Genomic DNA, 47579 nt, shown 5'->3' on the forward strand with positions numbered 1-47579 from the left:
GATTTACGCTTGTTTTAAATTGCAACACTAAGATAGGTGAAAAATCTGACATGGCAAAATCCTGAGCAACTTTTTGTTGCTCAGGAACTTATAAATAAAGTTAAATCAAAGTGTTGCGGAATTAAGGTAAATAAAAAAGCCTTTGTTAACCTATCATCTCTCTGGCGAGTATGCTTTCGAGCTCCTCAGCGGAGAGACGCAGGTGGAACTGTCCTTTGATGGCCACGCTGATGCGCCCGGTCTCTTCAGAGACCACCACGGCGATGGCGTCGGAGTCTTGTGAGATACCCATGGCGGCACGGTGGCGCAGGCCGAGCTCCTTGGGGATGTCCATGTTGTGGCTCACAGGCAGGATGCAGCCGGCGGCTTTGATACGTTTTTTCGACACGATCATGGCACCGTCGTGGAGCGGTGAGTTCTTGAAGAAGATGTTCTCTATCAACAGTTTGTTGACGCGCGCGTCGATCTGCTCGCCGGTTTGCACGATGTCGTCGAGCGGTGTGGCCCGCTCGATGACAATGAGGGCTCCGACCTTTTTCTTTGCCATGTCCATGCACGCCCACACGATCGGCATGATGGTCTCCTTGTCTTCGTCCTGCCCGTTGTCCTTGCGTTGAGAGAAGAAACGCATGACGCTTTTCACGCGCTGATGGGCCCCCAACTGATAGAGAAACTTTCGTATCTCTTCCTTGAACAGTACGATCAGACCGATGACACCCACGCTGGCCAACTGGCTGAGGATGCTGCCCAAGAGCTTCATCTCCAGCACTTGGGAGACAAAGAGCCAGATGAGTACAAACACGATGATGCCATAGAACACGTTCAGCGAACGGCTCTCCTTCATCAGCCGGTAGATGTAGTAAAGCATCAGGGCGACAAGGAAGATATCTATGACATCCTTGATTCCAAACTCAAAAAACATAAGTAATGTATAATGTATAGTGTAGAAATGATTAATGTATAATGTATAGCGTAGAAATAATAATGTATAAATCAGCGCTCAGGGTGGAGAACATTCAACATTCATCATTCAACATTGAAGTCATTCATCATTTAACACTCAACATTTCATCGTATATCTTCACGCACTCCACGGCTTGCTTCACATCATGTACGCGCAGGATGGAAGAACCTTTCATCAGTGCGATGGCATGAATGGCTGTGGTGCCGTTGAGGGATGTCGTCGGATTGCCGCCGACGAGCTTAAAGATCATAGACTTGCGCGACACTCCCGTGAGTACAGGCAGGTCGAGTGCCAAGAGCTTGTCGGCGTTGCGCAGGACAGCATAATTTTGTTCCAAGGTCTTGCCAAAGCCGTAGCCTGGATCAAGGATGATGTCACGTGCACCTAAATCGCGCAGTTGCTGCACCTCACGACTGAAGGCCTGCATCATGCTTGTGATGTCGGGCTTTACTGACATGAGAATGTACGGCACGCGTAGCTGTCCCACCACTTCAAACATGCTGCCGGTTTCGTGGATCGGCGTGTTGACGATGCCGGTGAGTCCGCCTTCCGATACGTCGTTGATGATGTCGGCTCCCCAGTCCTCAATGCACCGGCGGGCTACAAGCGGGCGGTAGGTGTCTACCGATACAGGAGCGTCGGGTTGCTCGCGGCGCACAATGCCAAGCGCCCACTGCAGCCTTCGAGCCTCTTCCTCTTCGCTTACCTCTTGCGCGCCCGGACGGGTAGAGAAGGCCCCTACGTCGATGATGGTTCCTCCCTGTGCGATGATCTCGTTGGCGCGGTCTGCAATCTCGCGCTCTGTCTGCTTGCGGCTTCCGCTGTAAAAGGAGTCGGGAGTGACATTGAGGATGCCCATCACCAACGGATGAGACAGCGAGAGCAGACGCCCCCGCACGTTGATAGTATGGTTCATGAATGTAATTACTTCTAATAAATCGTGTACACTTTCTGCAAATGTACCCATTTCTCCGTTATCATGCAAATAATTGCGTTGTTTTTTCGGTCTGATCCCATGAGTTTTAAAATTGTTTTCGTATATTTGCAGCAAAGAAAGGAATTGTAATGACAACGCTACAACTCAATGCAGAAATCCATAGAAATCTCAACTATCTCGCAGATAGTGAGGATTACCTCCGGAAGGCTTTGGAATACTTGAAAAAGCTTTCTTGGCAGAAGAGACATGGAGCTAAGGCCATGACGACTAAGAAAATCCATGTTGACGACGGTCCATTGCCTACAGACAAGTTTATGGATCTCTTTTCACAGACTATGCCCGGTGACGACGAGAAAATGAAGGAACATTATTTGAGTCAGAAATACGAAGAATATCTATGAGAGTCTTTCTTGACACAAATATAGTCATGGAGTTCCTTACACAGAGGACGCATTATGTTGCAGTTAGAAAGATCATGCGAGCCGCCCAATTGGGCTTGCTCGAAGCTTGTATCTCTACAATTTCTCTGTCAACAATAGCATATCTTCTTGGACTCAGATTGAAGCAGAATAACATCCACGAGCCAGAGAAGAGAAACATGATTAGACGCTTACTCATTGAATTAGAGACATATATTCAGATTGTAGACATATCACACGATCAGACGGCTATAGCATTGAAAGATGAGAATTTCAAAGATATAGAAGATAGTTTTCAGTATTATTGTGCTTTGGAGAACGATTGTGACTACATCGTTACCATTAACTTGAAAGATTTTCCCGCTTGTGACACAATTATTATCTGTTCCCCAGAAGATTTTGCAAAAGCTCAAATAGAAGAGTAACATAAAGGTGCTTATAAGAAAATAGAGACTAAGAATCAACACATTTCCCACGACTATGAACGCAAAAGAATTATATCAGCTCTACCTGCAGCATCCGCAGGTGACCACCGACAGCCGCGACTGCCCTCAGGGAAGTATCTTCATCGCGCTGAAAGGTGCGTCGTTCGACGGAAACAAATTCGCCAAGAGCGCACTCGAGAAAGGATGCAGTTATGCCGTCGTTGACGAGAAGGAATACGCCGAGGAGGGTGACGAACGCTTCATCCTTGTCGATGACTGCCTCACCACCTATAAGGAGCTGGCACGGGAGCATCGCCGGCAGTTCTCTATTCCTGTCATCGGCATCACCGGCACCAATGGCAAAACCACGACAAAAGAGCTCGTCTCGGCCGTGCTCGCTGAGAAATACCGCGTGATGCACACCGAGGCCAACTACAACAACGACGTGGGCGTGCCCAAGACGCTGTTGAGGCTCACCGCCGAAGACGAGATCGCAGTGGTGGAAATGGGAGCCTCGCATCCAGGCGATATCAAGAAACTGGTTGACTATGTAGAGCCGACATGCGGACTGATCACCAATGTGGGACGCGCTCACTTGCAGGGCTTCGGCTCGTTTGAGGGCGTGATGAAAACCAAGGGCGAGCTCTATGACTTCCTAAAAGCCCACGACGGACTTGTCTTCCTCAATACCAGTAACGAGCATCTTGTCGGCATGGCTCAGCAACGTGAGTTGGAGCGCATCGTCAGCTACGGCACCGACGGCGACGCACAGGTACAGGGCGAGGTAGGCGTGTGCGAGCCATTCCTCTCCTTCAGCTGGCATGTCGACGGGCAACCCAATGTCTATGAGGTGCACACGCATCTTGTCGGTACTTACAATATGGACAATATGCTGGCCGCCATTGCCGTAGGCTTGCACTTCGAAGTGGCTCCGCAGCAGATCTGCCACGCTCTGGAGAGCTATCAGCCCAGCAACAACCGCTCGCAATTGGAGCAGACTGCGCACAACTGGCTTATCGTCGACGCCTACAATGCCAATCCGACAAGTATGGCCGCTGCCCTTGACAACTTCCAGCGCATCACGGTCAAGCAACCCAAGATGGTGATCCTCGGCGACATGCGTGAGCTCGGAAGCGTGAGCCGGGAAGAACACCAAAAGGTCGTGGACACGCTTCGAAAAGATAATTTCGAGAAGGTTTGGCTCGTCGGCGAGGAGTTCGGTAAGACTGAATGCGACTTTCGCAAGTTCCGGGATGTCGAAGAGGTTAAGACCGCCATTGCCAAGGAACAGCCGCAGGGCTACTACATCCTTGTCAAGGGCAGCAACGGTATCAAACTCTTTCAACTGCCTGAACTGTTGTAGGCTCTAAGCACTGAGCACCACACTATTTTTTCAAGTCTGGGAAAGTACCATCTTGCTTCTCCCAGGCTTTTTTTATGGCCGCAAAGTTTAATAAATACGAAAACTCATAAGAATTGGCCTATTTGGAACATTTTTATAGACAAATACGACATTTCTACAGAATTATGTTGTAACTTTGCGGCAAACAATCTAGACATGCGATATTCCTATCCTACTCCCAACATACATAGTCTTGTTTTGAGGTGGCCATATCTGTTGATGGTCATTGTGGTAATTGCCTTTCTGTCTGGAGCTTTGCTCTATACTCTCTTTAGTGAATACCCTGTTTTGTTGGCTACGCTTCAAACGGGGGACGCACGCGTTATGATGTTGCTCAACTTTAATGGGGGAGCCGTTGCCGACCGTTTCTTCTATGGCTACAGCCATCTACAAACCTGGTTGCCGTTGTCTGCCGTGCTGGTGGGCTACACGTTAGTGTGGCATCAGGGGTCATGGCGCGAACGTCTCCTGCTGTTACTGGTTATCGCAGCTATGATAGCATTTACAGACCAACTCTCCTCAAGCATCATCAAACCGCTTGTGGCGCGTCCCCGTCCTTCACACAATCTGACCCTGGGGCCAATGCTTCATTATGTCAACGGCTACCATGGCGGACGTTATGGCTTTGTTTCCGGGCACGCGACCAACATCTGTTGTCTGGTCACCTTTTTAAGTTACATCTATTGCAACAAGCTCATGCGTGTCGTGCTTGCTCTGTTTACCATTATCATCTGCTATTCACGTATCTATCTCGGCGTGCATTACCTGGGTGACGTCCTTTGCGGTGCGGCTATCGGCATTTTGGTGGCTCGCATCGTCATCACTTCCTGTCCGTCACGTTTGCTGCAACGCTACGACCGTATGCCGTGGGGCGTTGCCGCGGTGTGGTTCATCACTACACTTCTCTTACTCGTGGTTCCCTTAAGTTAGACGATTGTTTTCAGAAGTGAAATATCAGCAACACCAATGGCGTATAAGATAATATAAAAAATCCGGCCCCGTCAAATGACAAGAACCGGATTGAATGAAAGGAGGAAGTGGTGCCTCTTGGAGTTGAACCAAGGACACATGGATTTTCAGTCCATTGCTCTACCACCTGAGCTAAGGCACCCTCTACTTACGCATTTCCTTGTTATGGAGTGATATTTCTGAAATGCGAGTGCAAAGGTAGCACTTTTTTAGCAACCTCGCAAATTTTTCTTCATAAAATTATCTCTAATTCAAAAAAAAGTGCTACCTTTGCAACCGCAAAACAGAAAGAGGTGCTTCGTTGCTTCTGTATGTGACTGCATCGGGATGTAGCGCAGTTGGTAGCGCACTACGTTCGGGACGTAGGGGTCGCCAGTTCGAGTCCGGTCATCCCGACCAACAAAAAGAGGAATGCTTTACGGAGCATTCCTCTTTTTGGTTGGTACTGCTTTGCTTGTGAAATGGGCAGTCGCCTTGCTTTGAGATAGACACACGTACCTTATATATATGTTATGCGTGTCTTGCACATTATATATATAAGGTGTATGTAGCCTTTCTGTTTAGAACTGATTTTCGATAATGTCTGTGAGTACATCCTTCATGCTCAGTCCTGCGGCTTTCACTTGCTGTGGTATGAAACTTGTCGGCGTCATGCCCGGCGTGGTGTTGATCTCCAGCATATTGACTTTGTCATTGCCCTGAGCGTCTTTGCTGATGATATAGTCGATGCGGATGATGCCGTTGCAATGAAGGATGTCGTAGATATGGCTGGTCTCTTCAGCTACTTTCTTTGCTGTCTCTGGACTGAGGCGGGCAGGCGTGATCTCCTGAACCTGACCATTGTATTTAGCGTCGTAGTCAAAGAACTCGTTTTTCGTCACCACCTCAGTAGCGGGGAAGACGACAGCCTTGTCTTTGGTTTTATAGCAGCCGATGGAGATCTCTGTGCCCTTCATGAAGCCTTCTATCATCACTTCGTTGCTCTCCATGAAGGCAACGCGCAGGGCGGGAGCCAGCTGGTCGGCATTCTTCACCTTCGAGACACCGAAGCTCGAACCGTCGGCAGCAGGCTTGACAAATACCGGCATGCCCAGACGCTTCTCAATGGCGGCAGCGTCATAGCTCTCGCCAAGGCGAAGCAGAATACTGTCGGCAACGTTGACACCAAAGCCGCGGAGGTAGTTGTTAAGCACATATTTGTTGAATGTCATTGCCTCTACGAGCACACCGCTGGTAGAGTAGGGCAGGTGGATCAGATCGAAGTAGCCCTGCATGATGCCGTTCTCGCCCGGAGTGCCGTGGATGGTGATGTAGGCATAGTCGAAGACGACGGCTTTGCCTTCCTTGTTGATGAAGGAAAAGTCGTTGCGGTCGATCTTGGCGATGTCGCCGTCTTCGTAGTTGACATGCCAGTCCTGTCCTTTCACGTCAACGATATAGACATTATAACGTTCCTTGTCAAAGAAGGAATAAAGACCTTGTGCTGAGCGCAATGATACGTCGTGCTCGGATGAATCGCCACCGCAGACGATGGCAATGTTTCTCTTTAAATCTTTCATATCATTTGTTTTTCGTTAATTCCTTATTTTGTCCTGTTATTATGTACTGAGCAATTCATCATCCAACACTGAGCAATTCATCATTCAGTACTGACCTGTTCTACATTGCTCTGTTCATCTTTCTTATTGATCATTCAGCGTTCTGTTCGTTCCTTTGATGAAGGTACGCCACTTGTCGATCAGTGCAGCGAAGTCTTCGGGCCATGGCGAGTCGAAGTCCATTTGCTGATGCGTGCGGGGATGTACGAATCCGAGCGTCTTGGCATGCAGTGCTTGACGGGGACAGATCTTGAAGCAGTTGTTGATGAAAGCCTTGTAGGAAGCACTGCGCTGTCCGCGCAGTATCTCTGTTCCGCCGTATCTCTCGTCGCCAAAGAGCGGGTGCCCGATGTGTTTCATGTGGGCGCGGATCTGATGTGTGCGTCCCGTCTCGAGAATACATTCCACAAGGGTGGTATAGCCAAAACGCTCCAATACTTTGTAATGAGTAACGGCAGGCTTGCCAATGCCCGATTCCGGGTCGAAGACCTTCATGCGCAGTCGGTCTTTAGGGTCGCGTCCGATGTTGCCTTCTATGCGTCCCTCGTCTTCCACGATGTGTCCCCAGACGAGTGCATTATAGGAGCGGTGAGTCGTCTTATGGAAGAATTGTTTGCCCAAAACCGTTTTAGCTTCCGGCGTCTTCGCCACGACGAGCAGACCGCTTGTGTCCTTGTCGATGCGGTGTACCAGTCCTACTTCCGGATTGTTAGCGTCGAAGGCTGGTACGTCACGCATGTGCCATGCCACAGCATTGATCAGCGTACCCGTGAAGTTTCCGGCTCCTGGGTGCACCACCATGCCGGCCGGCTTGTTGACCACCATCAAGTCGTCATCTTCATAGACGATGTCGAGTGGAATGTTCTCCGCCACGATACTTGTGTCGTGTTTGGGATAGTCGAGCATGAGCGTGACGACATCTCCCGGGCGTACTTTGTAGTTGCTCTTGACAGCCTTGCCTGCTACGCAGATGCATCCGGCGTCGGCAGCCGTCTGAATACGGTTGCGGCTGGAGTGCTGCATGTGCTCGGCAAGGAACTTGTCGATGCGTACGGGTGCTTGTCCGGCGTCGACGACGATGCGCCAATGCTCATAGCGGTTGCCGTTGGAAGGATTCAGGTTGTCGCGACCGTTGTCTTCGCTCTGATCCAGCTCGTCGTCCAGCAAGTCTGAGAAAATGTTTTCTTCTGCCATGTCTGTTTTTTCTTTGTTGAGGAGAACGCAGTCTTCGTGGAACTATTCGCCTGTGTTGGTATTCTCTTCCGTATTGTTGTTTTCGGGCTGGTCGGGCGGTGTAGGGATCTCTTGGAAGTTGTCTACGTCACCGCTCTCGTCGTCGGTATTGTCGTTCTCTATGTCTGGATCGATATAGTTGATGTCGTCGCTTTGGTCGAGCTGTCCGTCACCGACCTGAATGATCAGTGTGGCATCGATCGGAATCTTATCTCCGGCAACCACATGACGTCCGTTGACGGTGATGCCATAGACCCAGTCCTTCTCTCCTGGTACCGATTGCGGCTTGCCCAGTTTGAATCCCATGGCCGTGAGTTTTGCCATAGCCTCTCTCAGCGAGCTGTTGTCGATGACATCGGGCAGGGTGATTGTAGGAGAGTGTGTGGCATTGATGGTGACATAGATAATATGTCCCGACTTGACGCGCTCACCAGGTCCCGGTGTCTGCTCCAGGATAGCTCCAGGTGGCAGAGAGCGTACATAACCCGTATCGCTTACCTCTATCTCCAGCCCGAGACTGTTGACGATCTGCTCAGCATCGGCGTATCGCTTGTGCAGAATATTGGGGATGGGAATCGACTCGCCGTGGTGGGTGTACAGGTCGATGCCAAAGCGGAAGCCCAAAGCCAGCGCAACGACTACGAGAGCCATTGCCGCGAGGTTTCCCCAGAGATAGGTACTTTTGAACTTGCCTAAGAATTCAGATATTGTCATCGGTACTTTATTTAATACAAAGGTAATGCAAACCGCTCGAAATACAAAATAAAACCCGTGAATATTTTCTTTTTCGTTGTGTGCAACGGTGGTTCTTTTGTTATTAGCCACCGTTTATCAGCAACTGTCTCAGTAATGTTTGGTGGCCGCATCCTTTACGTTGTGATAGCCACCTTAGATACGGCAAAAGCAGCAAGGAAGAGTTATCCTTGCTGCTTTTTGCTGCCTTGCGCATAGACGCTAAGGAGTTACTTGCCGTGGTTCTCGTCAGAGACGGTCAGTTTCTTGCGGCCATGAGCACGACGGGAAGCCAGCACGCGACGGCCATTCTTTGTGGCCATTCTCTCGCGGAAGCCGTGCTTGTTGACGCGACGGCGGTTGTGAGGCTGAAATGTTCTTTTCATCTTTCTTTATTGTTAATTTATTATTTGTTCCTTCTCTTTTTGAGCCTTTGCCCTTCTTATGGCTTGCAAAATTACGCATAATTTTCGAGATGACAAAGAATTAAGTGATTTTTCAGTGATAAAAAGATGTTTTTATCTAAAATTATAGTAACTTTGCACCTGCAAAAGCATGATAATATACTTATAATATACACACAATGATTAATTCACAGGAAATTAAGATCGGAACATGCATCCGCATGGACGGCGGTATTTGGAAGTGCGTTGACTTCCAGCATCGTAAGCCAGGAAAAGGCAACACTGTCATGAACACCAAGCTGAAGAACGTGGCTGACGGCCGCGTGCTGGAGCGTACTTTCCAGATTGGCTTCAAACTCGATGATGTGCGCGTAGAGCATCGTCCTTACCAGTATCTCTATGAGGATCCTACTGGCTACATCTTCATGAATCAGGAGACTTTCGAGCAGATTCCTATCTCCAAGGACATGATCACGGGTTGGGAGTATATGAAGGAAGGCGACGTCGTTGACGTCCAGACCGACACTTCCGACGGTACCATTCTCTCTGCTGAGATGCCCGTGAAGACCAACCTGAAGATCACTCACAGCGAGCCGGGTGTGAAGGGAAATACTGCTACCAACGCTACCAAGCCTGCCACGCTGGAGACCGGTGCTGAGATTCGTGTGCCCTTGTTCATCAATGAGGGCGAGACCATCACGGTCGACACACGCGACGGCAGCTATGTGGGCCGCGTGAGCGAGAAATAATTGGGCACTAAGCCTTACGCCATCCTTCCTTTTGCGAAGGGTGGCTTTTTTTGTTAACGACCGCTCGCTACTGAGTCCGGTCAGCGTCTTGGAGAATTCTATTACTATGGAGAAACCTTTGAAATATTCTTTTGTCATTCCTGTCTTCAACCGTCCCGATGAGGTCGATGAGTTGTTGGACAGCTTGACACGCCAGTCGCTAAGCACTTTTGAAGTTGTCGTTGTCGAGGACGGTTCGCAAGTGCCTTGTCACGATGTCTGTGCGCGCTATGTGGGAAAACTTGATCTTCACTATTTCAGCAAGCCTAACAGCGGACCCGGACAGAGCCGCAACTATGGCGTAGAACGTGCGCGTGGCGAGTATGTCATCATTCTCGATTCCGACGTAGTGGTTCCTCCCGGCTATCTTCAAGCCGTTGACGATGAGTTGCAGCGAGAGTCCTGCGAGGCTTTCGGCGGTCCCGACCGTGCTGCCGACTCGTTCACTCCTACTCAAAAGGCCATCTCTTATTCCATGACGAGCTTCTTCACCACTGGTGGCATTCGTGGCGGAAAGAAGAAACTCGACAAGTTCTATCCCCGTTCCTTTAATATGGGCATCCGTCGCGACCTCTACCAGCAACTTGGCGGCTTCTCCAAGATGCGCTTCGGCGAGGACATCGACTTCTCCATTCGCATCTTCAAAGCCGGTCTTCACTGCCGTCTCTTCCCAGACGCGTGGGTTTATCACAAGCGGAGGACCGACTTCCGCAAGTTCTGGCGGCAAGTGTTCAACAGTGGCATCGCCCGCATCAACCTCTACAAGAAATACCCCGACAGTCTTAAACTCGTACATCTCCTGCCGATGGTCTTCACGCTTGGCGTTGTGTTTTTGGCACTGTTGTTTGTGGCCGGTCTTTTGTCAGTCCTCTTCTCTTTAGCGCGGAGTGAAAGAGACATGGGACTCTATATGATGACATTCGCGTTGGTACCCTTGATTCTCTACAGCTTGCTGATCCTCGCCGACTCAGCCCGCCAGAGCCATAGTTTGAAGATCGGAATGTTGAGCGTACGGGCTGCCTTCACCCAGCTCATGGGTTACGGCTGTGGTTTTCTTCAGGCATGGTGGCGGCGTTGCGTGCGTGGGCAAGACGAGTTTGCTGCTTATGAGAAGAACTTCTACAAGTAGACATTTTGTTTTTATCTGTTTTCAATATTTAAAAGACTGCCGATGAACCGAAATCTCTTTCGTATGGCAAAGGCCGTTGTGCTCCTTGCTGTCTTATGGATGTCCGGCATGATGAGTGCATTGGCCAAGAAGACAACTGTGGTAATCTCCTGCGACGGCTTCCGCTGGGACTATGCTGAGATGTACGATACGCCTTTTCTCGACCTGATGTCCCGTCAGGGTGTCAAGGGCGAGCTTGTTCCCTCTTTCCCATCGAAGACATTTCCCAACCACTATACCCTTGCCACCGGACTGCGTCCCGAGCATCACGGTATTATCGCCAACTCGTTTCTCGACCGTGCCACCGGAGAGCGCTTCTCGTTGTCCAATCCCAAGACCAAGTGCGACGCCCGTTTCTACCATGGCGAGCCGCTTTGGCTTACAGCCCAGCGTCAGGGGTTGCATACGGCTGTTTTTTATTGGCCGGGGTCAGATGTGGCTGTTGCCGGTCATTATCCCGACCTTTGGCACAGCTACGACGAAAAGCCACATCTTACATTCAGCCAGCGTGTCGACGGCATCATGCAGCAACTCACGGCAAAGAATTGTCCCGACCTCATCATGGCCTATTTTGAAGAACCTGATGCCAGCGGACATAACTATGGCCCACAAGCCAAGCAGACACGATTGGCCGTGGAGCGCATAGACTCGCTGTTGGGCAGTTTGTGGACACGCATCGGCAAGGCGGGGCTCCAAAACAGCGTCAATCTTGTCATTGTCTCCGACCATGGCATGACGTGGTTCACACCTTCACGCCAGATAACAGTCAGTAGTTATCTTCATAAAGAATGGTATCAGAGCATTGAAGGCAATCTCCCTGCCAACATTTATGCGCCGGCGCGTTGGCAGCAAGACAGCATTGTCGCAGCACTGAGTCATGTGGCTCACTTGCGTGTGTGGCGCAAAGACGACATTCCCCAGTGGCTTCATTACCAGTCCGACCCGAATATTGGCGACGTTCTGGTGCTGCCCGATGAGGGCTTCCTCTTCACCGACGAGACATGCCACGATGGGGGCGTGCATGGCTTCGACCCGGCCTACAGCGACATGCACGCCCTTTTCCGCGCCATGGGCCCCGATATTCGTAATGGCGGTGACATGGGAGTGTTCTCCAACACCGCCGTCTATGCTTTAGTCTGCCACCTGCTTGGCATCAGTCCGGCACCCAATGACGGCATGGAGGATTACCAGCGGATAGCCATTAAGATGTTCAAGGATGGAAAAGCTCAGCATTAATCATTGGGACGAACAAGACCGGCCGCGCGAGAAAATGATGCGGCTCGGAGCAGCAGCACTCAGCGATGCCGAGTTGCTTGCCATCCTCATTGGGTCTGGGTCTGACCGGCAGAGTGCTGTGGACTTGATGCGCACGGTGCTCAGCGACTGTAACTATAATCTCAACACGTTAGGCAAGAAGACTGTCAACGACCTGTGCCGTTACCACGGCATGGGGCCAGCTAAGGCCATCACCATTCTCGCCGCCTGCGAACTTGGCAAGCGACGCAAAGACACCGTCGCCGAGGAACGACCCGATCTCGGTTCTGCCACAGCCATCTACAACATGATGCATCCCAAGTTGCAGGATCTCGACGTGGAGGAATTCCACATTCTGATGCTCAACCAGTCGTTTAAACTCATCAAGGAAGAGTGCGTCAGTCACGGCGGACTCACAGAGACAGCCGTCGACATTCGCATCATCATCAAGGACGCCCTGCTCTGCAACACCACGGTACTTGCCGTCTGCCACAACCATCCCAGTGGCAACAAACGGCCCAGTCGCTTGGACGATCAGCTCACCGACCGTATTCGCAAGGCGTGCGAGCTGATGCGTATCTATTTCCTTGACCATGTCATCATCACCGACGGCAGCTATTACAGCTATCGTGAAGAAGGGCGGCTGTAGGCGTCCCGCATCAGCAAAGCAGCCAAAACAGGGATCTATGTATAAAAAACCGACTAATTTTTGTTAGTTTGCTTTTTTTTACTTATATTTGCGTCATCATTACATGACTACGACACATCATACCTTTGACCAATCATCAATGAGAAGACTGATATTACTGCTTATTGACATTCTTATTTTGGTGCCATTATGGGCTCAAGCCACCTATCGCGTCACGGATTACGGGGCAAAAGGCGACGGAACAACCGATGATGCACCGGCTCTCCAGCGTGCTATTGATGCATGCAGTGCCGACGGTGGCGGGCGTGTACTCCTGTCGCGTGGCAAGACCTTCCTTTCCGGTCCTTTACAGTTGAAGTCCGGTGTGGAGCTGTATCTCGATGCCGGAGCCACCTTATTGGCCAATCCTGATGAGAAAGTCTATCGCCACAGTGCCTTTGGCAGCAATCAGGGCGAGGGTATGCTATGGCTCTGGGCCAAAGATGCCCATGATATCCGCGTATGTGGGCGTGGCACCATCGACGGCAACGGCGTGCGCTTCATGGGTCGCGAGCTGTCCGACTCTTATGAGCTCAAGCCTGTGACCACCTTTGATCCCCGGCCGCATGTCCTCACGCTCATTGGCGTGAATAACGTACAAGTGCGTGACGTCACGATCCGCGAAGGTGCTTACTGGACACTCCACCTCGTCGGTTGCGACGACGCAGTGGTCGACGGCATCAATCTACTCAACAACTTAAAGATACGCAACGGCGACGGCATCGACATCGACCATAGCCGGCATGTGCGCGTCAGCAACTGTCATATCACCTCCGGCGACGACTGCATCTGCCTGAAAAACCGCCGCGAGTTTGCCGAATATGGTTCGTGTCACGATATTGTAGTGACCAACTGCACGATGAGCTCGCGATCCTGTGCCATCAAGATCGGGTCGGAGAACATGGATTCCATCTACAATGTCAGCATCGACAACTGCGTCATCACCCGTTCCAACCGTGGACTGGGCATACAAAACCGCGACGAGGGCACGGTGACCGACGTGGTCTTCTCCAATATCATCATGGATCTGCGCCTTTGGAGCGACGTGTGGTGGGGGAAGGCTGAGCCCATTTACGTCACCAGCTATCCTCGTGCCGACGGCAACAACAAGGATGCCAACTGGCGTTTCCCCAAGGGTGAGACCCACGGACGCTGTGGAGAGGTAAGTCGCATCTACTTCCGTGGCATCGTCGCCACGTCGGAAAACGGCTGTTTCATCGGTGGAGAAGTGGGTAAAGTCAAGGACATTCATCTCGACAATGTCAGTCTGCGCCTTTGCCACATGACGGATTATAAAGGTGGCATCTACGACAAGCGTCCATGCCGTGGCGAAGGCTATATATATAATAAGGTGTATGGCGTCTATGTCGACCAGGCTCAGGACGTCCACACTACCGGACTCTCTGTCACAGCCCATGGCGTGGACTACGGTGGCCCAGCCTTTGGACTTTAACCAATTGTCAACCCCTTGTAATGTACTTGACACATATTCGTGTTAACTTTGCACTTATATTATAAAACTATATCTATTATGCGAAAAAGACAAACCCATTTAAAGAAGGGCATGCAGAAAGCCGTGCTTTCCGCCTCTCTTCTGCTTTGTGGCACTGTGGCCATGGCCCAGAGCCAGAAGTCTGGTGTCATCACCGACAGCAATGGTGAGCCGCTCGTCGGCGTGACCGTCATGGAGCAAGGTACTACCAATGGCACGGTGACCGACATCAACGGCCGCTACACCATCACCACTAAGAAGCCGGGCGCCAAGCTGAAGGTTTCCTACGTAGGCTATGAGGACCGCGTGATTGCGCCGGGGCAGAGCGTGAGGCTCAAGGCCGACGACAAGACTCTTAACGAAGTGGTCGTAGTGGGCTACGGCACCATGCGCCGCAAGGATGTTACCTCCTCGATTACCACCGTGGACGCTAAAGACCTGAACACGGGCGTGTATACCGACCCCGCACAGCTGTTGCAGGGCAAGGTGTCGGGTCTGGTCGTTTCGAACACCGCCGACCCCAGCGGCACGCCCTCCATCACCCTGCGCGGGGCCTCCACCCTGCGCACCGGTGAGGCGCAGGAGCCTTACTATGTCATCGACGGCGTGCCGGGAGTTGACCTGTCTTTGGTGTCGCCCGACGACATTGAGAGCATCGACGTGCTGCGCGACGCTACCGCCACAGCCATCTATGGATCCAAGGCTGCCAACGGCGTGATCATCATCACCACCAAGAAAGGCAAGAAGGGGCGCACCAATGTGACCTATTCTACCTATATGGCCTTTGACCGGGTGAGCAAGAAACTCGACGTGATGACCGCCGACGAGTTGAGGGCTTATGCCAAGGCCAATAACTTTGAGCTGACCAACGACGAGGGAGCCAGCACCGACTGGCAAAAGGAGGTGGAGCAAACGGGATTTGCACACAACCACAACGTGAGCATCAATGGTGGCAACGACAAGACCAGCTACAATGCCAGCATTAACTACATGAACCGTGAGGGCGTGGTGAGAGGCACACGCATGAACCGTGTCAACGGGCGCGCGCTGGTGAGCAGCAACGTGCTCAACGACCACTTGAAACTGTCACTCGGTCTCAATGCCAGCGAGGGGCACTTCCGCAGCGTGCAGATGGGCAACGAGGGAGCCAGCGTGCTCGACGGCATGTACTACTATTCACCTTGTGACCCGGTATACAATGCCGACGGAACCTTCTACGAGGCCAACGGCATATCGCAATACTACAACCCTATGGCCATGATCAGCCAGGACAGGTTCCAGCACATTCGCCGGCGCTACCAGATCACGGCCAACGCCGTGGCCACCATTATGCCCGGGCTCACCTGGACGGTAAACTACTCTTACATGAACCATCAGAACATGTTCAGCGGTTACAACAGCGTTTACTCACAACTGGTAAAGACCAACGGCCAGGCCTCGCGCAACACTTATCAGGGACACAAGCAGGTGTTTGAGACCTTTGGCAACTGGACGAAAACCTTCAACAAAAAGCACACGGTGGGACTGATGGCTGGTTACTCGTGGGAAGAGAAGACCGACAACGACGGCTTCGGCGTGACGGTGTACAACTTCTACAACGATGACGTGAGCTGGTACAACCTTTCTTACGCCAACGAAATCAACGGCATCGACGGTGTGACAAGCGGTGCCGAGTACACCTTGCGCATGATCTCGTTCTACGGACGTGTGAACTATTCATACAACAGCAAGTACAACTTCCAAGCCACGCTCCGGCGCGACGGCAGCTCGGCCTTTGGACGGAACAACCGCTGGGCCACCTTCCCCTCTGTGTCGGCCGCCTGGCGCCTGTCGGAGGAAGACTTCATCAAGAACCTCCATGTCTTCGACGACCTGAAGTTGCGCGTGGGTTACGGTGTGAGCGGCAACTCCTTGGGCTTCGATGCTTATTCTGCCCTGCGCACCTACGGGGCCAGCGGATGGTTTACCTATATCGACGCCAACGGAAACGCCGCGCTGCGACGCACGCTGGCAGCTACCAGCAATGCCAACCCTGACCTGAAATGGGAGAAAACGGGCATGTTCAACATCGGACTCGACTTCTCTTTCTTCAACTCACGCTTAAGCGGTACCATTGAATACTACGACAAGCGCACCAGCGACCTTATCTACGACTATCCCGTCTCTACCAACCGGTATCCCTACGGAACCATGACGGCCAATGTGGGAAAGATAAGCAACAAGGGTGTTGAGCTTACCATTAACGCCGTGCCGGTAAAGACCAACGACTTCCAATGGCAGACCATGATCAACCTCTCGCACAATAAGAACAATGTGGAGAAGCTGTCCAATTCTCAGTTCTCGGTAAAATATATCGACGAGGCCAATCCACGTATCGCCGGATTCTCTTCTACCAACAGCATACAGCGCATCATGGAAGGCCAGCCTCTCGGTACGTTCTATACCTGGGAGTTTGCCGGCTTCGACGAGAACGGCAAGTCGCTCTTCTATGAGCACGACGAGAAGACGGGCGAGCGCACGGGAAAGACCACCAACGCGCCACAGGAGAAGGACCGTGCCATTGTGGGATGCGCCCAACCTGATCTGACTCTGGGGTGGAACAACACGCTCACCTATAAGAAATGGTCGCTCAACATGTTCTTTACCGGTGTGTTTGGCAACGACGTGTATGACTGCACGCGCGCCCAATACAACACAGTGAGCAATGTGGCGGCCGGCAAGAACGTGCTCAAGGAGGTGGCCTCCTCGCAGCACTTCGGCGACGGTTACGCACAGGCTCCCTCTGACCGTTATCTTGAGAACGGCAGCTATCTCAGACTGTCTACCCTCACGCTGGGCTATAACTTCGGCAAGATTGGCGACTGGCTGCAGGGTCTGTCTGTGTATGCCACGGCCAACAACCTCTTCACCATCACCAGCTACAAGGGCCTTGACCCGGAGGTGTCGTTGGGCGGCATAGATCCCGGTATGGACTATCGGTGGAGCTTCTATCCCCATACCCGCTCATACATGATAGGACTCAAGGTAAACTTCTAATTTTAAAGCAATGAAAACAAGACTATATTCTTATTTCACCGCCGGCCTGCTCGCCCTCACCATGGTAGGCTGTACGGATTTGGATGTTGACGTGAAATCCAAATATACAGAGTATCCTTCGTCAGAGGTGGCTCTTGAAGGCAAGATGGCCGATGTGTACTATGCTTTCCGTGGTGCCCTTGGACGCCGCTTCAACGAAGCACAGACTTTGACGACCGAAGAGGTGGGTGTGAGCTTTGACGGTGACTGGGTGGACAACCGTAACTACTCCCACATGAGTCTGCACGACTTCTCGGCTGACGACGCTTCCATTGGCTGGTACACCGATCTGGCCTCGGGCATTACCAAGTGCAACCAAATCATCGTGGACATGGGCGGAGACAATGCCGACCCCAAGATGATAGCGCCAGCAAGAGCCATGCGGGCCTACTACCACTTTATTCTGATGGACAACTATGGCGCCGTGCCTATACTCGACAAAATACCCGACGAGGATGCTGGCGTGGAAAGAAAGAGCCGCCCGGAGGTGGCCAAGTGGATAGAGAGTGAGCTGCTCGGCGTGATTCCTCTGCTGACAGACAAGAGCGATGCCAGCACTTACGGCAAGCCCAATAAGTGGATGGCCGAGGCTCTGTTGGTGAAACTTTATCTGAACTGGGCCGTCTACGCACAGAGCGACGTGACAAAGTATGAGCCCTCACAGGCCAACGAAAAGCTCAACGACTGCGTGAAATATTGCGATGACATTATCAAGAGCGGCCTCTTCTCGCTCGGTGGCGGCGTGAAGTCGTGGCGCGCAAAGTTCTATCCTGACAACGGCGCGCAGGTCAAGGACTTCATCTATGCCATGCCTTACGATGCCGTTTCGGCACAGGGCAACACCTACGGCCGCTTCCGCACATGGCGTAAGGCCGATGGTGGAACCAATCAGGCCGGCACGAAGATGAGTTACTACGGTGAGCCGAGTATCAAGTCGTTTGGCGGCAACTTTGCCATGTCGCCGGAGTTTGCCGAGCTGTTCTCGCTTCCGGGCGACAATCGTAATGATGCTGTCTTGGGTGGCGATGTCTACATCCTCAATCCCACTACACACGAGAAGACTTCAGAGAGGTGGCTCTATGCCGGCAAACCGGTGACCTTCACCAAGACCATCACCCTCAAGGCACAGGACGCCGACCTGAACGTGGGCAACGATGCCAACGGATGGAGCCAGGGATGGAAGAGCATTAAGTTCATTCCGGCCAATGCTGACTATGTGGCTTGCAACGGTCGTAACCAAAGCAACGACATTCCCATCTTCCGCTATGCCGATATCCTCCTGACCAAGGCGGAGTGCATCCTGCGTGGGGCCACGGCTACCAATGGTGACACGCCTGCTTCGCTGATGAACCAGATACGAGCTTATGCCGGTGCGCCCACCGTTACCTCGGTGACGCTTGACGAACTGCTCAAGGAGCGCGGACGCGAGTTCTTTGACGAGAACTGGACGCGAAACGACTGGATTCGCTTTGGCACATGGGAGAACGAGTTCGGCGTCCACCGCAAGAACTTCCCAACGGCCAACTTCGACAAGACACGCCGTATCTTCCCCATCCCGACAGAGGTGAGAAAGAAGAATACCAACTGGGAGCAAAATCCCGGCTATTAAAGCCTGACAGATATTGGGCGGACTACTCCTTCGCTGTGGGGGAGTGGCCCGCCTTGATTTTTTTAAGATGAACCCTTTATCATGTCGTATTGATGAATCGTATTAGCCTTATTCTCCTCTTACTGTGTTCTTTGTGTCGTGTCATGGCTCAGGACATCGTGGTGCATCGGGGGGCCAATGCGCTGGCACCCGAAAACACCATAGCCTCGGCCGACTCGGCGTTGGCCTATGGCGCAACATGGATTGAGGTAGATGTACGCCCCAGTAAAGACAGTGTGCTCTTTAATCTCCATGATGAGACGCTCGACCGGACCACTAACGGGCACGGGATGCTCGCGGATTGCACCGCGGACGAGATAAGAAAGCTCGATGCGGGCGCATGGTTCTCTTGTCGCTATGCCGGTACGCCCGTTCCTACTATAGCCGACATGCTCGACCATCTGCGGGGGCGTGCCGGTGTGTTCTTCGACGTGAAGCGTGGTACGCCCGTGGAGCAGCTCGTACAACTTGTGCGATCCAAAGGGTTTGCCGACAAGAGCTTCTTTTGGTTTGGTGATGAGGCCATGCTGAAAGCGTTCGTCCGATTGGCTCCCGACATGAAGGTGAAGGTCAACGCTGCTGATATAGACAGACTGAAATACTGGCAAACCATCTGCCGTCCTGCTTATGTAGAGATTGCGCCACGGCAAATCACGCCCACGTTCATGCGCTATTGTCATGCGCATGGCATCAAGGTGATGGCCGCGTGTCAGGAAGACGATGTGTCGGATTTCCCATTGGTCATCAAGGAAAAGGCCGACTTGGTGAATCTTGATCGCCCCGAGTTGTTCCTTCCCTTGAAACAAGGGCGCCAGGTGATTCTGTCAACGGCTCAACTGGGCATACCCGCCGACGGAAAGACACTGTGTACCGAGCGCCTTCAGCAGGCCATCGACAGGTTGGGGCGTGAAGGCCGTGGTACGTTGGTGCTGAATCCCGGCACATATCTGACGGGGCAGCTATGGCTCCGTAGTGGAGTGGAGCTGCATTTGCAGCAAGGTGCCCAGCTGTTGGGGGCGGCAGATCCTTACTTATATCATCAGGTGGGGGCTCTGACCGATGACGGACGACACGACAATGCCTGCATGGCGCTTATCGTGGCACAGAATGCACACGAGGTGCGTATCACCGGCCAAGGCACGATCGACGGTAACGGCACGGCCTTGGCTCTTGCTGCCGACAGTCTCTACCATTTGGGAAAACTGACCGATGCACATTACAATACCAGGAGACTTCGACCCTCAGAGCTCGTCAGACCCAAGCTTGTCTATTTCACTCATTGTGACGGCGTGACGTTTCTTGGCATACACTGTAAGAACAGTGCCGGCTGGGGACTGTCTTTTCAGCATTGTTCCAACGTGATGTTGCAAGGAGTCAATATGGAGAACAGAGCGTACTGGAACAACGACGGCATTGACCTGAGTGATTGCCGGCATGTGCTCGTGAGTGACTGCAAGGTCAACGCGGCCGATGATGGCATCTGCTTGAAGTCTTATGATGTCCATGGCGGCTGTGAGGACGTCACCATCCGCAATTGCGAGGTGCGTTCGTCGGCCAGTGCCGTAAAGTTTGGTACAGCCTCATGGGGAGCGTTCCGGCGCATTCATGTCTTCAATCTGACAGTCTTCGACACATTTCGTTCGGCCATCGCCATCGAGAGTGTGGACGGGGCTTTGGTCGACAGCGTGACCGTGGAGCATGTCCGGGCTTTCCATACGGGCAATCCTCTCTTCATCCGTTTGGGTCATCGCTCAGGGGCGCGGGTGGGTTCTGTCAGTCATATCACCGTTCGAGACTTGGTTTGTGAGGTGCCCTTCGACCGCCCGGATCTCAACTACGACCTGCGCGGACCTGAGGTGGACTTTTTTCACAATCCTTTCCCAAGCAGCATTTGTGGCATTCCCGGACATCCTGTTCGTGACGTAATCATCGAAGACGCCACACTCGTCTACCCGGGGCGAGCCTCCAAGGCGATGGCCTACATGCCGCTTTGGCGTGCTCATGATGTACCGGAGAGCCCCGACAGCTACCCCGAGTTCAGCATGTTTGGCGAGCTTCCTGCTTGGGGCTTCTATCTCCGTCATGTCGACGGGCTTACGCTCCAAGGCGTCAAGCTGTCACTTCGTGAGGCTGATTACCGGCCGGCCTTTGTGCTGGAGGATGTCGCGGATGTGAAATGGAAAGCAGTGGAGGTGCCGGGGAATATGAAGAATCAAGTGTATATAGTGCATTAATATCTGTTTTCTCGTTTGGGTGTTATCCTTTATGATCTTCCCATAAGAAACATTTTGCAGCGGGCTGCCCCTTATCGGTGTAGCCCGTTTCTTGTGAACGTCTATAGAGTGAGCCTCTCCGGAAACATAGCCTTCCCTTGCGTAAGTAGAATAATAGAACTCTGATAATTACAAAACAACTTGACAAAACTACGTCTTTCTGTACTTCTATTTTAGAGAGTGCTTATGCGTCTGTAGCATCTTTTTTCGATGATTTCTTGGTCGTTCCATGCTTTTTCACTGCTGAAAGCGACTTGAAACGGAGCTTTTTGGCTTTTTACTTTTCCAAAAAGCCGCTTTTTCACGATCAAACAATTGAGATGACTTTATCAAAGCTCTGTTTTCTCCGAAAATTCTCTAGAGAATTTTCGGAGAAAAAGGTACTTTGACAAGATCATCTCGGTACTTTCTTCTGCTCATTCTTCCTTTTTGAAGTACAGAATAAATGAGTATTTGTGCAATGCGCTGTAAATCAGAGGATTATATTTCCTTTTCTTAAAATACTCAAAAATGCGCTGAAAATCGCGAAAATCGAACCAATGATGGTCGTGCTTCAAAAAAATCGATTCTCAGGGGCGGAAAACTGTCAGTTTCAACAACATTTTTGGAAATTCTAATATTTCCGCCTGATACTTCTGTTTTATGGGTGACTCTCCGAGGTCGCCTGCTTTTAATAGGTTTCTTTTGCCTGTTGCTTCTGAACCTTCTCACTTAGTCGTAAGTCAAGATAAAGGCTTACGTCAAACAGCCAAGCGAATTTGCGTCAAACAGCCAAGCGAATTTGCGTCAAACAGGCAAGCAGATTTGCGTCAAACAGCCAAGTAAAATCGCGTCAAATAGCCAAATATTTTTCAAAACTCTTGGATAATCAATTAATTATGCGTATCTTTGTTGTCGTAGTTTTTTGTTAAATGGAGCAAGACAGTAACATCCTACTCTTATGAGGCCTTGTCCGTAATACCCTTCATTCTATGTCTCGCAATATTCTTCTGATCGTTTTCCTGTCTCTGACGACAGTAGTCCATGCCCAGTTGTGGCGTAGTGTCAATCCGCTCATCGGCAGCGAGGGTGAGGGCAGAGTGTTTGTGGGTCCTGCTGCTCCTTTTGGAATGGTGAAGCCAGGACCAGACTGTCTGACGATGCCCAATGCCGGATGGGCGCCACGGCCAGAGATGGTGAAAGGCTTCTCGCAGACTCATGTCAGCGGTACGGGAGGCGGACAGAAATATGGCAATGTGCTTATCCAGCCTTTCCGTCGGTATGAGTCGATGACGCCGCAACGCGTGCTGCTGCCCGATGGCAAGGTGGGCGTGGTGCCTTGTTTCCTCCATCACCGCACCTACGAGAAAGTTACGCTCGGAAAATACAGCTGTCGTTTCGAGGATGGCATCGGCGTGGACATCACCACTTCTGCCCGTTGTGCCCTCTATCGTTTCCGCCATGCCGACGGACTGCTCGTTGATGCCGCGTCGTTCTTGGGTATGGACACCATTCCCAACAAGCGTGAGACCCAGCAATATGTGGCTTCCAGCATCAGCGTCAGTGGGCAGAAGGAAGTGAGCGGCTCCACGACGGTGCGCGGCGGATGGAACAATGGCGGTCCCTATACGGTCTTTTTCTGTTTGCAGAGCAGTGCACCGTTTGTGAAATCACGGCTGTTTGGCGGTCGTGCCGCCTCGGTCTGGTGGGGCGACAGCATCGTGGAGGTGAAGGTCGGCATCTCTTATGTGTCTGTGGAACAGGCGCGCCGCAATATCGTTGCTCACGATTTCAACACGCAGTTGCGTCAGCTTCGTCAGCAGTGGGACGAGACCTTGGCGCGCGTGCCTTATGAAGGGAACAGCCGGGAGCGCCGTATCTTCTATACAGCACTCTATCATACGCTGCTCATGCCGGTGGACAAGACCGGCGAGTGTCCGCGGTGGTCGGGCACGCCCTACTATGATGACTTCTATGCCCTGTGGGATACCTACCGCACATCGATGCCCCTGCTCATGGAGTACTACCCCGAACGGGCGACAGACATTGTCCTTGCGCTCTTGGCCATCTACCGCCATGAGGGTTACATGCCCGACGCGCGCAGCGGCGATTGCAACGGGCGCACGCAGGGAGGCACGCATGCCGACGTGGTCATCGCTGAGGCCTATTCCCGCGGACTGAAAGGCATTGACTATCGCGAGGCGTTGCCGGCGATGCTCAAGGACGGCGATGTGCCGCCCGCAGACGACGAGAAGGAAGGGCGCGGCGGACTCCGTGAGTATATCCGGCTGGGCTATGTGCCCTATGGCATACCACGGGCAGGCACCCGCACCGTGGAGTACAGCTACGATGACTGGTGCATAGCGCAGGTGGCGAAAGGTCTGGGCAAGCATGCTATCTATAACAGGTATATGCGCCGGTCCCGTTCGTGGCAGAACCTCTGGCGCAAGGACTATGAATGGCGGGGTATGAAGGGATTTATCCTGCCGCGGGATGCCAGGGGTCGCTGGCTTGACTCGGTGGAGTGGGGCCGTTCCCGGATCTACCGTCCGAAGATCGCTTATCGGCCCGACACGAAGGTGGCACCGTGGTATATCCCTTGGTGGGATACGTTTTTCTACGAGGGTCTGTCGGCCGAATACTCGTTGAGTGTGCCTCACGACGTGCCGACACTCATCCAACTTTGTGGCGGTGACTCCGCCTTCCGGCGCCGTCTGGATACCTTCTTCGATGAGGGACATTACAATGTAGGCAACGAACCGTCGTTTCTTACACCTTATTTATATAGCTACATCGGCCGCTCCGATCTCAGCAGCCGGCGGGTGGCGGAGATCGTCCACCGTTGCTTCTCCGACAAGGCCGACGGCCTGCCGGGCAATGACGACAGCGGGGCTATGTCGGCGTGGTTGCTGTGGGCGATGCTCGGCCGCTACCCCGTGGCGGGACAAGGGAAATACATCACCATCGATCCGGTACGCTTCCCCGAGAAAGCTGCGACTTCGGACAATGCTACTTCCATGGTGCACTTTGTGCTCAACCGCCAGTATCGCAACTGGCCGTTGAGCACGCGTTGGCAGGGCGACACACTGGTGGTGACCTGTCACGACTGCACGTATCGCATGCCGCGTCGAGTCGTCGACCATGCCCAAGGTTTTTGTTGGGAGAGTCCGCAGAAGGCGGGTGCACGGTACGATGCCGAGGGGACCTTTCTTTTCATCTCGCGTGATGCCCTTGACAGCCTGCAGCGTACGGGCAGTTTTGTCTACGATGGCATCACGTGGCGGCGCGTAGACGGCAACGGACAGCGCATCCATGTGCGTGCCGATGTAGACGGAACTGAAATGTGGATTTCAACAATAGGGTCGCTTCCTTGGGTGACCAGAATGCAAGGCAACCGTTTAGGCATCGACTGGCAGATGGATGACTGTTGACAGATGCGGCCGGTCATCTATATCGTTTTCTCCATGATGAAGTCGTTCATGAAGAAACCATGCCCGATGGGAAAGTCACCGCGGCTGGTCACTTTCATGCCTTGGTGTGTATAGAAGTGCTTGGCGCGGTTGTGACGGTTGACATGCAGAAAGAGCGTGCAAGGCTCCGGATGCTGCTCCTTGATGAAGTCAATGGCGGTATTGAACAACTTTGTGCCCAGATGTTGGCTCTGATAGACCGGGAGAATGTACATCTTTTGCAGTTCGTATCGGTCTGCTTCTGTTGGTTGTACCGATGCATATCCTGCCGGCTTGTCGTCAACGAAGAGCAGCAGATAGGTATGATGCTCGACAGTCATCTGCCGACGGATCGATGCTTCGGAGTACATCATGTTCATCATATACTCGCATTGTTCCCGTGTGATAATGGTCTGGTAGGTATCGGGGAATACTTTCTCCGCCATAGCCCTGATGATAGGAATGTCGTTGAGGGTTGCTTTTCTGATAGTTGTAGTCATGTTGATAGGTTTATGTTGGTCAAATCTTTATTCAGTGTTGTCTTGCTGATTCTTTTACGATATCATAGTAAAGATCCACCGGACTTTCATGCCACATCTTTGTGCTCTCCTGTGAAAGCTTTTTATAGGTGGAAGAAGCATAGACTTTTTTTATAGCATCTATGAGACTGATGTTCTCTTTAGTTGTGAGAATATCTGCAATTCTACTCACTTTTGATGGAATAATTAAGTAGAGATTTTGTTGAGTAATGTCTCCAATCATAATGTTACCTCCTTTATTTCTTTAAATTTAAGATAGTCCAGTGAGCGTTCTGTATGAAAAAGATATTGATCTACGAGTTGATAAGTGCGTAGCTCTTCTATTAAGGTTTTCTTACTTATGACGTTTCCTTCAAAGAGAGCAAATGCGGCATAAACGTGATCATTGGCTACAGGACCGTACACAATGTCGTAGTTATGACTAAAATCCGGCAAAGTGCGGTTTTGCATAACGAAATCCACCCATTCCTCTGTAGGCTTTTCAAAGATAAGTGATTTCAGCTGGATAAGGGCTGTATCGTTGAAATCATAGACGTTTACATATCCTTTTGCTATCTTACTTTCCCGCATGCGTCGTTGTACCCACCTTTCTGCTTGCCAATATGCAGTGGTGGTGTAGAAACCAGTTCCATAGTCCAACCGGCGATTGGGCTCTCTTATTTCTGGTTGCGTGACAACTTCCAGACTCCCATGATAGACATTAATGATTGCCATTTGCTGCCTCCTTTCTGTTCTTGATGAACTTATTGATATCACCTAATAACCATTGGGCAGATTGGGTGTGAAGTACATCATAGAACTCTTGCAAGTATTCAAAGACGCCATATCGGTTGAACAAATTCATGACTTGTTCACCCTCCATGCCTTTTTCTGTTTTGTACTGCTCTATACAAAACGAAATAAAGTATGCAATATCTTGTCTTTCCTTTTGTTCCATCATTAAATTCTTAGTCATGCAAAGATACGCATATTTCATTAAAGTAACAACAGATAATCGTGCTTTGAGCCTTAAAATAGCGAAAATAATCGTAACTTTGTAGGGACTCTAACATTTGACTGAACATGAAAGCAAAAACCTCTGCTGTTTGCTGGCCGCAACCCTGGCGCTGGATAGCAATATCGTCTTTACTACTATGCACCATCTTCTTGCATGCTTTGCCGCTTGCCGCCCAAAAGCGTAGAGCGCTGAGTACTCATATTCAAAAGACTTATCAGCAGATGGGAGGCATCTACTATGCCTATTCCGCACCACCCACCAACTGTTTCGCTCCTGCGCCGGAGGGCTATCGCCTGGTCTGCCTCAGTCATTATGGGCGCCATGGCTCACGCTGGATGACGAGTGACAAACGCTATGAATGGTTGTGGCAACAGTTCGAAGACGAGAAGCTGCTGACACGGCGGGGGCGTAGCGTACGCAGTCGGCTGAAAAAGATCTGTGACAATGCACGGGGCAATGGCGGACAGCTGTCGCCCGTGGGAGTGCGGCAACAGCAGGGACTTGCTGCCCGCATGGTATCCCGTTTTCCGCAGATGTTCGGTTCGGATAGTCACGTAACCGCAAGGTCGAGTGTGGTGCGCCGTTGCCGTAAGAGCATGGAAGCCTTTGTGGAAGAGATGAAATACCTGCGGTTGGGCGCGAGGATAGACATGCGCACCGACTCGGCAGACATGCAGTGGATGAGCCACGAGAGTCCCGACGAGATGCTGTTGAAGTTACAGACCGACAAGAGCTGGACGCTGCCCACGCATCGCCTGCTTGCCTCACTCTTCCGCCACCCAGAGGCCATCGCCGACACGGCACGTCTCTTCTCTGAACTCTATGCCGTGGCTTCCGACTTGCAGGATGTTGACCTGCCTGGAGTCTCGCTCTACGACCTTTTCACCCTCGACGAGATGCGTTATTGCTATCAGCGCGCGTGCCGTGAGATGCGCTATGAGAACGGCATCGATCCAGCCAATCACGGTATCCCGGCACAGTGTGCCGCCAATCTGTGGGGCAATATCGTGCTCTGTGCCGACAGTGTCCTGACATCGGGAAAGCCTGGTGTGACGCTGCGCTTCGGCCACGACACTGCTCTCTACCGTCTGTTGAGTCTCCTCGGAGCCTCGCCCGTGGTAGACGACAGTCTGAATCTTGCGGAACTGGTACCTATGGCAGCCAACCTGCAGATGCTTTTCTACCGTAACCGGCAGGACAGCGTGGTGGTGGCTTTCTACCTCAACGAGCGGCCGATAACGCTACACGGTATACATCCTGCCCTTGCACAGGACTCTTGTCATGTCTCGTTTTATTCCTGGGCGGCATTGAAGCGTCATTTTCAGCATTTCCTCGACCGCCAGCAATGGATGGATCGCACACGCGCCATCAACACGATGGTGGGTACCGACTACGCCACGACAGCTTCTGTCGGACGCTACGGCAAAGGATCGGAAGAGCACGGACAGACCCTTCCCGCAGTGCTCGTGCCCCATGGCATGAACTTTTGGACACCGCAGACACAAGACACGGAACAGAAGTGCCGCGCGCCTTATTATTATAGAGACTCGCTGTTCCAGGGTTTCCGCGCCAGTCACTGGCTCGTAGGCGGGTGTACCCAGGACTATGGTTCCTTTACGCTCATGCCGATGACGGGGCGGCTGCGGTTGAAACCCGAAGCGCGCGCCACTCCATTCAATCACAACGATGAGTTGAGCCATCCTTATTATTATGGTGTCTATCTGCCTAAGGAGAAGCTGATGACCGAGATGACGGCGACGAGCCGTTGTGCCATCTTTCGCTTTATGCCCGACGAGGGTGGTGAGATGCATATCGTCGTCCAAGCAAACAACGACTATCGGGAGGGCTTCGTCGCCGTAGATACCGCCCGTCAGTGCATCTGGGGCTACAACCCCGTGCACCGCATCTATCAGGGCTGGGGCGAACGGGCAGGCTTCAGCGGTTGGTTCGTCGTACAGTTTCAGCGACCTTTCCGCCACTGTGGCGTGAAAGACTCCGTGGCCTTCGTCACGCTCGACGTGAAAGGCGGAGAGCAGGTGCTGGTCAAGGCTGCCACGAGTTTCACGGGCATCGACGGTGCGTGGCGCAACCTGCGTGCCGAGCTCCCAGGCTGTGACTTCCTCGGTACGCGGCTGGCGTTGGACAGTATCTGGCAGGATGAACTGCGGACCATCGACGTGGAAGACAGCGACAAGGCGAAGGTCAACGCGTTCTATGGCGCGCTCTACCGTACTGCCTTCGAGCCGCACGCTATCAGTGACGTTGACGGGCGCTATCCCGCCTTTGCCTCGGGCCAGCCGATGATGCCCGACAGCACGGACAGGGGGCGCAGCCGCTACATGGACTTCTCGATGTGGGACATCTACCGTGCCGAGTCGCCCTTGCTGTTGCTGACACATCCGCAGATGGCTTCCGACATGATACAAAGTCTCGGAGGTATGTACCGCGAGGGCGGTTGGATGCCGATCTTCCCTTGCTGGAACAGTTATACCAGTGCGATGATCGGTGACCATGCCGCCTCGCTCGTGGCCGACGCAGTGGCAAAGGGACTCGACCGTACGCATCCCTGTGACCTCAAAACCATCTATGCAGGACTGCGCAGGAATGCTTTTGAAAGTCCGAAAAGCGATAAGGACTATGCCAATGGCATGGGACGGCGAGCGCTGAAGAGCTGGCTGCGCTATGGCTTCATCCCGTTGGAAGACAGTGTGAAGGAGGCTTTCCACACCCAGGAACAGGTGTCGCGAACCTTGGAATATGCCTACGACGATTACTGTGTGGCGCAGGTGGCCAAGGCTCTGAACCAGAAAAAAGACTATGAGACTCTGATGCGACGTTCTCGCAACTGGATGAACGTGTTGAATCCACGTACGGGTTGGGCAGACGGTCGCCATGCCAATGGCAGCTGGCTGATGAACCGCGATCTGACGAGTCGCCTGCCGTTTATCACAGAGGGAGCTGTCATGCACTATAGTTTCTATGTGCCGCACGACATTCCCGGTTTGATCAGGGCGATGGGCGGACGGCAGGCGTTCATCCAGAAGCTCGACACGCTCTTTGGCTTCCATCGTGATGGACGTCGTGACAGTGTCTGCTATTATTGGCATGGCAACGAGCCTTGTCACCACATTGCCTACCTCTATGCCTTGGCGGGTGAGCCGTGGAAGACGCAGCGGGTGGTCAGCGATATCCTGCGCACGGAGTATCGCGATGTCCCCGGTGGCTTGTCGGGCAATGACGATGCCGGGCAGATGAGTGCGTGGCAGGTGTTCTCCATGCTCGGCTTCTATCCTGTCTGTCCCGGCACTGCGGAGTATGTCATTGGCATCCCACAGTTCAGCCATGCGCGCATCGGACGGCTGACGATAGAGACGCGGGGTGGTGGCAATGGCAACTGCTATGTTCTGCGCATGACGTGGAACGGAAAACCTTACACCCGCTACACTCTTTCTCACGACATGCTGACCAATGGTGGACATCTCGTCATAGAGTTAGGGCCTGAGCCACTGAGGTAATTCAAAGAAGAGAGGACGCGATTGTATCACCCCTACTTAAGAAGAATGCATCAATCCTGCTTAAGTGGGGGTTAATACTTGATCCTGAAATAGTCGAGCAACATCTTAAACTTGTCTTGCGCGGCCAGGCAGGTGTCGATCAGATAGCCGCGGATGTGGGGATATTCGCGCAAGCCTCGGTAATAGAAGAAGCGCAAGTCCTCGTCGATGATGAACGGTATGAGGTTATGTGCCAGGCATTCTTTGAACATGATGAGGCGCCCTACACGTCCGTTTCCGTCTTGAAACGGGTGAATAGACTCGAATTGTTGATGGAAAGTGATAATACATTCCTCGTTCTTGTCTTTCACACTTCTATACCATTTCAGCAGTTCTTTCATGTCTTCGTTGACTTTTTCGGGTGCTGTAGTCTCGATGCCACCAACTTCGTTGGGCAGGCGTTTATAGTTACCAACAGCAAACCAGTCTTTTGTGCTGTCCGTCGTTCCTGTTTTAAGGATCCTGTGCAACTCTTTGATGAGGCTTTCGGTCAATGGAGAGGTTGCGTGATCTATGATATAGTCTACGCAGCGGAAATGGTTGACGGTCTCGATGATGTCGTCCACTTTTACGGCCGGGCCTTCTTGTGGGGCTATCGTGTGCGTCTCAAAGATCATGCGGGTCTGTTCTTTGGTCAGTTTGCTACCCTCAATGTGATTGGAATTGTATGTTAAGTCTACTTGGACTCGATGATAGATTCCACCTTTTATTTTCCCGTCTTTCTGTTCTTTCAAAGCTTTGAGTAGTGGTGATAGCTTCTTGTTTTGGCTACGGCTGGGCAGCACAGCATCGGCCGGGATGTTCCATGTCTTTCCAGAGAGGAACGCTCCTGGTATTTTTCCCTGTCTGCAATAGTTCCTGACGGTTCTGTCTGAGATGCCGTTGAGGGATGCGAATTGTGAGGATGTTAATATGTTCATTTTCCGTTATCGGCAAGTTCTGTTGGTTGATATAGTGCAAAGATACGGTTTTTTGCCGATACTGGCAAGTGAATTGGACTTTTGCTTCGCTTTTTTGCCGATAAGACTTTGGACGGAGTATTTGTAGCCGCAAATTGTCGAAAACGTGTATTCTCTCTTTGTGTTGCTTGGTTATGTTAATTGCTGCTTCACAGCAACGGGAAGTCTTTCCTCATTGCAGTGTCTTGATCTGTTTTTTGTTCAGCTAATAGCTACCAACAAACAAAGGCCTCCGCGGTATTCCGCGGAGGCCTTTATAGTTAGTTTGAAGTCTATTGCTTATCAGAGCAATTCTTTTCTTAGTTGTCGCTCTTCCCGAAGATACGCAGCAGATAGAGGAAGAGGTTGATGAAGTCGAGGTAGAGCTCCAGGGCACCGAGCAGTGCGATCTTCTGTGAAGCCTCGCTCATGTCGGGCTGCATGGCCAATGCCTGCTTGATACGTTGGCTGTCCCAAGCGGTGAGCCCCACGAAGAGCAGTACGCCAATATAGCTCAGGATGAGGTCAAAACCGGAGCTGCGCAGGAACATGTTCACCACCGAGGCAATGATGATGCCGATGAGTGCCATAAACAGGATATTCCCGATTTTGGCCAGATTGGTCTTCGTCACATAGCCATAGAAAGCCATGGCACCGAAAGTACCGGCGGTGATGAAGAATACCTGAGTGATACTCGTCATTGTGTAGACGAGGAAGATACTCGACAGCGTAACGCCGTTCAGTGCCGAGTAGATGATGAAAAGCGTGGTGGCGGTAGACAGCGACAGCTTGTCGATACGCGCGGTAGTGTAGAATACCAGTCCGATCTCAGCGATCAACAATATCCAGATGGCTGCCCGACTGCTGTAGAGGGCTGTCATCAGGTGAGGACTGCTGGCCGTGCCAAAGGCACAAATGCCAGTGATGACCAGTGCCAGTGCCATCCATACATATACCTTTCGCATCAGCGCGGGAAAGGCGGTGGAGAGTGCACCTTCGCGTTGGCGGACGATCTGTTCCAAATCTTGTACTTCCATTGTTGTTGTTCTTTAGTTATGTTTATCGTTTACTATTGTCTGCAAATATATAGCTTTCCCTTCTGAAAAGCAAGAAATATGCCAAGAACAGTGTGCGATTTAATGTTTTTTGTATTGCTGCTTGTTGGCTTTTGATGCCTTTTCAGTAATTTTGTGTTCTATTCATTATCAGCGAGACAATATGACACGAAATCATAATATGACAAAGGGATGGGTGTGTGTCCTGCTGGCAGTCTTGGGTTGGACCGTAGCCTATGCGCAAGGCGCGTGGGATGTGCAGACGCTGAGGTTGCACAATGGCTTTACGGTGTGGCTCAATATCGACCACAGTCAGCCCAAGGTCTATGGTGCCGTGGTGGTGAAGGCCGGTGCCAAGGATTGCCCCAACACGGGCATTGCCCACTATTTCGAGCACTTGATGTTCAAGGGTACTGACAAAATCGGCACGGTGGACTATGAAAAAGAGAAGCCGTGGCTCGACAGTATCTCGCATCAATACGATCTGCTGGCTGCCACGACCGATGCTGCTCGACGGCTGACGATCCAAAAGCATATTAATGCACTGTCGGTCAGGGCTGCCGACTATGCCATCCCTAACGAGTTTCAAAACCTCATCACCCGCTTCGGCGGGACAGGACTTAATGCCTATACGTCGTTTGACGAAACGGTTTTCTACAATACGTTCTCGCCGCCGTATCTGTCGCAGTGGTGTGAACTCTATGCCGAACGTTTCCTCTCCCCTGTCTTCCGCCTGTTCCAGGGCGAATTGGAAACGGTGTATGAGGAGAAGAATATGTACTCCGACAACATGCTCGTGCAGGCCGCCGAGGCTGCCCAACGCTATGCGCTGGCGGGTACCCCCTATGCCTATCCTATCATCGGGGCTACTGACAGTCTGAAAAATCCGAGACTCAGCGAGATGATGCGCTTCTATCACCGCTATTATGTAGCAGGCAACATGGGGCTTATCCTCTGTGGAGACCTGCGTGCCGACTCCATCATGCCGCTGCTTGAGCGTACTTTCGGGCGGTTGCCCATGGGACAGGCACCGCAGACGCCTAAGGCGGTGCTGCGTGACTTCCGTGGGTCGAAACCGTTGAAATTAAAGTTACCGATCCCCGTTGTCAAGGCCGAGGGCTATGCTTTCCTTGCTCCACAGGAGGGCAGTCGCGATGAGGCTCCTTTCCAAGTGATGATGACGATGCTGTCCAATCCGTCACACACAGGACTGCTCGATTCGCTCGACAATGCCGGAAAGGTGATGGCGGTCATGGCCGGAAGCTATTACTTCAAGGACTTTGGTGCTTTTGGCTTTGGCTTTGTGCCCAATCTGCCCTTTTGTTCTAAGAAGAAAGCAAGTCGCCGTTGCTGGCAGGCCATCGGCCGCTTGCGTACCGGACAGTTCGACGATGCTCAGTTACAAGCGGTGAAACGCTCGCTCATCCGGCAGAAGTTGCTTAGCTTGGAGACTGTCAGCGGGCGCAGCTCAGCAATGATCAACGCTTTCTCGCATGGACTTAGCTGGCATATGGTGCTTGCCCAAGCAGCGCGCATCGACAGTGTGACCCATGATGATGTCGTCAGGGTGGCGCGTACCTATTTCAATGATGACTCTCTCGTGGTGAAAAAAGCCTTTGGACGCTATCCCAAGGAGCGAGTGGCACAACCTGGCTATCAACCTGTAAAGGCCCGTCATGCCGGTGAGCAAAGCGACTATGCCAAACGAATCGAGGCACAACCTGTGGACTCGGTGCCCCCAAAACTCGTTGATTTCAAACGCGATGTTGCTGAACGGTCCTTGTGCCCCTTGGTGCGACTCTATGGGGTGAAGAATCCTGATAACGAGATCTTCTCTCTTCAACTCTGCTATCGCCGTGGCTCAGCCACTGACCACCGTATAGAAATATTGGGAGACTACCTCAATCGTGTGGGGACTACGTCGAAGTCTCGCCAGCAAATGGGGCGGGAACTCCAACAATTGGGGGCTACGCTCGATGTGTCGGCCGATGCCGGCAATGTCAAGGTGACACTGATGGGCTTTGATTCCCAGTTTGTTCCCGCCTTGCGCCTGTTGCGCTCGTTTCTCGACAGCGCGGCAACGGACAATGCCAAGTTGCGTGTCTGCTGTAAGGAACTCAGACTTAACCGGCGGTCGTTTTTGAAAGAGAATGCCAACATTGCGGATGCTATCTATCAAAAGGTTGCCTTGGGTGACAGTTCTCCCTATCTTTCGCGGTTGACAGTCAAAGAGGCAAGACGCCTGAAAGCCTCTGGCCTTGTGAACCTCTTCCGCGAGGTGCAGCGCAGTCAGCTCGACATCATCTACACGGGTACGCTGCCCGTGGACAGTGTTGCTCATCTCGCCGCAACCGCTCTGCCACTTGACAAAGTGTGCAGTCCTTGGCGTCCGGTGCTCCATCCTTTGCAGTCTGTCGACGTGCCTACGGTCTATGTCTATGACAATTCCCGTGCCCGCCAGACCATCGTTGGCTCTTACCAGCAGGTGGGGGCTCTGCCTTCGGATAGTCTGCGGGCACCGTTCCATTTGTGGGGAACCTATTTCGGGGGTGGCATGTCGTCGGTGTTGTTCCAGGACATCCGTGAGTTTCGCTCTTATGCCTACTATGCTTATGGCCGCTGGCTCCAGCCAGACCTGCTCGTTCATCCTCAGTCGCCTTGCGCCTATGTCACCCGCTTAGGCTGTCAGTCCGACAAGACGATGGCGGCACTTGGCGTGCTTGACTCCGTACTCCGCAAGATGCCTGTGCGTGAGGAAAATATCCGGACAGCACGCCAGGGCTTGGTCAACGCCGTCAACAACGGTTATCCCGCTTTTCGCTCGTTGGGCAGCTATGTCGCCACGTGCCGGCTGAAAGGCTATACGCTGGATCCGGACTCAGTTACGCTTCGTTTGCTGCCAAAGCTGGGTATAGGTGATGTCTCCCGTTTCTACCAAAATCATGTGCAAAACACTCCTGCCTGCTATATTATTGTGGGAGACAAGCGCAAGCTCGATATGAAACAACTGAAACGGTATGGCAGGGTTGTCTTACTCCGGAAGCGTGACATCAGCAGATAGACACGATGGTTTGATGACAATAGCATGACCACGTGCATGTGTATTCGTGTGGAATATATAAAGTTCAAAGGCTTCTTTCCTCAGTTATTATAGAGGAAAGAAGCCTTTGTGCGCTATCTTTTCAGATTGTATATTTTGGCTTTACCACCCTTCACCGTCAGCTTGGTGTAGGGTTCTGAAGGAAATACGATGTTTGTCATGGCCATCTTGCCGTTAGCATCGAAGGCTTCAATACTGCTCTTGTCGATGAAGATTTGGAGCGTTTTTATCTTGCCATAAGTAGGTGCCGTCGTCAGCGCGGGGAAGTCGGTGCTGAAATCGGTCATTCCACTCTTCGTGCGGTCCATGGAGAACTTCTCCTCCTTGGCGTTATAGGTCATGGTTACGCTCTCGCCCTTGCCGTTGGAAAGCGTGATTACGCTGTTGCCACGGAGTTGCACGTCGACGCGGCAGGCAGGTGTCAGCGAAGCCTGAGGTTTCTTGGAGAAGGCGTCGAGGATTTCCTGTGACGGCTTCACGCTGCAATAGCCGGTGCCTTTATACTCGAAGTAGCCTAAGTCACGGGCGATGCCGTTGGCGGAGCGATACTGCTTGGTGGGTACCTGCGCGGCATACTGCCAATTGCTCATCCACGGCAGCGCGACATGGCGGCCATTGGGAGCATTGTTGAACGTCACAGTGGCATAGTGATCCTTGCCCCAGTCCATCCACTTCGTGACTGACGGGTCGCTGTCGCAGATGAACTTGTGGCCGTCAAAGGAGCCTGTGAAATACTGGGTCGCCGAACCACCGAAGGGACCGCCGGGATTGATGTTGCAGACGAGAATCCAGTGGCCACCACCCATGTCGAGGAGGTCGGGACACTCCCATACACCGGCGTGGGAGCCGTAGCCCTCACCGAAGTCGCTCTCAAAGGTCCAGTCCTTGAGGTTCTTCGAAGAGAAGAGCTTCATGTGCTGTTTCTCCGAGACGATGAGGATCCATTTTTGTCCTTGCGGGTACCAGATGACATGCGGGTCGCGGAAGTCGGGGATGTCGGAGGTCAGCACCGGGTTGTCTGCATACTTGGTGAAGGTCATGCCGTTGTCGGTGCTGACGGCCATACTCTGTGTCTGCGCCTTGCCGGCGGAGGTGTAGTAGGCCACTACGGCTCCCGGGCCGAAGCCCGCTGTATTGTCCTTATCGACCACTGCCGATCCGCTGAAGATCGTACCCAGAGCATCGGGCTCGATAGCCTCGCCCTCAAACTTCCAGTGGCAGAGGTCTGTGGAGGTGGCGTGTCCCCACGTCATATTCTCCCACGTCGAGCCATAGGGGTTGTGCTGGTAGTAGAGATTCCAGACTCCGTCCTTATAGAACAAGCCATTGGGATCGTTCATCCAGCCGTAAGCCGGCGTATGATGATAGACTGGGCGAAACTTCTCCCGGTTCTTCATGTCTACGGTTTGAGCGGTCTTGAGCAGTTTCCAAGCGGCAAGGTCGGAAGTGGCAGCCTTGCTGGCAGAGTTGGCGACATCACCGCGGTTGACGATGATATCCAGAAGCACCGACTTTCCGTCCTTGGTGAAGCGGCTGATGTCGAGGGGAACATAATAGTCTGCCTTGTTAGCAGCCAGCCGTACATTGAACTCCTGCACTACGGCATTGTCCTTGATGACGCGGATGTGGTCATAGCTTTGGGTCTCTTCTACAGGCAGCAGGACATAGCGGTCGTGGCAGGGAATTTTGACCATGACGTGATCGTCTGCGAGAACTTGCGTATGAAGCTTTGTCTCTGGTTGTGCCGTCAAAGGACCAGCAAGCATCAGAAAAGCTATGAATAGGAAAAGAGAGATTTTCATAAGTCTGAAGGGTTTTAATATTGGTGTACCTCCACATTGCTTACGTTTATTGCTCCATCATAGCTGTTGATACTCCAGCAATTTTTCTGGATGCCATAGATGCGGTTGGTGTAGCAGGCCACATCATTGATGTACATCACGCAGACGCTGTTGTCGGTGTAGATGGTGATGTGGTAGGTGTTGTCAGCCGGACGGTTGAAGACGTATCCGTCGATGCCGCCGATGAATCCGGCTCCCTCGGCGCCTTCCTCTTCAAAGTTGACCTTGCGCGTGTTGTCGCTCTCAGGGTTGACGACAAGCGAGTAATACTTCTTAGAGTCACTGCCTCTGACAAGTGAGATGCCAAATTTATCCGTGTTGCCGCTGGTTTTAACCGTGAAGGAAATGCGGTTGCAGGTTCCTAAGCGGTTGAAGAGCACGTTGGCATTGCCCGTAAGCTGGAAGCTATTACCGCTTTGCGCTGAGGCCCCCTCACTGAGCGATTCAGCCTTGAGGGTCTGCACCTTGTTATATTTATTGCTGATTCCTTGCACCTCACCCAAGGTCAGCGTTCCATCGCTATGCTGAATGAGGCGGTGCATGACGAGGTTGCCCGCCCACTCTGGCTCAGCGGGATAAGCACCTACTGCCGTATTGTTCTTTCCCGAGCGTGTGGGGCACCAGCCCCAGATATATCTGTTGGTACCATCGGAAGCCGTCTTGCCGGCATAGAAGCCACGGCTGTCGAGGAATCCCTCATGGCTGTCAGGCCATCGGCTGGCATCATTGGCCGTGCACGCCTTGAGTTCTTCGAGCGTCTTGCCTTTGAAATACTGCACACGGCGCACGGCAGCATGTTTCTCACTGTAGATGAGGTACCACCAGTCGCCCATCTTGAAAATGTCGGGACACTCGTAGAAGCGGTCCCACATCATGTTCATAAACTGTCCGTTGCTCGTCCAGCTCTTCAAGTCGTCGGAGAGAAACTCTGCTAAGGTTCCTTTGTTGTTGGCTGTCGTCGACACGATCATGTGCCACTTGCCGTCGTCGCCTTTGAAGACAAAGGGGTCGCGGAAGTCATTACGGCTGTAGCCATAGTCGCTGCCACGGAGGAGGAACGTACGGCTCTTGGTCCAGGTCTTGAAATCGGGCGACGAAGCCATCATCACGGCTTCACCGCAGTCATCTGCCGTAGGCTGGTATTTGTTGCCGGTATAGAAAGTGTAATACTTCCCGTCGGCATCGTTGTACACAGTAGAGCCCGTTCCTAACGCAGCATCCTGTTCCTGAAGTCCGCCGCAGGGGATGAGTTCGCCAAGCGGTGTATAGCTGGCACCGTCGGTTGTGGACAGTCCCCAGATGGGATGATAGGTTCCCGCCTGGTTGGGTCGGAACTCCTGAAGATAGAGGATCTTGAAGTCACCGGCCTTAGGGTCATAGAACGGCATGGGGTCACCCACATAGCCTACGGAAGGCTTATAATACGTCTCCTGCTCCTGGGCGTCAGTAGAAGCAAAGTAGGTCGTTGTCGACCAATCCTTTGTCTCCACGGTCTCGTTGTCGCTGCTGCAGGCAGTCATCGCCATGGCAGTCGCCATCAAGGTAGCAAATATCATTGGTTTCATGTTGTGCTGAGTTATTTGTTCATAAGATAGTTGAAAGCATTCTTCGTCATACGGGCCACGTTGGCGTGATAGCCCTCCTCGGACAGTGGGGCCACGCTGTACCAGTCGTAGCATCCCGAACCGATGCAGAGGATGTCGCCGTGCCCGTTGGTAGCCGGGAATTCCCATGCCACGACAGCACCGTCGCCTCCATAGGCAAGGTCTGTGGCGCCTGTCTTGCTTCGCCAGGTAGCATAGTCGGCATATCCGCCCCAGTCGCTTCCGATGTGCCATTGTGCCGTAGAGTTGGTGATGCGGTAGCCAGCGTCGCAAGTAAAGACAGCATTCGCGTCACCGTCCTTCATGACGAGGTTCTGGAAGAGCGGATGGCTGGTATGTCCCAGGATAGAGAAGTTCCACGGTCCATTGACCGTCTCGGCATCGGCCTCGTTCTGCCCCCAACAGTTGTTAGGACAAGCGTTGTTGGCCACAGCTCCTATCTCTGCCGGCATGTTGGTGGCATAGCGTGTGAAGAGGAACGACCCGCCATTGTTGTAATAGTCGCGGAGTGCCACCGCAGCGTTGATAGCCTCGGGTGCCGCTTTCTCAAAAGCTTCCTTGCCATCGACGCCGCCGTCTTTATGGAAATGCCACCAGATGACCTTACACTCGGAGAGGTCGACCGTTCCGTTCTTGATGTCATCGAAAGAGGCATAGAGCGAGTTGGGGATGTTGGCCAGCATCCAGTTGCAGGCTGTCTGCTCCTCTATATTGAGCTGGTCAACGGACTGCGCCAGTCCGACATAGACAGCAGAAGGCTTGCCGATGGCAGTCACGGTGACGGTATAAGTGGCCGAGGCCGTGTTGTTGGTGACCGTGTATTCCACCGGATGCGTGAAGTCGGTAGCCACCCCGCTTTCAGGAGATACCGTGGCGTTGGCACTGAGCGTGATGGTCGGCGTGAGGCTGGCCAGGTTGAGCGTGTTGGGGACGAAGACGGAGATGGTCTTCTGCTCCTCGTTGATGACACCCACATAGGTACCGTTAATTTTGAACGACGTTATCTTCGCCTCATCGTGCTGTGCCGATATGGTCCAGTCAAGGTATACATCGCCGTTAGTGACATGCATGACCTGTGGGGTGAGAAGATTGAGGGCGTCGCCCTCCTTGATATTACTCTCGGCTCCGTCACTCAGGCTGAGGGCGGAAATTTTCATGTTGCGGACATCGTAGCCTTCCGGCACCCTCACCGTGATGGTGCGGGCGGACTTGTCGATGATACCATCGTAGTTGTCAGCTTTCAGTGCCGTGACGTCACAGTTGCCGTTGAGCAGCAGGTCAGAGACATTGGAGTCGGAGCAGGCCGACAAAGCCAATATCATGACAACTGCGTATAGAATAGAAAAAATCTTTGTCTTCATCGTTACCATTCTCCTATGTTTTGTGTGTAATGTCCATTGGAAGCTGCTATCTGAGCGTATGGAATGGGCAGGTACTCGTTTTTGTTCTTAGTGAAATGAGCAGCTGTGTATATGGAGCAGTCGTTGGCCTCCTCAGCATAGTACTTGTTGAGGACTTTGTCGGCTTCTCCCCAGCGTACGAGGTCGAAGAATCGCTCACATTCCATGCCCATCTCCAAGCGACGCTCCATCTTGACAATCTTCAGCGCCTGAGTCTGGTCGTAGTTGCCTTTGTAGGTGGTGATATTCATCTTCACGCCATAGTCGTGCTGATAGTTGGCGATGACGCTGGTACTCTGCTTGGCGCGCTGCCGCAGTTGGTTGACGAGGCTGATGGCCTCTGGGATGCGTCCGTCGTTGAGCTGTACGAGTGCCTCGGCACGTTCCAAGAGCACATCGGCATAGCGGAAGACGATACGGTTCTCGGATGTTCCCCACCAGGAGCCCTTGATGAGATAGGAACCCACGAGGTCAGGGTCTACATTCTGCTTGAGGGTGACATAATGACCATACAGACCGTTGGAGCGGCTCCAGGCGGCACTGTTGTCCATGATGTATTTGGGATTGAACTCATAAGGCAGTCCGGGCATGCCGACGGTGAGGAAGAGGCGCGGGTCGGCATAGTCGGTGGCCTTGTCGTAGTCCTTCTGATTGTAGGTGTCGAGCAAGGGCAGTCCGTCGGCACTGGTACGGTAGGCGTTGACAAGATTCTGGCTCGGCTTGTAGAAGTCGCATCCACCATCGGTGACGCCGGGGATATTGGGTACGATCAGACCGTAGCTCCAATTGAGGTTGCCATATTTCGTACCGTCGTTCTTTGAGTATTGCATGGCCCAGATGCTCTCCTTTCCGTTCTCATACTGCTCTTCAGGGCGGAAGTTGTTGTGGAAATCACTCTCCAGTCCATAGCCACCGGCGGTGTAGATAGCCGGATCGCTGTATTCCACCACTTTGGCGAGGTCATCCTTGTTGATGCTCGTCACCTCATTGGTGTTGGGGTCATCCTGATGGTATGCCTTATAGAGATAGGCCTTTGTGAGGAAAGCGGCGGCAGCAGCCTTTGTAGGCCGACCCTTGTCAGCCTGCGTGACAGGCAGTGTCTTGTAGGCTTCCTCTAAGTCATCGATAATGAGCTGCCAGCCCTCGTCATTGCTGTACTGTCTGTTGGAGAGCTCGTTATACTGCGCTGTGGTGAGATGCTCATCCATAATGAACGGGATGTTCTTATACAGTCGCTTGAGAAGGAAATGACCGTAAGCGCGCAGGAACTTCATCTCAGCGATGCGCTCGTTCTTCAGTGGATAGGTAGCCTCATCGGTCTGATCGAGCAGTGCGATGGCGGTGTTGACACGGGAGATGCCGTTGTAGAGGCGCTGCCACATGTCACTGATGTTCCAGTTCGTTGTCAGAATGCCCTGTGATATCTCAAGCTGATGGAACACGTCACCGTCGCTGGTACCATTTCCGCCCTTGTAGGCATCGTCACTGCGTACATCATAGTTCCACATAGAGAAAGAGGAGTTGATGTCCTCAGCGGAAATCCAAACGGCATAGGCAGAGATGACGAGGTTATCAACATATTGGGACGACTTCACCTGTTCATCCGTCAGAACACCCTGTGGGGTCTGTTTGTCAAGGAAGTCGGAGCAGCTGGCCGTCAGCAAGCTGAGAGCCAAGGCTCCTATATATATAGACTTTTTCATGGTAGTGATAATAGTGTTAGAATGTAACGTTGAGTCCGAACGTGATGTTCAGAGGGATAGGATAGCCATAGTTGGGGTTCTCCGGGTCCACGCCTGTAAAGTTTGATGCATGTATCGTGAGCAGGTTCTGTGCGCTGACATAGAATCTCAGCCGCTGCATGTACAGTTTCTTTGCCAGATTCTCGGGCACGTTATATCCCAGCTGTATGGTGCGCAGCTTCAGATAAGAGCCGTTCTCAACCCAGTAGGACGAGACCCGCTTCTCGTTGTTGTTGTCACTCAGTGAGAGCGCCGGGATGTTACTGTTCGGATTGGTCGGGCTCCAGGCATTGAGCAGACGGGTGCCTTTGTTGAGGAAGCCGATGTTCAGTCCTGCCCAGATATCGGTCTCTTTCTTCAAGTCTGAGATGACATCTACGCCCTGTACACCCTGCCAGAACATCGTGAAGTCGAACTGCTTGTATTGCAAATAGACGTTCAGGCCATAAGTGAAGTCGGGTACGGGATTGTATATCCAGTCCTGGTCGGCTTCCGTGATGACGTTGTCGCCATTGAGGTCCTTCCATCTGATGCGTCCCAAGGCAGCCCCTTCCTGCTTGGCGTGGTTGTCGATGTCGTCCTGGCTCTTGAAGATGCCGTCAGCGACATATCCCACCTGCGCGCCCATAGGATGTCCGATGACACTCTTCACGCCATTACCTCCGAATGTACCGTTGGCAGCGACAGTGGCGGGCAGCTTGGTAATCTTATTACGATAGGTGCCGATGTTGCCGGTGATGTCATATTTCAGTCCCCACCGGGTGTTCTTACGGTAACCGAAGTTGAACTCCACACCCTTGTTCTCCATCTCGCCGGCATTGATCCACTGTGAGCTACCCTCGCCCATGGCGGCGATGCCAGCCATCTGCACGAGGATATTGGTAGTCTTCTTATAGTACCAGTCAAGGCTGCCGTAGAGCGAGTTGTCGAAGAGCGTGTAGTCGAGACCTAAATTAGTCTGTGTAGTTGTCTCCCATTTGATGTCGTCGTTGCCAATCTGGTTGCGCTTAAAGCCTGACGAGAGAATTTGTCCGCCATTAGTGCCGGCGATGTCGTAGGATGTGCCATAACTCTGTCCACCGCTCTCGTTGACACCATAGTTGCTCTCATAGATGGTGTAGCGGGCTATATTGGAGATTTCCTGGTTACCGGTCTGTCCCCATGAGGCACGTAGCTTGAGGTCATCAATCCATTTGGCTTTCATAAACTTCTCCTGGCTGATGCGCCATCCAAGAGAGAAGCTGGGGAACATTGCATAGCGGTTGTTCTTGCCGAAACGGCTTGAACCGTCATAGCGCACTGTGGCGGAGGCCAGGTATTTGTCAGCATAGGTATAGTTGGCCTTACCAAAATACGATACCAGGGAATAGCCTTCGCCACCACCGTAAGCTTGGGCAGAACCCATGCCGGCACTGGGCCACATGTAGTCTGGATTGAGAATGATGTAGCTTTCTTTATAGCCTGAGAAATTGATATCATCCTCTCGGTTGAGCTCCACACCGGCCATGGCATCAAAACGGTGCTGATCCTTGACGAAATTGTAGGTCGCCACCGCATTCCACATCCATTTAGTCCAATGTTCCTGTTTTGCTTCCACGGCATTGGTGGAAGTTGCCACATTGCCTTCAGTGATGGGATAGGTGAAGAAGCGCTGCTGCTTCTGCGCGTAGTCGAGGCCGAAGGTAGAGCGGAGGTTGAAACCCTTGAAGAGATGGAGATTGACATAGGCGTCGCCAAAAGCACGCCAGTAGGTATACCGGTTGTCGGCGTTGCGATGCAGACGTGCCACTGGGTTCTCACGGTCCGGGTAGCCGCCCACGGGACCGGCATAACTGCCATCGGTGGTATAGACGGGGAGAGAGGGGTTGAACTGCAGGACGTTCTCTAAGAATCCGCCGGGAGCCTGTACTTCTGAGGTGCGGTTCAGCGTGAAATGCTCACCTAAGGTCAGCACGTTCTTGATGACATCGTATTCCGTATTCATACGTGCAGAGAAGCGTTCGAAGTCAGATGTCTTGATGATACCCAGATTCTTATAGTAGCCTAACGAGAAATAGGAAGAGCCGCGCTCAGAACCGTTGCTCACCGCCACATTATAGTTCTGAATGACACCCGTGCGCGTTGTCTCGTCAAACCAGTCGGTGTCTGCGGCGGGTGTCGTCCCGGCAGCGTCGAGATATTTCGACATGCTGATGCTGTTGAGCACAGGATAGCCGGCTGGGTTGTAGCCCCAATTGTAGTGATAGCCCAAACCGTTGGTATTTGGATCCAGACCGTCGTTGACATAGGCCTGCCACATCACCTGACCATATTGCTTGGCGTTGAGCACATCCATCTTATGGGCATACATGGAGGCTGCCACAGAAGCGTCGACATCGACCTTCACCTTGCCATTCTTACCTTTCTTTGTAGTGATGATGATGACGCCGTTGGCAGCGCGGCTGCCATAGATAGATGCAGAAGCCGCATCTTTGAGCACTTGGATGCTTTCGATATCAGCAGCATTGAGCTCGTGCATGCCGGCTTTTGTAGGCACGCCGTCGATGATATAAAGTGGGTCATTGTTGTTGAGCGTTCCCACACCGCGGATTCTCACGGTAGCAGCTCCTGAGGGTGAGCCGTCGGCACTGATGTTCATGCCTGGCACTCTTCCCTGCAAAGCTTTCATGGGGTTGTTCTCATTTTGCTTGGCCAAATCATCAACGCTAACTACAGAGATGGCGCCTGTCAGGTCGGCTTTACGCTGTACGGTATAGCCGGTGACGACAACTTCATTGAGTTGCTTGCTGTCATCGTGCAACACCACTTTCATATTGTCGGCAGCCGACGTGGAAGTCGTCTTGAAACCGATATAAGAAATGGTGAGCTTGCTACCTGCAGGTACATTGATTACAAACTTTCCATCGATGTCGGTCACCACACCATTGCTTGTGCCTTCCTGCATGACAGTAGCACCGATAACCGGCTCGCCAGTTCCGTCTACCACCATTCCGGTGATGCGGCTTCCCTGCTGGGCTTGTGCTGTCAGACCATACCAACATGCCATCGCCCCAAATACAAACTTAAAAGTCTGGTTCATGTTACTTTGGTTTAAGTTTCTAATTACTTTTGGTTTCTGCCGCAAAGTTATGGGAATTATTATAATATGGTGTTACAAAATTCTATCAGCGGTTTTTAAAATCCATGCATGTTAGAAATTTAAATGGAAATGATAGAATATTTGAACTCGGCTTCGCTTTTTTCAGCCAAAGCCTTTCAAATATGAAAGAAAAACAATATCTTTGCAACTGACAATCAGAAAGAAACCATGAAACCGCTATTGCTGAACCTATTCTTTTGCAGAGACTCTTTTCTGAAGAAAGCAATGTCATGCAAGATGGTGTTACGCTTCGTAATGCTGTCGTGCCTTTGTCTCTTGCTGTCATGCCAACAGCACCGCTATCGCATTGGTGTCTCGCAATGCAGCAATGATGGATGGAGACAGAAAGCTAATAGTGAAATCAAAATCGGGCAATATCAATATAGTAATGTCGATGTCGTCTTTGCCTCTGCTGAGAACGACGGCCGACGGCAGGTGGCGCAGATAGATTCTATGGTGGCCGACGGCGTTGACCTTCTTGTCGTCTCCCCAAGCGATACTAAAACGGTGTCCCCGGCTATTGAGCGTGCCTACGATAAAGGCGTTCCGGTCATTCTTTATGACCGGATGACCCAGTCTGAGAAGTACACCGCTTTCATTGGTGCTGACAATGTTGCCATAGGCCGCTATATGGCACAGTTTGTCATATCGCAAGTCAATAATGGAGATGACGTCGTGGAGATCACAGGACTCGAAGGCTCTACACCCGTTGAGGAGCGGCATCGCGGCTTTATGGAAACAATCGCGAAAAGCAATAAACACATAAAGGTAACGACCCTTCAAGGCGATTGGACAATCAAAACTCCACGAAAGTTGATGTATCAATTTCTTAAAGAAGGTCATCGCCCTATATGTGTTTTCTGTCATAACGATGGCGAAGCTCTTGGGGCTTATCTTGGGGCTAAAGATATGGGGCTGGAGAAAAATATGAAATTCGTCGGTATCGATGGATTACCCGGACCCAACCAAGGTGTGGAATGGGTGCGTGAGGGGAAACTCACGGCTTCTTACATCTATCCTACTAAAGGTGAAAAAATCATTCCGCTTGCAATGAATATTCTGCAGCATAAGCCGTTCAGGCGCATCAATATCCTTACCTCGGCTTTGGTAACAAAGGACAATGCGACAATCGTTGACATGCAGAACCGAGAGATGCTTAACCAAACGGCCAAAATTTCAGAGTTATACAACAATATCGACAGATATATCAATTTGTATCAAAGTCAAAAGATTATACTCGTGATGGCTGTTATCGTGGTGCTGTTGCTCATCGTCATAGCTGGCTACCAAGTATACCTGCGTAAGACACACGAGCAAATCAACAAGAAGATACAACAATTGGATAAAGAAAAAATAGACTTCTTTACCAATGCGAGCCATCAGTTGCGCACACCTCTGACACTGGTGAGTGGACCCGTGGAACAACTACTTGCAAGCAATACATTGAAAGGAAAAGACCTCGAGACGGTAAAAATGGTGAGTCGTAATGTCCGTCAGCTCTCATTGCTTATTGATGGCGTGCTGTCTTTTGATAGCAATAACACTACTGTTGACGACAACACTGTACCGTCGTGTCAATCTCAGCATGAATACGCCAATGTCACAGAAAGTGAGAATGTTAAGACTGTACAGCCTTCATTGGCTGATGATATCATCAATGAGGATGACAGTCGCCAACAGATCCTTATCATTGACGACAATGCAGACATACGTAACTATCTGAGAAGCATACTTGAAAAGAAATATAATGTCTTTGAAGCTGCCAACGGGAAAGAAGGGGTCAGTATGACACAGAAATACTTACCCGATCTGGTTATCAGTGACATCATGATGCCAGAGATGAACGGCTTGGAGTGCTGCCAGATCATCAAACAAACTAAGATAACTTGTCATATACCTGTCATCTTGCTTACGGCACGCGCTCAGGAGGCACAACGTATCGAGGGCTTTGGGCATGGTGCCGACGAATATATGACCAAACCATTTAGTGCCGAAGTATTGCTTGCACGCGTCAACAATCTGCTCAGCAACCATAAACGGTTGAAAGAAATTTTTGACAGCAACTCCGAGTGGGTTCAAGCAACGAAAAATATCGAAGGTAGCGACAAACAGTTCGTCGAACTGTTGCGTAAGACGGTATTGGATCATCTCTCAGATCAGAAATTGAAGATGACACAGGTTGCTGACATTATGAATATCAGCTATATACAACTGTATAGAAAGACAAAAGCTATCATTGGCATTACGCCAGTGGAGCTGCTGCGAAAAGCTCGCATTAAGCGTGCACTGCTACTATTGCAGACAACAAATCTCACAATAGCTGAGATCGCCTATCAGACTGGTTTTGGAAGTCCTTCATATCTTAGTGTGTGCTTCAAAGAAGAATTTGGAAAATCACCAAGTGAGATAAGAACTTCGAATGATTTCGAAGACTTAACAAATCCCTTATAAACTTCTTGCTTTCCTGCCACTATTCTCCTTCGATTCTCTGTGTATCGCAGTCTCAGATTCTCTGTGTATCACTGTCTCAGATTCTCGGTATCATTGTCTCAGATTCTCTTTTTTGTTGTGTTGGGTTCTATAGGTTGCTGCTTTGCAGCGACACCTAGTCTTTGCTTTCTTCCGTCCTCCCCTATAATATTTAATTAAGGTGACCGCCTCTCTTTTTGTCAAACAAAACGAAAACTTGCGTATTTTCTTCAAAAAAACTCGGGAAAAGTTTGGAGGGTATTGGTAAAAGCTGTACCTTTGCACTCGCTTTTCAGAACTACGG

33 protein-coding genes and 2 tRNA genes are annotated in these 47579 nt (G+C 51.8%); 17 read left to right on the plus strand and 18 right to left on the minus strand.

The genetic code is table 11. From position 1 onward, the window contains the following. Positions 1–145: 145 nt before the first annotated feature. Together cdaA and folP are read right to left on the minus strand one after the other, a co-directional pair. Positions 146–922, minus strand: a complete 777-nt coding sequence (gene cdaA / locus FYJ73_RS10825) for a diadenylate cyclase CdaA (RefSeq protein WP_154534737.1) — start codon at positions 920–922, stop codon at positions 146–148. A 127-nt stretch (positions 923–1049) separates the two neighbouring features. Then, a complete protein-coding gene (folP, locus tag FYJ73_RS10830; protein ID WP_154534738.1) occupies positions 1050–1880 on the minus strand; it encodes a dihydropteroate synthase in 831 nt (276 codons plus the stop codon). Between the two features lie 149 nt (positions 1881–2029). Here folP and FYJ73_RS10835 point away from each other — a divergent pair, with 149 nt between their 5' ends. The 4 genes from FYJ73_RS10835 to FYJ73_RS10850 all read left to right on the plus strand — a co-directional run bounded on the left by FYJ73_RS10835 (position 2030) and on the right by FYJ73_RS10850 (position 5077). Then, positions 2030–2302, plus strand: a complete 273-nt coding sequence (locus FYJ73_RS10835) for a hypothetical protein (protein ID WP_154534739.1) — start codon at positions 2030–2032, stop codon at positions 2300–2302. Continuing rightward, positions 2299–2745: a type II toxin-antitoxin system VapC family toxin gene (locus tag FYJ73_RS10840; RefSeq protein WP_154534740.1), complete on the plus strand. Its 447-nt coding sequence runs from the start codon at positions 2299–2301 to the stop codon at positions 2743–2745. The genes FYJ73_RS10835 and FYJ73_RS10840 overlap by 4 nt, the downstream gene beginning before the upstream one ends. Positions 2746–2800: 55 nt before the next feature. Beyond that, positions 2801–4108: a UDP-N-acetylmuramoyl-tripeptide--D-alanyl-D-alanine ligase gene (locus tag FYJ73_RS10845; protein WP_154534741.1), complete on the plus strand. Its 1308-nt coding sequence runs from the start codon at positions 2801–2803 to the stop codon at positions 4106–4108. A gap of 237 nt (positions 4109–4345) precedes the next feature. After that, positions 4346–5077, plus strand: a complete 732-nt coding sequence (locus FYJ73_RS10850; protein WP_206081764.1) for a phosphatase PAP2 family protein — start codon at positions 4346–4348, stop codon at positions 5075–5077. 108 nt (positions 5078–5185) lie between these two features. On the opposite strand, the gene FYJ73_RS10855 is transcribed toward FYJ73_RS10850, so the two are convergent. Next, positions 5186–5258: transfer RNA gene (locus tag FYJ73_RS10855), tRNA-Phe, on the minus strand. Between the two features lie 181 nt (positions 5259–5439). On the opposite strand from FYJ73_RS10855, the gene FYJ73_RS10860 reads away from it, so the two are divergent. Then, positions 5440–5515 (plus strand) — tRNA-Pro (locus FYJ73_RS10860). A gap of 161 nt (positions 5516–5676) precedes the next feature. On the opposite strand, the gene FYJ73_RS10865 is transcribed toward FYJ73_RS10860, so the two are convergent. The 4 genes from FYJ73_RS10865 to rpmH form a co-directional block, all read right to left on the minus strand. Further along, positions 5677–6675, minus strand: a complete 999-nt coding sequence (locus FYJ73_RS10865) for a D-alanine--D-alanine ligase (RefSeq protein ID WP_154534743.1) — start codon at positions 6673–6675, stop codon at positions 5677–5679. A gap of 123 nt (positions 6676–6798) precedes the next feature. Then, positions 6799–7908: an RluA family pseudouridine synthase gene (locus FYJ73_RS10870; protein WP_154534744.1), complete on the minus strand. Its 1110-nt coding sequence runs from the start codon at positions 7906–7908 to the stop codon at positions 6799–6801. Positions 7909–7950: 42 nt separating this feature from the next. Continuing rightward, the gene (locus tag FYJ73_RS10875; RefSeq protein WP_154534745.1) at positions 7951–8661 is read right to left on the minus strand and encodes a PASTA domain-containing protein; all 711 of its coding nucleotides are present in this window, start codon (positions 8659–8661) and stop codon (positions 7951–7953) included. A gap of 248 nt (positions 8662–8909) precedes the next feature. After that, complete coding sequence (gene rpmH / locus FYJ73_RS10880; protein WP_004378018.1) at positions 8910–9065, minus strand: 50S ribosomal protein L34; 156 nt, start codon at positions 9063–9065, stop codon at positions 8910–8912. A 197-nt stretch (positions 9066–9262) separates the two neighbouring features. Here rpmH and efp point away from each other — a divergent pair, with 197 nt between their 5' ends. From efp to FYJ73_RS10925, 9 genes are all read left to right on the plus strand, one after another. Continuing rightward, the gene (gene efp / locus FYJ73_RS10885) at positions 9263–9832 is read left to right on the plus strand and encodes an elongation factor P (RefSeq protein WP_154534746.1); all 570 of its coding nucleotides are present in this window, start codon (positions 9263–9265) and stop codon (positions 9830–9832) included. 118 nt (positions 9833–9950) lie between these two features. Next, positions 9951–11000 (plus strand): glycosyltransferase family 2 protein, encoded by a 1050-nt coding sequence (locus FYJ73_RS10890; protein WP_154534763.1) that lies wholly within the window; start codon positions 9951–9953, stop codon positions 10998–11000. Positions 11001–11063: 63 nt separating this feature from the next. Further along, complete coding sequence (locus FYJ73_RS10895; RefSeq protein ID WP_154534747.1) at positions 11064–12275, plus strand: alkaline phosphatase family protein; 1212 nt, start codon at positions 11064–11066, stop codon at positions 12273–12275. Further along, positions 12256–12942, plus strand: a complete 687-nt coding sequence (gene radC / locus FYJ73_RS10900) for a RadC family protein (RefSeq protein WP_154534748.1) — start codon at positions 12256–12258, stop codon at positions 12940–12942. The genes FYJ73_RS10895 and radC overlap by 20 nt, the downstream gene beginning before the upstream one ends. Before the next feature lie 139 nt (positions 12943–13081). Then, positions 13082–14434 carry a glycoside hydrolase family 28 protein gene (locus tag FYJ73_RS10905; RefSeq protein WP_154534749.1) on the plus strand — a complete coding sequence of 451 codons (1353 nt, stop codon included), beginning with the start codon at positions 13082–13084 and terminating at the stop codon, positions 14432–14434. Between the two features lie 78 nt (positions 14435–14512). After that, on the plus strand, positions 14513–17509 hold the full coding sequence (locus tag FYJ73_RS10910) for a SusC/RagA family TonB-linked outer membrane protein (protein WP_154534750.1): 2997 nt from the start codon (positions 14513–14515) through the stop codon (positions 17507–17509). Positions 17510–17519: 10 nt separating this feature from the next. Further along, positions 17520–19157 (plus strand): RagB/SusD family nutrient uptake outer membrane protein, encoded by a 1638-nt coding sequence (locus tag FYJ73_RS10915; RefSeq protein ID WP_154534751.1) that lies wholly within the window; start codon positions 17520–17522, stop codon positions 19155–19157. Positions 19158–19300: 143 nt separating this feature from the next. Continuing rightward, positions 19301–21430, plus strand: coding sequence for a glycerophosphodiester phosphodiesterase family protein (locus FYJ73_RS10920; RefSeq protein ID WP_235899330.1), 2130 nt, complete (start codon positions 19301–19303; stop codon positions 21428–21430). Positions 21431–22440: 1010 nt separating this feature from the next. Next, on the plus strand, positions 22441–24879 hold the full coding sequence (locus FYJ73_RS10925; RefSeq protein ID WP_154534752.1) for a GH92 family glycosyl hydrolase: 2439 nt from the start codon (positions 22441–22443) through the stop codon (positions 24877–24879). A gap of 17 nt (positions 24880–24896) precedes the next feature. Here FYJ73_RS10925 and FYJ73_RS10930 read toward each other — a convergent pair whose 3' ends face one another. Genes FYJ73_RS10930 through FYJ73_RS10945 form a run of 4 tightly spaced genes read right to left on the minus strand, consistent with a single transcriptional unit; the run spans position 24897 to position 26391 of the window. Continuing rightward, positions 24897–25397, minus strand: coding sequence for a GNAT family N-acetyltransferase (locus tag FYJ73_RS10930; RefSeq protein WP_154534753.1), 501 nt, complete (start codon positions 25395–25397; stop codon positions 24897–24899). A gap of 31 nt (positions 25398–25428) precedes the next feature. Then, positions 25429–25659 carry a hypothetical protein gene (locus FYJ73_RS10935; protein WP_154534754.1) on the minus strand — a complete coding sequence of 77 codons (231 nt, stop codon included), beginning with the start codon at positions 25657–25659 and terminating at the stop codon, positions 25429–25431. Continuing rightward, positions 25656–26150 (minus strand): DUF3990 domain-containing protein, encoded by a 495-nt coding sequence (locus tag FYJ73_RS10940; protein WP_154534755.1) that lies wholly within the window; start codon positions 26148–26150, stop codon positions 25656–25658. The genes FYJ73_RS10935 and FYJ73_RS10940 overlap by 4 nt, the downstream gene beginning before the upstream one ends. Continuing rightward, entirely contained in the window at positions 26137–26391 is a 255-nt protein-coding gene (locus FYJ73_RS10945; protein ID WP_235899331.1) for a DUF3791 domain-containing protein, read from the minus strand. The genes FYJ73_RS10940 and FYJ73_RS10945 overlap by 14 nt, the downstream gene beginning before the upstream one ends. Before the next feature lie 107 nt (positions 26392–26498). On the opposite strand from FYJ73_RS10945, the gene FYJ73_RS10950 reads away from it, so the two are divergent. Next, positions 26499–29948, plus strand: a complete 3450-nt coding sequence (locus FYJ73_RS10950; protein ID WP_235899332.1) for a GH92 family glycosyl hydrolase — start codon at positions 26499–26501, stop codon at positions 29946–29948. A gap of 71 nt (positions 29949–30019) precedes the next feature. Here FYJ73_RS10950 and FYJ73_RS10955 read toward each other — a convergent pair whose 3' ends face one another. Together FYJ73_RS10955 and FYJ73_RS10960 are read right to left on the minus strand one after the other, a co-directional pair. Beyond that, complete coding sequence (locus FYJ73_RS10955; protein ID WP_154534756.1) at positions 30020–30907, minus strand: Fic family protein; 888 nt, start codon at positions 30905–30907, stop codon at positions 30020–30022. Between the two features lie 338 nt (positions 30908–31245). Continuing rightward, positions 31246–31962 carry a Bax inhibitor-1/YccA family protein gene (locus FYJ73_RS10960; RefSeq protein WP_154534757.1) on the minus strand — a complete coding sequence of 239 codons (717 nt, stop codon included), beginning with the start codon at positions 31960–31962 and terminating at the stop codon, positions 31246–31248. 181 nt (positions 31963–32143) lie between these two features. Here FYJ73_RS10960 and FYJ73_RS10965 point away from each other — a divergent pair, with 181 nt between their 5' ends. Beyond that, positions 32144–35041 (plus strand): M16 family metallopeptidase, encoded by a 2898-nt coding sequence (locus FYJ73_RS10965; RefSeq protein WP_235899333.1) that lies wholly within the window; start codon positions 32144–32146, stop codon positions 35039–35041. 113 nt (positions 35042–35154) lie between these two features. Here FYJ73_RS10965 and FYJ73_RS10970 read toward each other — a convergent pair whose 3' ends face one another. Genes FYJ73_RS10970 through FYJ73_RS10990 form a run of 5 tightly spaced genes read right to left on the minus strand, consistent with a single transcriptional unit; the run spans position 35155 to position 44713 of the window. Further along, positions 35155–36882 carry a glycoside hydrolase family 32 protein gene (locus FYJ73_RS10970; RefSeq protein WP_154534758.1) on the minus strand — a complete coding sequence of 576 codons (1728 nt, stop codon included), beginning with the start codon at positions 36880–36882 and terminating at the stop codon, positions 35155–35157. 14 nt (positions 36883–36896) lie between these two features. Next, a complete protein-coding gene (locus tag FYJ73_RS10975; RefSeq protein ID WP_154534759.1) occupies positions 36897–38486 on the minus strand; it encodes a glycoside hydrolase domain-containing protein in 1590 nt (529 codons plus the stop codon). An 11-nt stretch (positions 38487–38497) separates the two neighbouring features. After that, positions 38498–39895 (minus strand): DUF4960 domain-containing protein, encoded by a 1398-nt coding sequence (locus FYJ73_RS10980; RefSeq protein ID WP_154534760.1) that lies wholly within the window; start codon positions 39893–39895, stop codon positions 38498–38500. Next, on the minus strand, positions 39889–41628 hold the full coding sequence (locus FYJ73_RS10985) for a RagB/SusD family nutrient uptake outer membrane protein (RefSeq protein WP_154534761.1): 1740 nt from the start codon (positions 41626–41628) through the stop codon (positions 39889–39891). Before FYJ73_RS10985 ends, FYJ73_RS10980 begins: the two co-directional genes overlap by 7 nt. A gap of 16 nt (positions 41629–41644) precedes the next feature. Continuing rightward, positions 41645–44713 (minus strand): SusC/RagA family TonB-linked outer membrane protein, encoded by a 3069-nt coding sequence (locus FYJ73_RS10990; protein WP_154534768.1) that lies wholly within the window; start codon positions 44711–44713, stop codon positions 41645–41647. A gap of 261 nt (positions 44714–44974) precedes the next feature. On the opposite strand from FYJ73_RS10990, the gene FYJ73_RS10995 reads away from it, so the two are divergent. Then, positions 44975–47257 (plus strand): hybrid sensor histidine kinase/response regulator transcription factor, encoded by a 2283-nt coding sequence (locus tag FYJ73_RS10995; protein ID WP_154534762.1) that lies wholly within the window; start codon positions 44975–44977, stop codon positions 47255–47257. Positions 47258–47579 lie beyond the last annotated feature (322 nt).

The organism is Hallella mizrahii (assembly GCF_009695775.1).
Lineage (GTDB): Bacteria > Bacteroidota > Bacteroidia > Bacteroidales > Bacteroidaceae > Prevotella > Prevotella mizrahii.

What these genes read in the sequence shown, in the direction of transcription:
- cdaA (WP_154534737.1), bottom strand. Translation starts at nt 922, where the DNA reads ATGTTTTTTGAGTTTGGAATCAAGGATGTCATAGATATCTTCCTTGTC.
- folP (WP_154534738.1), bottom strand. Translation starts at nt 1,880, where the DNA reads ATGAACCATACTATCAACGTGCGGGGGCGTCTGCTCTCGCTGTCTCAT.
- FYJ73_RS10835 (WP_154534739.1), top strand. Translation starts at nt 2,030, where the DNA reads ATGACAACGCTACAACTCAATGCAGAAATCCATAGAAATCTCAACTAT.
- FYJ73_RS10840 (WP_154534740.1), top strand. Translation starts at nt 2,299, where the DNA reads ATGAGAGTCTTTCTTGACACAAATATAGTCATGGAGTTCCTTACACAG.
- FYJ73_RS10845 (WP_154534741.1), top strand. Translation starts at nt 2,801, where the DNA reads ATGAACGCAAAAGAATTATATCAGCTCTACCTGCAGCATCCGCAGGTG.
- FYJ73_RS10865 (WP_154534743.1), bottom strand. Translation starts at nt 6,675, where the DNA reads ATGAAAGATTTAAAGAGAAACATTGCCATCGTCTGCGGTGGCGATTCA.
- FYJ73_RS10870 (WP_154534744.1), bottom strand. Translation starts at nt 7,908, where the DNA reads ATGGCAGAAGAAAACATTTTCTCAGACTTGCTGGACGACGAGCTGGAT.
- FYJ73_RS10875 (WP_154534745.1), bottom strand. Translation starts at nt 8,661, where the DNA reads ATGACAATATCTGAATTCTTAGGCAAGTTCAAAAGTACCTATCTCTGG.
- rpmH (WP_004378018.1), bottom strand. Translation starts at nt 9,065, where the DNA reads ATGAAAAGAACATTTCAGCCTCACAACCGCCGTCGCGTCAACAAGCAC.
- efp (WP_154534746.1), top strand. Translation starts at nt 9,263, where the DNA reads ATGATTAATTCACAGGAAATTAAGATCGGAACATGCATCCGCATGGAC.
- FYJ73_RS10895 (WP_154534747.1), top strand. Translation starts at nt 11,064, where the DNA reads ATGGCAAAGGCCGTTGTGCTCCTTGCTGTCTTATGGATGTCCGGCATG.
- radC (WP_154534748.1), top strand. Translation starts at nt 12,256, where the DNA reads ATGGAAAAGCTCAGCATTAATCATTGGGACGAACAAGACCGGCCGCGC.
- FYJ73_RS10905 (WP_154534749.1), top strand. Translation starts at nt 13,082, where the DNA reads ATGAGAAGACTGATATTACTGCTTATTGACATTCTTATTTTGGTGCCA.
- FYJ73_RS10910 (WP_154534750.1), top strand. Translation starts at nt 14,513, where the DNA reads ATGCGAAAAAGACAAACCCATTTAAAGAAGGGCATGCAGAAAGCCGTG.
- FYJ73_RS10915 (WP_154534751.1), top strand. Translation starts at nt 17,520, where the DNA reads ATGAAAACAAGACTATATTCTTATTTCACCGCCGGCCTGCTCGCCCTC.
- FYJ73_RS10920 (WP_235899330.1), top strand. Translation starts at nt 19,301, where the DNA reads ATGGCTCAGGACATCGTGGTGCATCGGGGGGCCAATGCGCTGGCACCC.
- FYJ73_RS10925 (WP_154534752.1), top strand. Translation starts at nt 22,441, where the DNA reads ATGTCTCGCAATATTCTTCTGATCGTTTTCCTGTCTCTGACGACAGTA.
- FYJ73_RS10930 (WP_154534753.1), bottom strand. Translation starts at nt 25,397, where the DNA reads ATGACTACAACTATCAGAAAAGCAACCCTCAACGACATTCCTATCATC.
- FYJ73_RS10935 (WP_154534754.1), bottom strand. Translation starts at nt 25,659, where the DNA reads ATGATTGGAGACATTACTCAACAAAATCTCTACTTAATTATTCCATCA.
- FYJ73_RS10940 (WP_154534755.1), bottom strand. Translation starts at nt 26,150, where the DNA reads ATGGCAATCATTAATGTCTATCATGGGAGTCTGGAAGTTGTCACGCAA.
- FYJ73_RS10945 (WP_235899331.1), bottom strand. Translation starts at nt 26,391, where the DNA reads ATGACTAAGAATTTAATGATGGAACAAAAGGAAAGACAAGATATTGCA.
- FYJ73_RS10950 (WP_235899332.1), top strand. Translation starts at nt 26,499, where the DNA reads ATGAAAGCAAAAACCTCTGCTGTTTGCTGGCCGCAACCCTGGCGCTGG.
- FYJ73_RS10955 (WP_154534756.1), bottom strand. Translation starts at nt 30,907, where the DNA reads ATGAACATATTAACATCCTCACAATTCGCATCCCTCAACGGCATCTCA.
- FYJ73_RS10960 (WP_154534757.1), bottom strand. Translation starts at nt 31,962, where the DNA reads ATGGAAGTACAAGATTTGGAACAGATCGTCCGCCAACGCGAAGGTGCA.
- FYJ73_RS10965 (WP_235899333.1), top strand. Translation starts at nt 32,144, where the DNA reads ATGACACGAAATCATAATATGACAAAGGGATGGGTGTGTGTCCTGCTG.
- FYJ73_RS10970 (WP_154534758.1), bottom strand. Translation starts at nt 36,882, where the DNA reads ATGAAAATCTCTCTTTTCCTATTCATAGCTTTTCTGATGCTTGCTGGT.
- FYJ73_RS10975 (WP_154534759.1), bottom strand. Translation starts at nt 38,486, where the DNA reads ATGAAACCAATGATATTTGCTACCTTGATGGCGACTGCCATGGCGATG.
- FYJ73_RS10980 (WP_154534760.1), bottom strand. Translation starts at nt 39,895, where the DNA reads ATGGTAACGATGAAGACAAAGATTTTTTCTATTCTATACGCAGTTGTC.
- FYJ73_RS10985 (WP_154534761.1), bottom strand. Translation starts at nt 41,628, where the DNA reads ATGAAAAAGTCTATATATATAGGAGCCTTGGCTCTCAGCTTGCTGACG.
- FYJ73_RS10990 (WP_154534768.1), bottom strand. Translation starts at nt 44,713, where the DNA reads ATGGCATGTTGGTATGGTCTGACAGCACAAGCCCAGCAGGGAAGCCGC.
- FYJ73_RS10995 (WP_154534762.1), top strand. Translation starts at nt 44,975, where the DNA reads ATGAAACCGCTATTGCTGAACCTATTCTTTTGCAGAGACTCTTTTCTG.